At 41.4% G+C, this 57671-nt stretch carries 42 protein-coding genes, 1 tRNA gene and 1 pseudogene (1 of these 44 running past the window's edge); 13 read left to right on the top strand and 31 right to left on the bottom strand.

Annotated features, from left to right (window positions below):
- Positions 1-368, bottom strand: the 5' portion of a protein-coding gene (locus OC25_RS10730) for a hypothetical protein (RefSeq protein WP_052266131.1). The gene continues 217 nt to the left of window position 1, outside the view; the window shows 368 of its 585 coding nt (coding positions 1-368); it begins with the start codon at positions 366-368; its stop codon lies off the left edge, out of view.
- A 550-nt stretch (positions 369-918) separates the two neighbouring features.
- Here OC25_RS10730 and OC25_RS10725 point away from each other — a divergent pair.
- On the top strand, positions 919-1314 hold the full coding sequence (locus OC25_RS10725) for a DoxX family protein (RefSeq protein WP_039475575.1): 396 nt from the start codon (positions 919-921) through the stop codon (positions 1312-1314).
- A 92-nt stretch (positions 1315-1406) separates the two neighbouring features.
- Here the strand turns inward: OC25_RS10725 and OC25_RS10720 are convergent, their stop codons facing one another.
- A complete protein-coding gene (locus OC25_RS10720) occupies positions 1407-1787 on the bottom strand; it encodes a winged helix-turn-helix transcriptional regulator (RefSeq protein ID WP_052266130.1) in 381 nt (126 codons plus the stop codon).
- A gap of 77 nt (positions 1788-1864) precedes the next feature.
- On the opposite strand from OC25_RS10720, the gene OC25_RS10715 reads away from it, so the two are divergent.
- Entirely contained in the window at positions 1865-2605 is a 741-nt protein-coding gene (locus OC25_RS10715) for an SDR family oxidoreductase (RefSeq protein WP_039475571.1), read from the top strand.
- A 330-nt stretch (positions 2606-2935) separates the two neighbouring features.
- Here the strand turns inward: OC25_RS10715 and OC25_RS10710 are convergent.
- The 3 genes and pseudogenes from OC25_RS10710 to OC25_RS10705 form a co-directional block, all read right to left on the bottom strand.
- Positions 2936-3841, bottom strand: a pseudogene (locus OC25_RS10710) (agmatine deiminase family protein); the annotation flags it as partial.
- The gene (locus OC25_RS28370) at positions 3813-4043 is read right to left on the bottom strand and encodes a hypothetical protein (protein ID WP_245221959.1); all 231 of its coding nucleotides are present in this window, start codon (positions 4041-4043) and stop codon (positions 3813-3815) included. The gene OC25_RS28370 and the pseudogene OC25_RS10710, both read right to left, overlap by 29 nt.
- An 81-nt stretch (positions 4044-4124) precedes the next feature.
- Entirely contained in the window at positions 4125-4961 is an 837-nt protein-coding gene (locus OC25_RS10705; protein WP_039475568.1) for an AraC family transcriptional regulator, read from the bottom strand.
- A gap of 364 nt (positions 4962-5325) precedes the next feature.
- On the opposite strand from OC25_RS10705, the gene OC25_RS10700 reads away from it, so the two are divergent.
- Positions 5326-5970, top strand: a complete 645-nt coding sequence (locus tag OC25_RS10700) for a hypothetical protein (RefSeq protein WP_039475566.1) — start codon at positions 5326-5328, stop codon at positions 5968-5970.
- Positions 5971-6027: 57 nt separating this feature from the next.
- Here OC25_RS10700 and OC25_RS10695 read toward each other — a convergent pair whose 3' ends face one another.
- The 3 genes from OC25_RS10695 to OC25_RS10685 are packed head-to-tail and all read right to left on the bottom strand — an operon-like array spanning position 6028 to position 9535.
- Positions 6028-7767, bottom strand: a complete 1740-nt coding sequence (locus OC25_RS10695) for a CocE/NonD family hydrolase (protein ID WP_209435586.1) — start codon at positions 7765-7767, stop codon at positions 6028-6030.
- Positions 7768-7790: 23 nt separating this feature from the next.
- Positions 7791-8483 carry a LytR/AlgR family response regulator transcription factor gene (locus OC25_RS10690; RefSeq protein ID WP_039475564.1) on the bottom strand — a complete coding sequence of 231 codons (693 nt, stop codon included), beginning with the start codon at positions 8481-8483 and terminating at the stop codon, positions 7791-7793.
- Positions 8480-9535, bottom strand: coding sequence for a sensor histidine kinase (locus OC25_RS10685; protein ID WP_039475560.1), 1056 nt, complete (start codon positions 9533-9535; stop codon positions 8480-8482). The genes OC25_RS10690 and OC25_RS10685 overlap by 4 nt, the downstream gene beginning before the upstream one ends.
- A gap of 276 nt (positions 9536-9811) precedes the next feature.
- Between OC25_RS10685 and OC25_RS10675 the strand changes: the two genes are divergently transcribed.
- On the top strand, positions 9812-10267 hold the full coding sequence (locus OC25_RS10675) for a hypothetical protein (protein WP_039475553.1): 456 nt from the start codon (positions 9812-9814) through the stop codon (positions 10265-10267).
- Between the two features lie 223 nt (positions 10268-10490).
- On the opposite strand, the gene OC25_RS10670 is transcribed toward OC25_RS10675, so the two are convergent.
- The 6 genes from OC25_RS10670 to OC25_RS10645 are packed head-to-tail and all read right to left on the bottom strand — an operon-like array spanning position 10491 to position 18091.
- Entirely contained in the window at positions 10491-13712 is a 3222-nt protein-coding gene (locus OC25_RS10670) for a PVC-type heme-binding CxxCH protein (protein ID WP_039475551.1), read from the bottom strand.
- A 12-nt stretch (positions 13713-13724) separates the two neighbouring features.
- Complete coding sequence (locus OC25_RS10665) at positions 13725-14582, bottom strand: ThuA domain-containing protein (RefSeq protein ID WP_039475548.1); 858 nt, start codon at positions 14580-14582, stop codon at positions 13725-13727.
- Positions 14583-14603: 21 nt separating this feature from the next.
- Complete coding sequence (locus tag OC25_RS10660; RefSeq protein ID WP_039475545.1) at positions 14604-15539, bottom strand: 2-hydroxyacid dehydrogenase; 936 nt, start codon at positions 15537-15539, stop codon at positions 14604-14606.
- Entirely contained in the window at positions 15539-16027 is a 489-nt protein-coding gene (locus OC25_RS10655) for a VOC family protein (protein WP_039475543.1), read from the bottom strand. The genes OC25_RS10660 and OC25_RS10655 overlap by 1 nt, the downstream gene beginning before the upstream one ends.
- A gap of 11 nt (positions 16028-16038) precedes the next feature.
- A complete protein-coding gene (locus OC25_RS10650) occupies positions 16039-17205 on the bottom strand; it encodes a mandelate racemase/muconate lactonizing enzyme family protein (protein ID WP_039475540.1) in 1167 nt (388 codons plus the stop codon).
- A 1-nt stretch (position 17206) separates the two neighbouring features.
- The gene (locus OC25_RS10645) at positions 17207-18091 is read right to left on the bottom strand and encodes a sugar phosphate isomerase/epimerase family protein (protein ID WP_039475741.1); all 885 of its coding nucleotides are present in this window, start codon (positions 18089-18091) and stop codon (positions 17207-17209) included.
- A 182-nt stretch (positions 18092-18273) separates the two neighbouring features.
- Between OC25_RS10645 and OC25_RS10640 the strand changes: the two genes are divergently transcribed.
- Positions 18274-19173: an AraC family transcriptional regulator gene (locus OC25_RS10640; protein WP_156131450.1), complete on the top strand. Its 900-nt coding sequence runs from the start codon at positions 18274-18276 to the stop codon at positions 19171-19173.
- Positions 19174-19241: 68 nt separating this feature from the next.
- Here the strand turns inward: OC25_RS10640 and OC25_RS10635 are convergent.
- The 3 genes from OC25_RS10635 to OC25_RS10625 all read right to left on the bottom strand — a co-directional run bounded on the left by OC25_RS10635 (position 19242) and on the right by OC25_RS10625 (position 20853).
- Positions 19242-19315 (bottom strand) — tRNA-Ala (locus OC25_RS10635).
- Positions 19316-19534: 219 nt separating this feature from the next.
- Positions 19535-20161, bottom strand: a complete 627-nt coding sequence (locus OC25_RS10630; protein ID WP_039475534.1) for a chloramphenicol acetyltransferase — start codon at positions 20159-20161, stop codon at positions 19535-19537.
- Positions 20158-20853: an HAD family hydrolase gene (locus tag OC25_RS10625; RefSeq protein ID WP_039475531.1), complete on the bottom strand. Its 696-nt coding sequence runs from the start codon at positions 20851-20853 to the stop codon at positions 20158-20160. Before OC25_RS10625 ends, OC25_RS10630 begins: the two co-directional genes overlap by 4 nt.
- 79 nt (positions 20854-20932) lie before the next feature.
- On the opposite strand from OC25_RS10625, the gene OC25_RS10620 reads away from it, so the two are divergent.
- From OC25_RS10620 to OC25_RS10610, 3 genes are all read left to right on the top strand, one after another.
- The gene (locus OC25_RS10620; protein WP_052266129.1) at positions 20933-21574 is read left to right on the top strand and encodes a Crp/Fnr family transcriptional regulator; all 642 of its coding nucleotides are present in this window, start codon (positions 20933-20935) and stop codon (positions 21572-21574) included.
- 295 nt (positions 21575-21869) lie between these two features.
- On the top strand, positions 21870-22481 hold the full coding sequence (locus OC25_RS10615; protein ID WP_156131449.1) for a hypothetical protein: 612 nt from the start codon (positions 21870-21872) through the stop codon (positions 22479-22481).
- 239 nt (positions 22482-22720) lie between these two features.
- Positions 22721-23347: a carbonic anhydrase gene (locus OC25_RS10610; RefSeq protein WP_039475526.1), complete on the top strand. Its 627-nt coding sequence runs from the start codon at positions 22721-22723 to the stop codon at positions 23345-23347.
- A 95-nt stretch (positions 23348-23442) separates the two neighbouring features.
- Here OC25_RS10610 and OC25_RS10605 read toward each other — a convergent pair whose 3' ends face one another.
- The 10 genes from OC25_RS10605 to OC25_RS10560 form a co-directional block, all read right to left on the bottom strand.
- Positions 23443-24207 carry an SDR family NAD(P)-dependent oxidoreductase gene (locus OC25_RS10605; protein ID WP_039475522.1) on the bottom strand — a complete coding sequence of 255 codons (765 nt, stop codon included), beginning with the start codon at positions 24205-24207 and terminating at the stop codon, positions 23443-23445.
- 54 nt (positions 24208-24261) lie between these two features.
- Positions 24262-25101 (bottom strand): 5-dehydro-4-deoxy-D-glucuronate isomerase, encoded by an 840-nt coding sequence (gene kduI, locus OC25_RS10600; protein ID WP_039475520.1) that lies wholly within the window; start codon positions 25099-25101, stop codon positions 24262-24264.
- Positions 25102-25187: 86 nt separating this feature from the next.
- Positions 25188-26414, bottom strand: coding sequence for a DUF2264 domain-containing protein (locus tag OC25_RS10595; RefSeq protein WP_052266128.1), 1227 nt, complete (start codon positions 26412-26414; stop codon positions 25188-25190).
- Positions 26415-26690: 276 nt separating this feature from the next.
- Positions 26691-27875, bottom strand: a complete 1185-nt coding sequence (locus OC25_RS10590; protein ID WP_039475736.1) for a glycoside hydrolase family 88 protein — start codon at positions 27873-27875, stop codon at positions 26691-26693.
- 80 nt (positions 27876-27955) lie between these two features.
- The gene (locus tag OC25_RS10585; RefSeq protein ID WP_052266127.1) at positions 27956-30070 is read right to left on the bottom strand and encodes a polysaccharide lyase family 8 super-sandwich domain-containing protein; all 2115 of its coding nucleotides are present in this window, start codon (positions 30068-30070) and stop codon (positions 27956-27958) included.
- A 3-nt stretch (positions 30071-30073) separates the two neighbouring features.
- The gene (locus tag OC25_RS10580) at positions 30074-32368 is read right to left on the bottom strand and encodes a glycosyl hydrolase family 95 catalytic domain-containing protein (RefSeq protein ID WP_052266126.1); all 2295 of its coding nucleotides are present in this window, start codon (positions 32366-32368) and stop codon (positions 30074-30076) included.
- A gap of 125 nt (positions 32369-32493) precedes the next feature.
- Entirely contained in the window at positions 32494-34224 is a 1731-nt protein-coding gene (locus OC25_RS10575) for a RagB/SusD family nutrient uptake outer membrane protein (protein WP_052266125.1), read from the bottom strand.
- Between the two features lie 12 nt (positions 34225-34236).
- Positions 34237-37347: a SusC/RagA family TonB-linked outer membrane protein gene (locus OC25_RS10570; RefSeq protein WP_039475507.1), complete on the bottom strand. Its 3111-nt coding sequence runs from the start codon at positions 37345-37347 to the stop codon at positions 34237-34239.
- 42 nt (positions 37348-37389) lie between these two features.
- Entirely contained in the window at positions 37390-39072 is a 1683-nt protein-coding gene (locus OC25_RS10565) for a RagB/SusD family nutrient uptake outer membrane protein (RefSeq protein WP_082018581.1), read from the bottom strand.
- Positions 39073-39083: 11 nt separating this feature from the next.
- Positions 39084-42137, bottom strand: coding sequence for a SusC/RagA family TonB-linked outer membrane protein (locus tag OC25_RS10560; RefSeq protein ID WP_082018575.1), 3054 nt, complete (start codon positions 42135-42137; stop codon positions 39084-39086).
- A gap of 337 nt (positions 42138-42474) precedes the next feature.
- Here OC25_RS10560 and OC25_RS10555 point away from each other — a divergent pair, with 337 nt between their 5' ends.
- Complete coding sequence (locus OC25_RS10555; RefSeq protein ID WP_052266123.1) at positions 42475-46512, top strand: hybrid sensor histidine kinase/response regulator; 4038 nt, start codon at positions 42475-42477, stop codon at positions 46510-46512.
- 33 nt (positions 46513-46545) lie between these two features.
- Here OC25_RS10555 and OC25_RS10550 read toward each other — a convergent pair whose 3' ends face one another.
- Together OC25_RS10550 and OC25_RS10545 are read right to left on the bottom strand one after the other, a co-directional pair.
- Positions 46546-47370 carry a HEPN domain-containing protein gene (locus OC25_RS10550; protein WP_039475503.1) on the bottom strand — a complete coding sequence of 275 codons (825 nt, stop codon included), beginning with the start codon at positions 47368-47370 and terminating at the stop codon, positions 46546-46548.
- 6 nt (positions 47371-47376) lie between these two features.
- Positions 47377-48552, bottom strand: coding sequence for a hypothetical protein (locus tag OC25_RS10545; RefSeq protein ID WP_039475502.1), 1176 nt, complete (start codon positions 48550-48552; stop codon positions 47377-47379).
- Positions 48553-48654: 102 nt separating this feature from the next.
- Between OC25_RS10545 and OC25_RS26875 the strand changes: the two genes are divergently transcribed.
- Positions 48655-49302 (top strand): LexA family transcriptional regulator, encoded by a 648-nt coding sequence (locus OC25_RS26875; protein WP_052266122.1) that lies wholly within the window; start codon positions 48655-48657, stop codon positions 49300-49302.
- Between the two features lie 65 nt (positions 49303-49367).
- On the opposite strand, the gene OC25_RS10535 is transcribed toward OC25_RS26875, so the two are convergent.
- Positions 49368-50894 carry a RagB/SusD family nutrient uptake outer membrane protein gene (locus tag OC25_RS10535; protein WP_039475500.1) on the bottom strand — a complete coding sequence of 509 codons (1527 nt, stop codon included), beginning with the start codon at positions 50892-50894 and terminating at the stop codon, positions 49368-49370.
- 11 nt (positions 50895-50905) lie between these two features.
- The gene (locus OC25_RS10530) at positions 50906-54175 is read right to left on the bottom strand and encodes a SusC/RagA family TonB-linked outer membrane protein (protein WP_039475498.1); all 3270 of its coding nucleotides are present in this window, start codon (positions 54173-54175) and stop codon (positions 50906-50908) included.
- 324 nt (positions 54176-54499) lie between these two features.
- On the opposite strand from OC25_RS10530, the gene OC25_RS10525 reads away from it, so the two are divergent.
- From OC25_RS10525 to msrA, 3 genes are all read left to right on the top strand, one after another.
- Entirely contained in the window at positions 54500-55747 is a 1248-nt protein-coding gene (locus OC25_RS10525) for a YdcF family protein (RefSeq protein WP_039475496.1), read from the top strand.
- A 2-nt stretch (positions 55748-55749) separates the two neighbouring features.
- Positions 55750-56628, top strand: a complete 879-nt coding sequence (locus OC25_RS10520; RefSeq protein WP_039475495.1) for a hypothetical protein — start codon at positions 55750-55752, stop codon at positions 56626-56628.
- A 308-nt stretch (positions 56629-56936) separates the two neighbouring features.
- Positions 56937-57425 carry a peptide-methionine (S)-S-oxide reductase MsrA gene (gene msrA / locus OC25_RS10510; protein WP_039475490.1) on the top strand — a complete coding sequence of 163 codons (489 nt, stop codon included), beginning with the start codon at positions 56937-56939 and terminating at the stop codon, positions 57423-57425.
- Positions 57426-57671: the final 246 nt, after the last annotated feature.

Below are 57671 nucleotides of genomic sequence, written 5' to 3'. Positions count from 1 at the left end.
ATGTGCGGTGCAATTTTTAGCACATATCGCCAGGGCTCTGTAATTACATATTTAATTTCCTGCCGTCGTGTTTTAATATCAAAAGTTTCAACTTGTGTAAAACAGGCTTTTTCCTGCTCAGATAAATTAAGCCTGCTGCAGTTCCATGAATAAGGGGATAGCTCACGCAGGTTTTGCTTTCTTATTTCGTAGCCGTACCGTCCTTTCCTCCTCTTTTTCTTTTTAAAAGTTTTATCGTAATGATATTCAACAGTATTTATTTTAGCCAGCAAATTGTTGTAAAATTCTGCAAGTGTGCTGGCTCTAACATCTTCCCGCAATACAAAATATCGCTTCCAGCCTTTTTGATATGGTTTTTCAAGTTCCACCAAAGGCAATGCTCTTTGCTGTGCCCGAGTATGCTGCGTCTTTTGCTCAAACCAATTAATTGTTTATCCCGATCTGTTTTTACGAGACGTTTTTTTGCCCGTGCAGATCTAAGCCTGCACGGCAATTCATGTATGTCCATCGGACTTCCATTTAATAATTCTTAAGATTTGTGTTTGATCTCAGTTCGTCCTAGATAAGGATATACCTTTCATTTTCAAGCCTAAAGCAAAATGCAATGAGTAGCATAAAAAGACGTAACCCAATGGGTTATACGCAAAAATCAAAAACTACAGTAATTGCTGCCTGTTAGGCAATGCGCGAAAGGGGTGATATGTAAAAATACGCTGTCATGATTCCTGGATATTAAAAGTTTGCTCCTTTAGGAATACTGCAAAGGTAGAAAAAATTATTAGTCTGTATCCATTTTCTTTTCTTCACCTTTCCAACAGTCCATCTCAGGTTCAATATTGCCCATTTCGGGTATGAATAGCTGGTTTAGGGAGCTGTTTTGAAGCAATTTTGTTTCAGAAACTTAAAAAAAGAAATATTATGAAACTTAAAATTGCAAAAAGAATTTACTGGATTGGTGCTGCATTAACAGCTTTATGGTTTGGCGCAAGTGGCATTTTTGAACTCACCAAAAACCCTATTGTGTGGGATATCACGCTACAACTGGGCTACCCGGCCTACTTTATTTACGTGCTTGGCGTAGCCAAATTATTGGGTATTGCGGTTCTTTTAACACCAAACCGTTTACTGCGTTTGAAAGAATGGGTATTTGCCGGGATATTTTTCGATATCATATTCGCTTTTTCTTCTAAACTCAGTGTTATTGGTGCCGCAGCAACAGTTGATGCCATTGTAGCCTTTGTTATGGTATCGGTAACCTATATCATGTTCCGCAAAATTTATGCAGCAACTTATTCGCCAGCTGTTGCAGAATAAGCAAACTAACTACACCCAAAATTTATTTAACCTGCATTGGATTTTAACCGGTGCAGGTTTTCTCGTGTTTACAGACGATCAAAAACCTGTATTTATGGCTTTTCTCTTAAGCGTTGCCGGTGTGCTTTGCCCCATTTTATCATTTCGAGAATAATGCTACCAAAAGAATGGCAGTAATCCGTTGGTGAGTATTCTATAATCACGGGCGTATCATCAACCACTGTGCGTTTGATGAGTTGATTGGCGCTCATTTCCTTTAACTCTTTAGAAAGCATACGGGTGGTAATACCCGGAATGCTCCGTTCAATGTCACGAAAACGTCGATTTCCATTGCAAATGGAATTGATAATCGGGATTTTCCATTTACCACTTAAAACGTACAGCGTATCCTGCAAAGCCTGTATTTCTTCGTCCTGGTTGCGTGGATTGGATAAAATTTCGTTCGATTTCTCGAGTAGTTCTTTGTCGTTCATACTGGTATACTTCGTTATACTACTTACAAAAGTATACCAATATAGCTTTAATTTTGTTCAAACAAAAAAATAATTCTATGGAACATTTAAAAGGAAAAATAGCACTGGTAACAGGCGGCAATAGCGGCATCGGTTATGCCACCGCAAAAGAATTAAAAGCACAGGGTGCGGAAGTAATTATTACAGGCCGAAGAAAAACTGCGGTAGAGGAAGCTGCCGCTGCACTTGGTGTTACCGGTATGATTGCAGACCAGGGTAGTGTAAATGATATAGAACAATTGGCTTTTGCAGTAGGGCAGCAATTTGACAAAATTGATATCCTGTTTATCAATGCGGGTGTGCTCGAAAATACTACGATAGAAAATGCAACCGAGGCAGCATTCGATAACGTAATCGGCGTAAATTTTAAAGGAGCCTATTTTACCCTGAGCAGGTTTATTCCCCTGCTAAACGATGGCGCTTCTGTTGTTTTCCTATCATCGAACACCGCTAGTATGAATGCTGCAAATAGCTCTATTTATTCTTCAGGTAAATCGGCTTTAAATGCGGTTATGCGCATTGCTGCTACAGAACTGGCACCCCGTAAAATCAGGGTAAACAGCGTAAGTCCGGGGCCAACCGCAACCGAAATTATGAATAAAGCAGGCTATACACCTGAGCAACTGAGCCAGGTTAACGCGTGGATATTAGAGCGGGTACCACTAAAACAAATCGGTAAGGCTGAAGATGTAGCTAAAATGGTGGCTTATTTTTGTGGCGAGGCAGCAAGCTTTATAACCGGAGCCGAAATTGTAATGGATGGTGGCATGAGCTTATAATGGAAGCAGGAGTTGCCAACTTATGGTAAAGCTACAATTTGGCGAAAAGACTCACCACATGCTTTCTGGCATTATTTGCATTTGTTTTTTGCCATGGAAAGGGCATGCCAGTGTAGTAATTATGAGAGATCAGCAGGAAAAGAAAATGAAGATAGTGTTAAAGAATTATTAAAGATCGTCATTGCGAGGAGGCTTTTTCAGCCGACGAAGCCTGCCTGCAGCAGGCAGGCAATCTTAATGCGGTTGCTATAACCCATACTTGTAAGATTGCTTCCCTGAGAAAGCGGGGCTGGCTGTCGTTCCTCCTCGCAATGCCGATACAACTGAATTTTACCTTGGCTGCTGCTGCGTAACACAATGCACCATACCGCCATTGGCAAAAAGGTTACGGCAATCTATCCCTACCACTTTTTTACCCGGATATAGTTTTTGAATGATTTCGTTTGCTACCGCATCGTTCGGGTCGTTATAGTTAGGCACCAAAACGCGATTGTTGGCAATGTAATAATTGATATAGGATGCCTTACCTAAATTTTCACCGTACGTAGTCACCACGTCATTTTTAGTCAGCGGAACTTTTACAAAGTTATAATTAGTTCCTTTTTTATCGGTTGCAGCATATAATTTATCAACATCAGCTGCAGGTACCTGCCAGTAATCCAAATCAACGGCATTCATGGTAATAATGGTAGAAGGGTTGGCAAATCTTGCAAATCCGTCTATATGCATATCGGTAATATCGAGCCCTGCTTTGCCCTCGAGCCAGATAAATTTGCTGATGCCTAAATATTTGGTAAAAATGGCTTCAGCTTCCTGCAGGGTCATTCCCCTGTTTCGGTTTTTATTGAGAATAGAACTTTTACAAGCCATAAGTACACCCTGTCCATCTACTTCAACACTTCCGCCCTCGTTAATCATCACCGAATTCAGATCTATTCGTTTAATCTGCTGATCAGCTGCTAATTTTGATGGTATAGCATTGCACTTACTGTATGCGGCTTTTTCGCCCCAACCGTTAAAGCCCCAATCCTGAATAAAAAGCTGACCATTTTTATCTTTTACATAAATAGGGCCGTTATCTCTCACCCATACATCGTCTGTCGGATAAACTTTAAAATCGATGTTATTCAATTGAACATCAGCTATTTTAAGCAGGCCCATAATCCGGCTTTTCTCGGTTTCATCATACGCAATAACATGCACCTTTTCACTTAAAGCCAGTTCTTTTGCCATTGCAACCCAGGTGGCATCGAGCCTGTTGCGGTAAGTCGCCCCATATTGGTACTGGTGCGGCCATTAGCCAGGTGCCTTCGTGTGGAGCCGATTCATCCGGCATGGTATAAGTAATCGTGCTATCTGCTAGTTTTGTAACGGTTTCTACTTCACCTTCGGTGCACGATAATAAAACTGCTGGTAATAACATCAGTATAATTCCCATTTTTTTCATGATTAATATTCTTTTTTTATAGGGCAAAACTAGCCGTATAAAAAACTGCAAACTTGTCTCAAATTGACAAGTTTATTTTAATGGCAACAGTATGGCTGTTAGCTGCTCTTCTTCCCGTTCGGTATTATCCACATGTTTAATGTAACGTTCGATAATGGGGTTCTGCGAAAATTCGAGTCCGCAATCTAAAATCCAGCCCGCATAAATTTTCTGGTAGGTACCATCGAGGGTGTCATATTTTCCTTTGTGAAGAAATTGTGCATAGCGGCCTCCCATGATGATTTTGGAGGGCAGTTTCTGATCGGCCGCAGGTTGCGAAGCACAGGCATCGTACTTACAGGCCAGCTCATCTCTAATCAAAGGCTCGTCGGCAATAATACCAAAATATTCCGTTTCGCGCAGCGGAAAGCTGTGCTTCACAAAATTGCTCCACAAGAGCTCTATTTCGTGATTGGTATATTGGATAAAGGTACTTTTGTAATAAACCTTTACCGGAGGCAGGTACACAATTTCGGGTTTAAGTGTGCCTTCGGCTTTCACAGGGATAATATTTGTGGTGCTAAACAATTGTGCCTTGCCCGATTTGGCCAGTTTGGGCGAAATGCCGAAATGTTGTTTAAAAGCTTTTGAAAAGGAAGCTAAATTGGCAAAGCCAACCTTTAAAGCAATAGTGGTTAAACTTTCTTTGGTATATAGAATTAATTTATAAGCATTTTCTACCCGCAGCCTTTGCTGGTAAGCACCTATGGTTTCGCCGCAACTGTATTTAAAAATCCGCTGGATGTTGCGGTAAGAATAATTGGAAACCGCTTCAATTGCTTTGATCGAAATGGGCTGATCGTACTGCTGCTCAATCAGGTTGATGGTATTGTAAACACAATACAGGTTGGCAACATCAGCATTTATCATTATTTGAATGGATTGATCAATGAAATTTACTTAAAAACGGATCGTAAAAAAAGTAAAACGGCAGATTGTGCACGAAATTGTTAGCGCACCCTGGGCTGGTAAAATTAACTACCTATGCCCTGTACACCTTAAGCTATGTTTTTGTAAACTGAAATATCAACCATACCATATTAACTCAACATTAACAATACCACCATTTGCATACAGGCAAATAACATCGCATTCAAAATCAAGCGTATACTAAATGAATACATTGACAAATATCAATACCTAAATAACAAAATAGCTTTAAAATTGTAATACTAGACATACAGAAATTTCGGTTTAAGCAAAAAAGATATATTTTTGTACAAACAAACCGAACATGAAAATTGCCGCCTCTTTTACGCTAGTACTTTGTTTTATTGCGCTGTTAACCCATGCACAACATAAAAGCCTGGCCCAAATAAATCAAATGGCAAAAACAGGTGCGAACATGTTTGAGGTTTCGGATAAATTAAATGGCGATGCGCTGATTGACCGTTTAGCTGCACAAAGACGCGCTTTCAATAACAACCGAAACGCAACACCTCAGTTGGCCAATCTGCCAAGCCCTGAGCATATTTTCGACAGAAGCAGCCTAACCACCATTACATTTGAAGGATTAGACTATTACATATTAAACAACCATGTTATTGGCATTAAAGGATTGGAACTATCGGATGAAGTTTTGGCACAAATAACCGATAAGTTATTGTTGCTGGATAAAGTTCAGTTCGATTACAGCGAAAAAGCAAATAAAGAATATTTAAACGCTAACACCAATTTTCAAAATATCAGAAACATGGACAGGTGGTTTTTTACTACCCTTAAAATATTAAATACTACTGTAAATGATATTGCTTCGTTTACCAAAAACGAAAATCCCTCTTTATCAGTAGCCACAAATATCAGCAAAATGACCCAGCCCAATATCGATGCCTGGAAAGGAAAGCAAACTGATCAGGCGCTGGTGCAATTAGCAAAATAAACCAACAAACCAAACAAGAAGAAGCCCCGTTTATATTGAACGGGGTTTTCTGTTTAGTTAAAAATTGGTATCAGATATTTGCAGATCGACGAAACTCTCATTCGACCATTGGATTTGCAATGGTTTTCCGGCATCTCGTATAGTCTCTTTGCTTACATCTTTTCCGCTGCCATAGTTAATTTGTGCAAAAGGATTTTTATCGATATTGAGCACCAGCAATAGCCTGCTTCCTTTACTTAACTGGCGGCTAAAAAACCTCGACCGGTAAAAAGGTATGGTTTCGGCTTTACCCGGAACCAGAAGCTTACGCTGAGCCATATCTTTGGCATAACTTGCGCGACCTAAAAAATACGAGAGCTGAAAATATTTGCCCTCAGGCGTAATTTCATAAAGCACCAAACCAACATCCATATCTTTTTTATTGATGATGGCCTTTAGCTCACCTTTCAAATAACCACTTACCGATACCGCGTGGCTGAATGGTTTGGTTACAAAGAAAAGGCCATTTGTTTGATCAATTTCCTGCTTGATAATCTGACTGGGATAGTAATCGTTATTAAAAGTACGCCTGTCTGCCAAATCAACCTCTTGCCTGATAAAGGTTTCCTGCTGTGGTTTAGTGTTCGATAAAAGACTGTTCTTTTCGGTTCCGCTGAGGTAAAACCTTACTGTATTTTCTTCTACCAGATCCATCGAGGGCACATGCTTCCATACATTTGCACCCATTACTTCGAAATTAATTTTATCCTTTATTAAGGCTGGTTTTGCTTTTCCTTTTAGTACATAATCCAGCCACTCAAAAGTAATTTGCCGTGTATTTATCAATGCAGCTGAATCAACCTCATACCCTTTTAGCAAAGGTTTACCTCCCAATTGCGCGCCAAAATGATCGTAAGGACCAATAATGAGGTAATGTTCGGCAGCAGGCCTGTACTTGTAGTGTTCTCTTAAATATTCGAGTGCTGACACCTGCCCGTCGTCGTAATAACCGGTAATACTAAGCACCGGAATATTGATTTTTGCAAAATCGTTGCGGTATGGTACCATGGCTTGCCAGTAAGCATCGTAAGCAGGGTGCGAGATCCACTTTTGCAACCAGGGATTCGGCGTTCCATCTACGCTATCGATACGGTTATAGGCCGCTCCGCTTTCCCACCAAAGATTCCGCATGCGTTGCCATCTCGCATTATCTTTATTCACCACATCATCGGTGTATTTATTGTTGGTAACGTGAAATGCCCACTGGTAATTGGCATTTAAAAAAACATTGTTCTCCATGGGCAAACCCAATCCCGGAATAGCTGCTACGTAAGGTACAATGGTTTTTAAGGCCGGATGCAAATACTTGGTTGCCGCCCACTGTGCAAAGCCCGAAAAACTTCCGCCGTACATGCCTACACGGCCATCGCTCCAGGGTTGGCGCACAATCCAGTCGATTACCGCATTCACATCACGCGCTTCATGCTCGTAAGGTTCTGGCTGATCAGGACTCAACCGCTTACCCCGGGCATCGGCCACGATGCCAACATAACCCTGATCTGCGGCAAATTTAGCTTCTGCCAAACTTCTGTTCAGGTCAGAATAAATCAGGTACATTAATGCACAGGGTAGCTTTGCGCTAACTCCTTTCTTTTGCACCACCACAGCCGAAAGCGTGATGCCATAACTGGTTTTAATTAAAACACTATCTTGAATAATGTAATTAGTGGTATCGGGCAAACTTAGTTTCTGTTGGGCGACACCAAATTGGGCCATTAAAAGGCATAGCAAAGCCATACCGAAAAATTTTCTGTTCATTTTTATGCTTTTTAAATTTTAATTTATCTTTTTTGAAGGCTCCTGAACCTCACAGATTGTCGCTCTGATAATTGTACTATAGTTCCTGAATGAAGTGTTACCGAAATTTTGCTTCCGGTGTTTTCTACTGATGCTATGTAATTGATATTGAACATCCGCTCTCTCGAGGCCCTGAAAAACATCGCACAATCAGGATTTTTCTCTAAATTGTTTAGCGAGTTTTTCATCAACACCTGTTCTTTTCCATAGTAGAGTCTCACGTAATTTTCTTCAGAAGTAATCAACTCAACCGCACCCCATTTCAGGAGATGAAGTTTATTTCTGTCTTTAATAAAAAATGTAGGCTCCAATTGCCCATGGCAACGTTCGGTTACGATATTTATAGCTTTATCCAAACGTTCGCTACGTACGGGTTTCATCAGGTAATCGAGCGCACTCACCTCAAAGGCCTGAAGCGCATAGGTATCGTAAGCGGTTACAAAAACTACCTGGGGAATGTGGCTCAACGATTCGAGCATTTCGAAACCGGTTTTACCAGGCATCTGGATATCTAAAAAAATTAAATCAGGCTGTAAAAGTTCAATCATTTTTTGTCCTTGCTCAGCATCTGCTGCTTCGCCCAATACCACAATCTGCGGATAGGCCTTTAACATCCTGATCATTTCGGCCCGGGCCTGGCGTTCATCATCAATCACCAATGTTCTTATTGTTTTCATGCCATTGGAATAATTAAGGTTGCCAAAACATTTTCTTCCTGCTGACTGATATCAAATTTAGCCGCTCCTTTGTATCCTATATCAAGCCTGTTCTTTAAATTTTCCAGACCAATACCTGCATTTTCGTTATCCAGTTCGAGCTTACCAGGATTAGCTACCTCCATGCATAAAAAACCTTTCTGCTGATATATGGCAATAGTTACCTTACCACCAGCTCGCCTTTTGGCTATTCCATGTTTTACCGCATTTTCGACCAGCAATTGCAAACTCAGCCGCGGAATACTTACCGATAAATCTGGAACATTGATCTGAAACTCAAAACTGAGCCTTTCTTCCATCCGCATACTTTCGAGCTCGAGATAATCTTTTACCAGTGCTATTTCTTCATCCAGGCGTACCATCATTGCGTTTCCGCGATATAAGCTATTGCGCAAAATTTCACTTAACAAATCTATTCCCCTCGCGGCACCATCAGGTCGGGTATAAATAAGCGATTTAACGGTATTGAGTGCGTTGAAAAGAAAATGTGGATTAAGCTGGCTGGAAAGATTATCGAGCTGCGCCTGTTTGAAACTCAGCTGAAGCACCGCATTTTCACTGGCCAGTGCTACTTCTCTCCGTGCATAATGGTAAAGATGATAAGCCAGCAACCAAATGGCCATTAACCGGATACCGGCCATAAATATGCCCGAAATATTAGTAAGTGCAAACTGATCGAAATCCAGCCCTCCGCTATTCACGAACATAGTTCGCAAAAAATATACTTTTGGGATTGTACAGCAGGTATAAATAATGCCCATTACCGGAACTGCAATAAACATCCTAACCATCAAACTATTTAAAGGCAGGAGCTGCCATTTATTGCTTTCGGCGAATAGTTTATAAAGATGGGTAATACCTACGTAAAGTATCACATCGGTTATCAGTTGTGCAAAACCCAGGCCCCAGAGAAACTCGCCACTGGTAATGGCTACAAATGCCCAATAGAGCGAAGCAGCTGTCCACCCGATGAGCTGGCATTTCCAATACAATGAAATTTGATTTCGTTCCATTATTTTTCTTTGCAACAAAGCAATGCAAACTAACAGCAATATAAAAGATAAAGTACATGGACGCAAGAAAAGGGAGGATGAATGCGCCGAAGATACTGAACAGCCCCATAAAGCGCTTTACAATTTCAGGTTTAGGCGATTGTCTTTACTATATTATGTGCAGAATGTACTGCCCATTATTAAATTTATCCAAGAAAGATGTAAGGAAAATTTAGCAAATTTAAAGAATGTACCTTCGAATAAAAAATTACCTACAAACTGTAATTAAATATCACTATGAAAAAAATACTAGGATTATTCGTGATTTTGTTTCTTTCTCAAAATACATTTTCACAAGAAGGCAAAAAGAAAATTTATTTATTGGTTGATACTTTAAATCAACCAAAAATTAATAAACAAATAGAAATAAAATGGACTTCCCCTTTTCACTATGCGTTCATATTCAATGTACCCTACAAAGCGCCCTATTATAATTACGTAGAATTCTCTACCTGGATAGATAAAAAGAAGCCAAAACCTCCAGTAGAATTGAGTAAGCCTAAATATCCGTTCGTCAAATTAACTGAACTATTGAACAAGGTAAAAGAAAGTCCACTATATTTTAGTGATGAGTTTGATCTCTATATTACGGAAGTACTACCTAAAAAAAGGTTTCAAACCTTTAAGGTAATTCTAATGCCTCAACAGGCACCAACACAAAGCGGTGCAAGCTTAAAAAATAAATTGAAATAAAGAAGGCAGCGAAAAGGGATAACAGTAAATTGTTATCCCTTTTTTGGCGCTGTCTATGAGAATATAAAGGTTCTAGACACAGAAATGAGCAGAAAAGAACAAAACTATATAACCTGAAGTAAAAAATTACGCTCGCGTCAGCAGCTATTCTCTGCTCCTTATAAAGATTCAATCAAAAAGTTTGGGGTTAATAAAAATAACCCCAAACATGATGATACAAATTTTATTTTTTAGCACTTTCCATGGGATGCTCTTTCAGTAATTGATCTGGTGAGTAAAAATCTTTTTTATTTTGAATAGCTTTTCTGATTGCTTTTACTTTCTCGGGCGAAATTGCAGTTCCCTTATTGCCAAATGAATTACGAACATAGGTGAGCACTGCCGCTACTTCCTGATCTTTCAGCAATCCGCCAAAAGGTGTCATCGGAACCTGGCCGGGGTATTTTTTGCCATTCACTTCAATTGGCCCCATTACTCCTTTCAAAACGAGTTTGATCAGTCGTTCATCGCTTCCGTTTACCCAGTTATTAGGGGTTAGCGGTGGAAAGCCAGCAGCTGCAAGCCCTTTACCATCTGCCTGATGGCAGGTTTTACAATAGCCTTCTTTGTTATAAATAATTTTTCCTTCTTTAAATAAGGCAAGTGCAGGGCCAGTGAGTGCTGTTTTTTCAGCCTTTTCTTTTCCTTCAGCTACATTTCTGCCATTTAAATGTGCTACAGCAGTTTGGTAAGCCGGTAACATCCAGCTATCCATTGGCAATTTATTCGCTTCGGCTAAAACGGGAAGTCCTTTGTCTTTGCCTATCCACGATGCAGCAGCAATAGCCATTAGCCTTACCCTGCTATTTTTATCCCTTGCGGCTTCCATTAGCAAATTTGCCTGGTCAGGAAGCTGATGACCAGTATAACGTACCACTTCTACTGCAGCGGCTCTTACCCTATAGTCATTGGCTTTTAACAACTTTCTTAATAATGGTTGATTTACTTTGTTCATTCCCCAGCTTACCCAAAGCGCTTCGAGTAAATGATGTTCGTACCTGGTATCATTGGTATCCAGCTTTGCAACCCAGCTTGTCAGTTTAGCCAACACCTCATTAACGTCACGCCCTCTCAGCTCACGGCGGGTGCGGTATCGGGTACGGTACTCGGGTAGTTTCAGGTGATCAAACAGTTCTTCAATGCTTGCTCCGGCAATTTTAGCAGGTTTTACCAGGGGCCTGGATGGATAAGTAATGCGGTAAATCCTGCCATGCGAATGATCACGAAGGGGATCGCGGGCATTGTGTTGCATGTGTCCGATGAGGACATTGTGCCAATCTATAACATATAAAGAACCATCAGGAGCAAATTCCAGATCCACCGGGCGGAAATTAGGATCGTTACTCACCAGCAAATCCATACGAAAACGGCTTTTATAACCTGTACCATCATCCTCCAGGGTATGCTCTTTTGTTCCCAAAAAACCAATAGTATTGTTGATCAGGAAGTCTCCCTGATATTCGTCGGGAAAATGGCGGCTGGATACAAATTCAATACCCGATGTAGGCCTTACCAGGTGTTTTTCTTCTATCAGTTGTTTTGATTTAGGGTTAGCTTGTCCGTATCTGGGTAAAATTGTGCCCGGAAGCATCCAGCGAAAATCAGGACTGGAAGTTTCGGCATAGAAAGGCTGCCCCCAATCATCAAATGCAATACCCCATGGGTTAGGAATAGCCATTTGTGCAGTGCGCTCTAATTTTCTACGCCGTGGGTCGTATCTGTAAAAACCGCCATTGGTGGCATAAATAGGTCCGTAAGAAGTTTCGATATTGGTGCGGAGAAATACCCCCTCACCTGAAAAAATGGCTCCGGATGGATCTGTAGTATAGGCATGACTACTGTGGTGAGAATCATGATCGTCAAAACCGCTTAACAAAATCTCTTTTTTATCCGCTTTATCATCCCCGTCAGTATCTGTAAGGAGAATAAAGTTATTTCCCTGGGCAACATATACCCCTTCTGCGGCAATCTCAAAACCGAGCGGTAAATGAAGTCCATCGGCAAATACGGTTTGTTTATCGGCTTTTCCGTCGTTATTGGTATCTTCCAGTATAATGATTTTATCGTTGGGTTTTGCATCGCCAACTTTGTATTGTGGGTAAGTAGGCATCACGGCCACCCACAAGCGCCCTTTATTATCGAACGACAATTGCACAGGTTTGGCCAGGAAGCTGAATTCTGTTTCAGAAGCAAATAGCTCTACCTTGAAGCCCGGCGGCACAGTTAAACTGTTTACGGCTTCCTGCCCGACCAGGTATTTAAGATTGCCATTTTTTTTGCTTGGGGTATAATTTGTTTTAACCTCTGGCAGAACTGTGGTGTGTTTATCGGCAGCTGCAACATCCATTTTTTGTCCTTTCGCTGCCGCCAGCCAAATGGCTGTATCCCTGATAACGGTCATTTCACGAATCTTTTTGATCTCTGCAGGAAAATTATCAGGTCCGTAAGGTTCGTACCGGCGACCATACACATGCACCCCGTTAGGGATCTTAAAATCATTCAGCCACATCCAGTTTTTTTCCATTACAGCATCATGCACCAGCTTCCGGTTATTTTCTGCTTCTGATGCCTTTTCTCCAAAAATCTGATCAGCAAGCAAAACCCCCAGTTTTTTATATCCTTCTTCGTTCATTTGAGAACCATCAACGGTTAACGGGCTTGGGGCATTTTTATACCACGCCAATGTTGGGTTAAATACATCAACAAAGCGAACCCGGTTTGCGGCGGCAATTTCTCTCATCGCGTTCGTGTACAGCAGCAGGTTTTCATTTTCCTTTTTACCGTCTGGCAAATCATACTGGGTTTTACCATTTAGGTTTTCAAATGCAATAGGCGATACGATGACAAGCTCCGGCGTTGAAGTGCCATTATATTTTTGTTTCAGTGTCCATTTGATAAACGCATCCAGTTCGGCTTTGTAATTATCAAGTCCCGCTGGTCCTTCAAAAGATTCATTAAATCCAAAAAAGGAAATGATCACATCTGTTTTTAACCTGGTAAGCCATTGATCGGGCGTTTCAAAAAAGCCTTGACCGGGATCTTCCATTTCTAATGTGCCACCCGCATCTTTTCTTTTAACCAGGTTGGCGCGCTCAACCTGAAACTTTTCGGCACCGGGAAACGCCCATGGAGAATTCCTGGCCGCATGAGGTCTGAAACCAGGCGTTTCTGCCGGGTTGCACATATTACGAATGAACAATTGTTGCGTGGGGAAACGGAGCTGCAATTCTGTTTCAAAATTATCGTAATTGATCATCCTCGAGCCCAGGTTATTGCCGATGAGGGCAATGCGTGTACCTTTAGCAACAGCAAGCGGCGAAGATTTATATTTAAAGGCGTTTATCAATATCATCGCAGGTACTAAGGCGATGAGGCACAACAGGCTGATTTTGATTATTCTCGTCATCTTTACACAGGTTTACTTAGCAACACGATAGGGTACCTGGATATCCATTTTACCTTTCCATTTCTTTGGTACCTTCAAACCTAATTCGTCATGAATGGCGTTAATTACAAGCCGTTGGAAAGCTTCAACCCTGAAATCTTCAGGATGCCCCATAGTGGTCATAAAAACCTTCCCACCAAAAGCATTGGTGCCGGTCCAGGCGACAGGATTTTGTACTGCAGGCCTTTCGGGTTTCACCGCTGTGCCGGTAAGCAATGGAATTGATCCGTTTGAAGGATAATCAGGCACCACATGGTACAACCACGAGCGAACATGAAAATCTTTTGCCACACCCGTAAGGATAGGGTTATTGGCTTGCGCAGGAACAACACTAACATCGGTGCTGCTGGTGTGCCCATAGTGCGTGTGTTTAGCCTTCCCTCCCCAGCCCGGAGGCGCATTTAAGGCAAATTCGCCGAAGGCATTCCATTTTTCACTGGGATGCCCTTTGGGGAAATTAAAGGCATGTGTAGTGGTACGAAAGCCCATTACCGGTTTTCCTGATTTCAGGTAGGCATCAATATGCGCAAGTTGTTCGGCAGGAAGTCTTCTCCAGCGCAAATAAAAAACAACTAAATCTGCATCTTTTAATATTTCCAGTCCGGGAATATTTTCTTCGCTATTGTGGTCGGGCGATGCTTTAAGTACAACTGTTCTCATGCCATAGTTCTTTTCCAGTTCTGCAGCAACAATGGGTAGCGTTTCTTCTCCGCTATATTCATGATCGCCACAAACAAAAACAACCAGCGGCTTTTTAGCTTTTTGCGCAGATGCCGAACAGCAAAAAATGGTACTCAGGGTTAATAAAAAACCAACACAAAAATTATTCATTTTATTAGGAATTAGTGATTATCAAATAAAGGAATCACGATTATATACACTATTTAATTCAGCCGCTCCGCCACCAAGTATAGCGAGCACATTTTTCACCGTAAGCAGGCACATGCGTTGGTAGGTAGCAGCTGTAAGACTGGCTGTATGCGGTGTAATAAGTGCATGCGGATGCTGTACTACCGAAAGGTTCTCCACCGGTGGTTCATCCGGCAGCACATCTGCGGCAAAGCCGGCAATGGTATTGGCATTCAAGGCATCGAGAAGTGCTGCATGATTGATTAGCGCCCCCCTTGCAGTATTGATCAGGAATGCTGTAGGTTTCATTAAAGCCAGTTGCGCTGCACCAATGATCTCATTGGTTTCCTGAGTTAAAGGAAGATGTAAACTAATAACATCAGATTGTTTTAAAAGCTCTTCCATTGGAAGGTTCTGTGTTGTTCTGCTCCAATACAGCACCTTCATACCAAAGGCCTCACCCAGTTTCGCCACACGTTTGCCTATATTTCCCATCCCCAGTATACCCAGTGTTTTGCCATTCAGCTCATCGCCGGCATATTGATTACGCCAGTTCCAGTCATGCTGTTTAACACGTTCTACCGACTGATATAAATTACGCATTAACATCAGCATTAAGGCAAGCGTATGTTCGGCAATGGTGGCCGCATTACTGCCCGGCGCATTAACTACCCTGATTTTTCTTGCCGTCGCCTCAGCCACATCCACATTATCAAGTCCAACGCCGCACCGGGCCACCACCTCCAAATCCGGGCAGCAATCCATCAGGCGCTTATCAATCTGTCCCTTGCCCCTGGTAATAACCGCATGTACTTCTATCCTGCCCAAAACCTCATTTAGCCCGCCTTCGGTATATCCTTCGAATACATTCGCATTTTCCTCCAGTAGAGCAAGTGCCTCATCCGCAATGGTTTCGAGCAACAATACGTTTTTCTTCATTACTTTTTATGGTATAAAGTAGCGTTATCAGATTTTAAGCCTCTGTAATCGTTCCTGTTCGAAACGTATAAGCCTTCTTCATACAGTTCATCTTTAAAGATCTGCTCATCCACTTCCGATCCGGGGATAGAAGAAATTTCGACCAGGTTACCGGCGGGATCGCGCACAAACATCTGCATGGCTCCGTCAGGCAATTTCCTCACTTTTCCCCATGGATTAATATCAATGGCATTCAATGCTTTCATACGAAAAAAAACACTGCTGAAATCGTCTACCTGCACACAAATATGCCCGCGAAAAGAGGTTTGGTCTTCCCATTCAGAAATATGCAATTGCTGCTCATCATTAAACCTGAAAAACATTACAGGGTAATCGAACTGAAAAGCAGGAAGCGGCTCAAGGCCCAGTTCCTGACTGTAGAACGCACCCGCTTTTTCCAGATTATCTACGATGAGCGTTACGTGATTAATTTTAAGTGCCTTTGCCATAATTAATTATTTTATACCGGCTGTTTAAACTGTTTTACAAAATCCCAGTCAGGCGTTAACCCCAATCCTGGCGCTGCAGGTGCCGCGATTTCGCCGTTAATTACATTAATTTGTTCTTTTACCAAATCGTACATCATGGGGTTTCCGCCCAGAGAGAACTCAATAATTGTTGCCGCGGGCGAGGCAAAGGCTACGGTTAGCCCTGCCATGAAAGAAAACGCAGAGCCCCAGCAATGCGGTGCCAGCTCTACCTGGTGTACACTGGCCAGATGCCCGGCGCGCATGGCTTCTGAAATACCACCGATAATGGCCGCATCGGGCTGAACAACATCTATAGCCCTGATTTGCAAAAGATCGTGAATATCAAAACTGGTATACTCACTTTCGCCTGCTGCAATGGGGATATGCGTAGCAGCCCTTACTTCTGCTGTTCCTTTCTTATTATCGGGGCTTACAGGCTCTTCAAACCAATAAATGTTACAATCTTCTACCCCTTTGCAAAATTGTTTAGCCTCGGGTACGCTGAACGTGCCGTGCGCATCAACCATTAACTTAATATCGGGGCCCAGCGCCGCTCTGGCTGCTTTTACCCTATCAATACTTTTCTGCACGGTATCGTCCATTACACCTACACGCATTTTCACTCCCCGAAAACCTTTACTCACATATCCGTTTAACTGTTCGCCTATATGGTTTACGTCTGCCCAACCTCCGCTGGCGTAAGCAGGCATTTTCTCTCTGCAGGCACCGCCAAGTAAATCCAATACCGGAACATTCAGCATTTTCCCTTTCAAATCCCACAGTGCGGTATCAATCCCACTCATGGCCGATATGGTAAGCCCCCGCCGCCCTAGGATGGGAAATTTTCGCCCCCTCGACAAGGCATAGTGATCCCTTGTTCCGTTATACATTTCTTCCCACAGCCGGGTAATGTCTTTTACCGACTTGCCCAGCAATACAGGCTTCAGTTCATTTTCGATACAATTTACAATGGAAGCACATACACCAGAAGAGCCGACCGCAGCCTTGGCTTCTCCAAAGCCCTGCAAGCCTGTATCCGTTGTTATGACCACAAGGGTCATATCAAAATTGGTGAGGAGCCCGTAATCTGATATATGTTGTTTGGCTTCGGGTATGGGGCAACGTAACCAAAATGCTTCTACGTTTGTGATTTTCAATTTAAATAAGTTTTGATAAGGTATTAAATGATTGTTGGGTTAGCATGGTATAAAATGCATCGGTAACAGATGAGCTGCCATGATCGATCAGGAATTTCTCCTGCTCAGGAGTAAGGTTTTCAGGCTTTTCATCTACAGCACCGGGATAAGGATTAGCCGGGGTACGATCTAAGGGTGCGCAGAACTCAACAGAAAGTACCTCATTATAATTTATTTCATGAAGAGTATCTATGATCTTTTGCCAGTTCAGATTGCCCATTCCAGGTGCCATCCGGTTATTATCGGCCACATGAAAACCTACCAATTTCCCTTTGGCTTTTCTAATCGATTCGAACAGATCCGTTTCTTCGATATTCATGTGAAAAGTGTCGAGACATACACCACAGTTTGGTCCTACTGCTGCAGCCAGCGCGAGGGCCTGCTCGGCACGGTTAATAAAGTAGGTTTCGAACCTGTTGATGGGCTCAATACCCAGCAATACACCCGCGGCTTCACTGTATTCGTATATTTCTTTCATCGCGTTAACAGCCCAGCCCCATTCCTCTTCGGGCCGGCCATCGGGTACTAACTTACCAACGGTAGCAGGCACAACAGAAACCATGTGGCCATCCAGCTCTTTCACCATTTTCACTACATCTTTTACGTATTGGATGGAAGCCGCACGCTGCTGCTCGTTCGCGGCCAGCAGGTTACGCTCACCAAGCATTAGTGTTACAGAACCCCAGCAACTCAGGCCGTGTTCCTTCATTAGCTTTCTTACGTCCTTCGTATTGTACTGATCGGGGTTTCCGGCAATTTCGAGCCTGGTATAGCCAATTGCAGCAACTCTTCGTATCGTTGTTTCAATGGTTTCGGCACGCATCCAATTGTGTATCGCAAGTTCCATAACGGATAAAATATTTTTGGTTAGTATCAGATAGATGCCGCATAACAGCATCCTTGTAAAACAAACTTATTCAGATTTCAATGGAAATAAAAATACTGCATTTGCTCATTTTTGATACTATATTTACATTAATAGCCAAATTTAGCGTTCAAAAATAAGTATTGTACCAAAAAGCAGTAATTATGAAAGTTTCTTACCGACCGATTTCCACTCCTGAAGATGCCAGTTTCGCCATCAAAGAATACTGTCAGCCACAGTTTACCAATACCTTTCATTTTCACCATGGCTACGAATTAATCCTGATTGTTAAAAGCTCAGGTCAGGTTTATGTGGGCAATAAGGTTATTCGTTATCACGAGGGCGAGATTTTTATGTTTGGCCCAGGACTGGTACACTGTTTTTCGAGTGATGTTTTGACTGCGATGGAGGAAGAAGTAGCACATGCCATTGTAGTGCAATTCTCGGCAGATTTTATGGGAAAGGATTTTTTTGAAACCCTGGAGCTGAGGGCGGTGAAAGAGCTGTTGCAAGAGTCGGTATATGGTATAAAGTTCGGCACTACTGAGTCTTCCATCAGTAGCCGCTTCTTTCAGTTCCAACCCAACCAACAATTGAAAAACCTGATCCTTTTGCTGCAGATATTGGAAGAACTTTCTCAGGGCAGCAAAAAAGGCGCATTACTCATTACCGACGATATCAAAAAAATACGTTATAAAGAAAGCGACGCTAAAAAACTGGCTTCGATATTCAATTATGTATTCGAAAATTATCACCAGGAGATTGCTATTGAATCTGCTGCTTCTATTGCCTGTATGAGCAAAGCCGCATTTTGTCGTTATTTTAAAAGAAGCACCCACAAAACATTCTCACAGTTTGTAAATGAGATCAGGGTAAGCCATGCCACAAAATTACTGATTGGCAAAGAGAACAACATCACTGCCATTTGTTATGCCTGCGGTTTTGATAATGTTTCTTATTTTAACAGGCAGTTTAAGCTGCATCAGGGTATATCTCCGCGCGAGTACCGGAAAGTATTTATGGAAAGTAATGCTGACCGGCCTTTTTTGCGGGATACTGATTGATGATGAAAAATGAATAATCACCTCAAAAACAAAAAAGCCGATTTAAGTTAATAAATCGGCTTTTATAGTGGAGAATACCGGATTCGAACCGGTCACCTCTTGCCTGCCAGGCAAGCGCTCTAGCCAAATGAGCTAATCCCCCAATTTTAATGTTCAATAACCAAATCTGAATAACCAATAGGATCATTGAAACAAGCGTTCGCTGCTTGTGCTGCAAAAATAGCAAATACTTTATCGAAAGCAAATGATAATTGATTTTTTTATTGCGGCGCGATAAACATAGCACAAAAACGGCCGCAAATACTCCTAAAAGCCATAATTGGCTATTATGGGCGGCTGTTATTTTAGCTAACCTTCCAGGCTATTTTTGATTTAACAGCTCCTGGTAGGCATCTACAAATTGAGCCACATGGTAGCCATCCATTAAAGCATGGTTAACATGAATCGAAACCGGCATTATTTTCTTCCCGTTTTCATCCCTCACCTTGCCAAAAGATATTTTTGGGCAGCTATCCTGAAAAGCAAAATTGCGGGCATGAGATAATGAAGTAAAGTTTAACCAGGGCAGTGCCGAATAATGGATTACATTTTCGCCTGAAGCAGATGGAATTAAGCCGGTTGTAGCCTGTACTTTTTCAATTTCCTGATTGGCTGATAGCTTAAACTCGTTAAAGTCTGCATAAAAATCGAGGTAACCGAAACCAAAAGTACCATTTGGGCGGTTAATGGTGGCCGCAGCATTTACGCAGTCGTATTTCCAAACCTCGCCATCAATAATGCGGTAGCTAAAAGGCTCGATGGCATTAGCGGCGGCCAGCGATTTGTGTAAATAAAGCAGGAAAAACGAAACGGCTTTCTCTTTGGCTTCCTTATAGGTAGCCGTGCTATCTAAATCTACGGTAACACCAAAAAATGGTTCCCCAAAGGTGCTAAAAAAATTAAAGTGATCTTTTCTGATCCAGGTGTCTATATCTATTTTCTCTTTCATTCAATTAATTTGACTAAAACTTCTGACAAGCTTTCCATCTCGTAAAAATTGGGATGCTCGATGGTATGGTCGATACTTTCGTGCACCCAGGTGGTGTGGTACGGGATATGAACGGCATGACCACCAATGTTAAGTACCGGTAATACATCAGATTTTAAGGAGTTGCCCAGCATTAAAAATGATTCGGGATTACAATCCAGGTGTTTCAATAGTTTTTGATAATCCTTTTCCTGTTTATCGCTCATAATTTCGATGTGATGGAAATAATGGTCTAAACCCGATTTGGTCAATTTCCTTTGCTGATCGAGCAAATCTCCTTTGGTAGCCACCACCAGTTTGTATTTTCCGTGCAGCGCTTTTAGTACTTCCTCTACCCCATCCAGCAGCTCAATGGGTTTGTTTAACATTTCCTGCCCCAGTTCGATTATCATTTCCACAACTTTGGGGTCATTTTTCCCCATTGTGACCCTCAATGCCGTTTCGATCATACTGAGCATAAACCCCTTAATACCAAAGCCATAGAGTGGCAAATTGGCAATTTCTGTTTTGTAAAGTTCTACAATTAAACTGTGGCGTGGCATGAAGTCTTCCAACAGGGCCGCAAATTTATCTTCAGTTTCGCGGAAATAAGGTTCGTTTACCCAAAGGGTGTCATCAGCATCAAAAGCAATTACGGTAATCTGATTGTTCATGGTTATGCTTACTTTAGTGCCACAAAAGTAAAGCCGGCAGCTCCCATAAAAAAGGACATTTGTCTCGGCGAGAAAAAATATGTTACGAACAAATCTCGATTTTTTATCCTTTATTGAGCGTTTTTGCAGAGAAATTGAAAGCGAAAACATTAGCCTTAAAAGCTTTAAGCCTGGTTATCGTTTAATAGAGCAGGGCGATAAAATCAGCAATATTTATATCATTAAAGAAGGAATAAGCAAGTGTTTTATCTCCGAAGAAAACGGCAAAGATTTCATTATCGAGTTTTTAGGCAAGGGCGAAGTTGTTGGCGAACTGGAGGCATTGAAAAAAATTGACTGTTTATGCAACGTAGCTGCCATAAGTGAAGTAACGGCCTATGTCATCCCCGATCATGTTTTCCTCTCACTGATACAAAAAAGTAGCGAATTTACTACCATCTTACTCCAGGAGCTATCAACCCGGATAATCCAAACCAGCACAAGAGCCTCTTTTCAGCAATTATATACTGTTGAATATGCGTTATTGAAACTGCTGCAGTTACAGGCAAATGAAAGCATTTCACTCTCAAAAGACGATATGGCGGCATACCTCGGCATTTCAGTAAGAAGCTTTAACAGAAGCTTAAAGCAACTCATAGAGAAAGGCAATCAGGATAGGCCTGAGTTTAAAAACATGCTGCAAACTGCAAACATAAAAAAGCTGGTAGACCGGCTAAAATAATCCTTACAACTTTATGGTATAATTATTGCTATAAACATTTTGTTTTTACAGCTGTAACGTTTTCATTGCGGCATACGTTTACCAGACAAAAAACAAAATAAAAAATTACACACAAAAAAACCTAAATATGAAAAAAACTTACCTTCCAATCTTTTTAAGATTTCCGAGTTAACGGTATCTGGCCATTTATACAATAGCCACCTATTCGTCGATATCCTTAATTATCATAGAATTAATGCAAAAAACGGTTCACCGCAATTGCTATTTTATTGATTTCAGTAATCTTATTAACAAAATGAGTGCTTATATACACATCTACACCAACGCCTTAACAGACGATTTAATTCCAACAATTTTAAAACGTCTAAACGAACACGAAAGTGTTTTAGACATTAATTCATCATTTTCATTCAGAAATTCGAACGGGAATTTACCCATTGTATTTAAATGGGAAAAACCAAGTTTAGAAATATTTAATGAAAATAATTTAAAGCTGAATTTTAGTACGTCAATTAAACCTTTCGATCTAAAAGAATACAAGAAAAAGCTTTTTAAAGATAAAATCATTAAACAAAGTTTTATCCAGAAGTTAACTACGCTTTTTAAAAAGAAGAAGAAAAAGAAAGCAGTTAAAACCATTAAGTTAAGTGCCGAAATAGAAGCACAACTGCAAAATTACAATAAGGTATTTTCGATTAAATACCATGCCGGCGATGTTTTTGAAAATCACTTTGGCACCTTAATCGGCGCCATTATTACCGAACTTACCAAAGGTGTTTGTCACTTCACTCAGGATAATGTATGGTACGATTCCAAAAATGTTTTAAGAGAATCGTTGGTTAACTTATACACCCTCGAGGAGCTTCCTAACCACATTAATAAGAATGTGGTAGCGGTTGCCAGCTAAGAAAATGGCTACTTCCTAAGTTTAGTCAAACACTAAGCTTAGGAAGTATTCAAAAATGATTTTCTGTGTTATTACAGAAACTCCTCCCCTTTGCGCCATTGCCTGCCATAATTTCATATAAAGCACTAAACATTTAGCGGCTTAATTTGTTATCAAAATCTGGGAATCTTTTATAGTTTTATGCCCGTATAAATACTATAATTTTTCCATTGAATAACATAAACTTATCCAAATAAATTATGAATGTAGCAGAAGTTTTTAAGAATAACGAAAAATGGATTGCCGAAAAACTTTCCATCAATCCGGACTATTTTAGCGATCTGGCTAAAGGACAAAGCCCTGAATTTTTATACATTGGATGTTCTGACAGCCGTGTTACGGCAGAAGATTTAATGGGAATACAACCCGGACAGGCCTTTGTACACCGCAATATTGCCAACCTGGTAAACAACGTAGATTTAAGCGTAATGACCGTTTTAAATTACGCAGTAAGGCATTTAAAGGTAAACCATATTGTGGTTTGTGGTCACTATAATTGCGGAGGCGTTAAAGCAGCCATGCAACCTGCAGATTTAGGCATTTTAAACCCCTGGTTAAGAAACATCCGCGATGTTTACCGTTTACATAAAGATGAGTTGAATGCAATTGCCGATGAGGATGCACGTTACAACCGCCTGGTTGAGCTAAATGTACAGGAACAATGTGTTAACCTGCTTAAAACAGCGGCAGTTCAGGAAGCTATTGTACACCGTGATTTAACGGTTCAAGGCTGGGTTTTTGACATCAGAACAGGCCGTTTAATTGATCTGAAGATCGATTTTGAAAAAATCTTGAAAGATATTACAGAGATTTATAAACTTTACTAGTCAGAAACATTAAAAAACCTCGCAGGTTTTAAAAACCTGCGAGGTTTAAATAAATACTCAGACTTAGGGCTTAAGACTTATGACTTAGGTCTAACCTACCGTCCCATCCAACCGCCATCAACAGTTAATATCGTTCCGTGAACATAGTCACTTGCGGCTGAAGCCAGAAATAAAGTTGGTCCTTTAAAATCTTCTGGCGTACCCCATCTTCCTGCCGGAATACGTGATAAAATTGAGGTGCTGCGATCCTGATCTTCGCGTAAAGCTGTGGTATTATCAGTTGCAATATAACCTGGTGCAATGGCATTTACATTTACACCTTTAGCTGCCCACTCGTTAGCAAATGCTTTGGTTAAAGAGGCAATTGCCCCTTTACTTGCCGCATAACCTGGTACAGTAATACCTCCCTGAAACGACAACAGCGATGCAGTAAAAATTACTTTTCCGCTACCTCTGGCTACCATATCACGCCCCACTTCGCGGGTTAAGATAAACGGAGCAGTTTGGTTTACCGCAATCACCTCATCCCAATATTCATCAGGATGTTCGGCAATGGGTTTACGCAAAATGGTTCCGGCATTGTTTACCAGGATATCAATTACCGGATGATCGGCTTTTACCTGTGTAGCAAATGCCAGTGTGTTTTCGCGTTTACCAAAATCGCACTGGTAAGCATAAAATTTACGGCCAAGGGCTAAAACTTCTTTTTCTATGTCGCTACCCTGTAACTCCAGACTGGCCGATACACCAATAACATCGGCACCGGCTTCTGCAAGTGCTAAAGCCATGGCTTTTCCAATTCCTCTCTTGCAACCGGTAACTAAAGCAGTTTTACCTGCTAAATTAAATACGTTTGACATGTGTTTTCTATTGATACTTTTTTAAGATCTCTCCGCTTCGGTCGAGATGACGGTTTATTTTAGTTCTGTAATGGCGCAGTGATCCATGTCGCCATAATCCAGGTTTTCACCAGCCATACCCCAGATAAAAGTATAGTTGCTGGTACCTGCACCTGAGTGGATTGACCAGTTTGGCGAAATTACCGCCTGATCGCCCTGCATCCAGATGTGGCGTGTTTCTTGTGGTTGGCCCATAAAATGGCAAACACTTTGCCCCTGTGGAACTTCAAAATAAAAATATGCCTCCATCCTTCTGTCATGTGTATGTGCAGGCATGGTATTCCAAACGCTGCCCGATTTTAATTCGGTCATTCCCATCTGCAACTGGCAGGTTGGCAAAACACTGTTTACCAACAATTTATTAATGATTCGGTGATTTGCTGTTTCCGGTGTTCCCAGTTCAACAATTTCGGCCTCGGCTTTGCTTACCTTTTTAGTTGGATAAGTATGGTGTGCAGGCGCCGAGTTGATATATAACTTTGTAGCTGTACCTTTATCAGCCGATTCGAAAAACACTTCTTTAGTGCCTCTACCAATATATAAAGCTTCTTTGTAATCCAATTCGTAAGTTTCTCCATCAGCTGTAACAATTGCTTTTCCACCTACGTTAATAATGCCCAGTTCTCTGCGTTCTAAAAAATAATTTGCTTTTAAATCATCAGGATTGGGTAATGCTATTTTCTGGTCAATTGGCATGGCTCCACCAACAATATATCTGTCAAAATGAGATAAAGTTAGGTTTACCTGGTTGGCTTCAAACACGTTTTCAATTAAGAAATTATCCCGCAGGGCTGCGGTATCCATTTGTTTAACTTCTTTAGGGCTTTGAGCGTAACGGCTTTCGAATTTGTTCATTGGTTAAAAATTGAGTTGTGAGGTAAGATTTGAAGTGTTATCAAATCTTACCCGCAAATATATTTATACGATATTGATTATTGGTATTAATACTCAACTTTATAATCCTTTTTTATCGTCTCTCCGCTCCAGGCTTTTAAACTGGTCCAGGGGGCAGGTGCATCGGTCCAGAATTTATTATCGGCTGGTAAGCCCAGGGTTAAAAAGCCTAAGGTTGCCATGTATAAACTTCCGGTAGAAGTATAAATATCTGCAATTTCTGGCTGATGCCCGTTAAAACCCAGTACCAGCCAGCCTTTATCGTCAAAATTCTGATTGCCATTATAGAGGTTGTAAATTACTTTGGTTAAAGCACCGCGTACTTGTGCAGGTTTAACGTACTCAGGCAGTTTTTCCATTAATGCCACCTGTGCCAATGCCTGAAAAGCGGCAGTACGATAGGTAATGGAACGGCCGTATGCCGGATAAGTTCCTTCCGGAGAAATGATCCGCTCCAGGTATTCTGAGTAACGTACCATTCGTTTTAATGCCAGATCGTAATCGACCTGCTGGGCTCTTTTCTTTTCTACCAGCACTTTTAAAAGATCAACCAGCATAGGGTGTATTACATAAGAATTGTAATAATCCATACTGAATTTCTCGCCATCGCTGTACCAGCTGTCGCCCACATACCACTCCTTCATTTTATTGATGGCAAACTGCACCCGTGCCGGATCGTATTGCTCGCCAATACTCAATAAAAAGCCTTCGGTTAAGCCAGCAAACAATAACCAGTTGTTGTAGGCACCGGTACGGGTGCGCAGCGATTTAAACTCTTCGATAAATCTCTTTTTGGTAGTTTCATCAAGTGGCTCCCACAAGGCTTTTGGCGCACGTAAAAAAGCATGGGCTACATAGGCCGCATCAACAATTGGCTGACTTTCGGAGCGGTAACTGATATAATCCGGACTCTGGGGATTTACCGAATTGGTTAATGCTTTTAAAAGTTCGGTGCGCATGTTTTTACGCAATTTACCTTCGGCAGTTTCATCGTCAGGTAAAGCCAGCCATGGTGCCACACCGGCCACAGTGCGGCCCAATGCCTCGAGATAGGTAACCTTGGCAGCATTTAAGCCGTAACCAGGCGCTTTTTCTACAGGCATATTCTTTTTCAAAGTTTCATTAGCCAGGTTATGAATTACCGGATAGGCTATACGGTACAAATGTTTTACCCAAATGGCACGGTCTTCTGCGCCTGTAGTTGTTTTTTTATTTTGCGCATTTGCCAGCTGTGTAAAAATCAGGAGCGAAGCAAAAATCAGTTTATATTTCATTATAGTTTATTTAATAATAATTTGAGTGGTATTAAAAGTTTATTAGTATTCGGAGAGCAAGTTACAAGCTACTATTTAGGTTTCATCCCGCTTTTCGTTTTACTTCGCCCGATGCTTCATCGGGCTCCGTGTTCACTACAATCGGGTCTAAGTGGCACGGTCTGCATCAGTATTAACGGTTAGGTGCCTTAACCCATAAACATTAATTTAAAGCAAAATCAAGTCTAATCTACATCCTGAATAAAATAATACGCAAACCTCTTGTTTAACAATTTGCTATAAATACCATTTTTTATATCGGGCAAGCGCCTCTAAATAGTAATAATCGGCGTAAACAAGGGGCACATCAATCTCACTGTTTAACGGGAAAGCCCCGGTGCTGTGCATCAGTAAAAAGCCGCCATTTTCGCCGGCCTTGGCACGGTAAGTATCACTGGCTAATGAATAAATCATGGTCTCTGCGGCCGATTTAAAATCAGCTTTTTCCTTTCCATCGGTGTATTGCCCCAATTCGAGCAGTGCCGAAGCAATAATTGCACCTGCAGAAGCATCGCGTTTGGCATATGGGATTAAAGGAGCATCAAAATCCCAGTACGGAATCTTATCTGCAGGCAGGTTCGGATGGTTTAAAATATAGTTGGCAATTCCTTTAGCCTGTTTTAAATAGTTCTGATCTTTTGTAAAACGATACATCATGGTATAACCATATAAAGCCCAGCCTTGCCCGCGCGACCATGCCGAACAGTTTGCAGCACCCTGCCAGGTTGCTTTCTTAAGTACATCACCAGTTTGCGGATTATAATCAACCACATGGTAAGAACTAAAATCGGGGCGGAAATGATTTTTGATGGTTGTATTGGCGTGTGTAATGGCAATTTCTTTATATTTTGGATTTCCTCCGTTATCGCTGGCCCAGTTTAACATTTCCAGGTTCATCATATTATCTATAATTACCGGGCATTCCCAATACTTGTTCTTATCCCACGATTGGATAACCTGAATTTTTGGCCTGAAACGCGTAGAAAGCGATTGTGCAGAACGCTGGATAATTTCTTTATAGGCCGGATTTTTAGTGATGCGGTACCCGTTACCAAAACTGCAATACATCATAAAACCAAGATCGTGGTTACCCGTAAAAGTTTGGTTTGGTTCCAATACTTTCAGTGCCGCCTCGGCCTCATTTTTTACCTGCTCATTTTTAGTTTGCTCGTAAATGTACCATAAACTACCCGAGTAAAAACCACTACACCACCATTTAATATCGTAATTAATAGATTTGCCTTTATCGAAACTCTGGGGCGTTTTACCTGCAGGGATATTTTTGGCCAATACCTGATACTGGCTGGCGGCAAATTTAAATTCATCGTTAATTAATTGAGCCATCGGTTTTTTGGGGCTCTGGGCATACGAAACACTCCCCACAAAAAGGAGCAGTGTAGCGGCTAGGTTAATTTTTTTCATTTGATCTGTTTTGTTTTTCAATATCAGGTTAAGCCGGTTTTTACAAGGCAAATCCTGATGGTTTCATAAATTTATGTGTGTTACTCTATTTTAAAACTTGCTGTGGCACCGGCAAAGGCTCCCTCAGGCAGCTTACAGGTTATATTTTTAGGTACCGCAGAGCCGGCAGGTTTAAACTGTACCTGAATGGATGCCTTTTCCTGTGCAGGGTCGGCTATATAAAGCAGCGGATTTTTGGTGTTTAAATTTTTGATATACACGGTACAAGGCTGGTCTACCGTAAGGGAGCCACCGTCATAAACCAGTGTTCCAGCCTTGTAAAACACAGCTTGCAACATGTTCAAAACGGTATGTTTTACGGCCTGTAGTTCAGCGGTATTTTTTAAAATTTGTATCACAGAACGATTGTATTTTTTTATGCCCTCAACAGTAATGCCCGGAATAACAATATATTGGTAACTGGCATTTTGAGGCGCTGTGCCATGGTTAACCCAGATTTTAAAGACCTTATCGGTTAATTCGGTTTTGCTCTGCCCCTGATTAATGCGGTACCAGCTACCACTTTGCACGGCATTGCTGATTTCGACATTGCTACGCTCCGGAAAGATATAAGCAATACTATCGTGCAATGCCCAAAATCCTTTTTCGCCTTTTGCAGTTGATGATCGGCTAATAACGCCTCTCAACCAGGCCTGGTTAATCGTAGTAGTCACGCTTTCTTTGGCTTCACTAGTAATACCAGCACCCAGGCAAACCACTTCCTTATCGAAAAAGAACCAGGCTTTTTTGGCCTGAACACTATCGTAATTTAAATCGTAGCACGATACACCATAAACGCCATCGCTTACCCCACCAGAAAACTTCGTTGTTCCGGGTATTCCCCAGTCTTTATGGATGGTTGCACCACTATCATCCGGATAATCCCTGCTGGTGGTTCCGGGGATCTTATCCCACTCCCACACCGGCATTAAATTGGCATATTCCGACCCGCTGCGCTGAATATTGGTTGCACCATCGGGCAAAAATTTCCCTAAAATGTTTTCGTTATTTCCACGTTCGGTACGTAAAGTCCGGTCGGATGAGCTTTGCACGCTAAAGGTATAGGCCGGCCGTACATGCAGGGTGTAATTGCTTTTCCAGAAATGGGTATGATTAGCCACAATACCGTATCCCGCAGGTTTTTTATTGGCTGTTCGCAGCACCGAAGCCTCCCAGTAACTGGCATTTTCTGGATCAAACAGCTTAATTTTCTCAATCATACCTCCCATACCGCTGTTTAACGAATCTTTACGGCTAATGCCGCGGCCACGCACGTTAAAATCGTAAAACGAACCACGGATGGTTTGCAGAAAAGTATTTTTAAGGTAGTTTACCAGGATGGCCATTTGATCTTTAGGTAAGGCATAATTTGTTCCCCTTAAATAAAATGCAGCATTTACCGAGTTGCCGGCAAAAACGCGACCATAACTGGCAATGGCCTGTTGTCTGCCATGCTGGTAATAACTGCCATCAACCTGTACCCCTTCTTTTCCATCGGCAATGGCAATGGGTTCGAACAAATACTTCCCGGCCGAATCTAAAGTAGCTTTATTGCGGGTTAAACAAGCCCGGTAAAGATAGTGCAAAGCTTCATCAGAAGTATTGGCGCCATCGCCGGCTCTAAAACGACGAATCACCATGCGCTGAATCAACGTCTTTTCGAGATCTGCAGGCAGCTGCACTTTTGCATTACGCATTAAAATGAGCGTTTGCCCAATAGCCTGTGGATAGAAAATATCATTATACCACCAGTTTTTATTCTTTGGATTTTTATCGAACCAGTTCTGCAACGCTTTAACAATTGATGCATGCAGCTCAGCATGGTTATACCATTTGTTAGCAGGCCGGATATAAGCCGTGGCCATATCCTTAATTCTTTTCAGTGGAGCATATTGCGCATCCGCATAGTTAATATCGGACCAGCTACCATCTGTATTCAGGTTTTTCAGGTTAACACTAACTTCTGCTGCCAGATTTTTATCATTAACAAAGGTTTGCAGATCGGTATTAATGCGTTGCAAAATAGTATCATAGGGTTCTTGCTGTGCTTTTGCCTGATTCATCAAAACAAAAAGCAACACTACACTTAAAGCGCCGGCACTAAACCTTCTAAAAGCCGGTATTTTATAATTTACGATTTTCTTTCCTGCAAACATTTGTTATTTTTTATTGAAGCCCCAAAACCAGTTTTCATATTTTGTGTAAGAAAAAGCGGGCTGCTGTTTTTCTTCAAAACTAGCAGAAACCAGCTGTATCATTTCTCCACTTATCGTTTTTTTTATTTCGATTATGGTTTTTTCAGCTGTTTTTTGAAGCTGATAATCAACTTTTGCGCGTTTATTGGAACGGATGGTAAATTTATCCATATCGGTTACCAAAGTAAGCTGACTGCCCTTTAGGCTGGTTATTTTTATATTTTGTGTAGCACCGCCCTGCATATCGGCACTAACCAAAAATGCGCCCTCTGCAAGCAATTGTTTAAACGATACATTTTGCCAGTTTGTTGGGATTGCCGGAAAAACCCTGATTTTCTTACCCCAACTTTGCAAAAGCATTTCCTGTATGGAAGTGGCAGCGGCTAAAGGTGTTTCGATAACCGGGCCAGATTCGCGGTAAAGCGTGTTTACCTGCACAAAACGATCCAGCAATTCGTTTAACCACTGGTAGGCCATATCGCCATTGCCTGTACCGGCATAAATAGAGGCTGCTCCAGTAAACGAAAAACCAGCCAATGCACTTTTATAGGAAAGCCAGTTTTTTAACGACTGGCTAATCAGCGCCCTGTTTTCGGGCTGATCCCAGTTAATGAGATTATAAGGATAAATCATCAGCAAGTGCGAATAATGCCGGTGCGAACTGTTTAGGGGCACATCTTTACCAATTAAAAAACCACTTTCACCAACTGGGAAAGGCGTAAGATTTTTTAAAATCGTTTTCCATTTGCCGGCATCCGCATCATTTAATTTTTGCTCATCGTTTACCTTAATCAGTGTTTGCAGTGCCCAGCTTAAACTGGCCAAAGTATAATTGGCATCTTCGGCATTTTTATATTCAGGCGAATGCGACATGGGGAAATGATAAATCCCCTGATCGTCTGGCTTAAGCTGGTGAATTAAAAAATTCGCTGATCGCTTTAACAAAGGAAATATTTTGGTCTTAAGCGTTTGCTCGTCGCCGCTGTAAGCATAATATTGGTAATAATAATAAAGCAACCAGGTAAGATTGGCTGGTTCAAAAGTACCTTTGTTTATTTCGGCCTCACTGATGGGGCTTACCAAGCCAAAGGCCGAGCTCCTACCAATGGCTGCGGCATCATTACGCCATTTTTCGGGCACATTGTTAATCAGGTTTTGCCGGTTACGGTTTAATGATTTAAAGAGCGATTCGCCCAGCTCGAGGTGATTGGCAGTAAAAATCGGCGAATAAGTGAGCTGTGCATTCAAGTTCCACCAAATAGCTGGCCATGGTGTGGCAGTAGTCCAGGGGCCCATTAAATCGGCAACAGGTTTATCGGCACGGGTTACCGAAGCCAGTTTGTAGAGCTGTATCCAATAAAAGTTTTCCATCCGCTTATCGGGCAAAGCAATAAAACTTTTCTGGTAATACTGGTGCCACCAGTTGCGGTGAGCGACGGTACTTTGTTTATCCTGCTCAAATTTTTGCAGGTAAGCCGTAGCTTCTTTATTTTCATCGGCAGTGCCTTCGCCATCATAGCCTACACTTACCAATAACTGTTGTGTATAACTATTGTTTAATATTTTATATGCCGTAGTGTAACCGCCGTTATTGAGTAAAGGCTGGTTACAAAGCGTGTAACCATTTGCTGTACTCATTTTTACAGGAGGATTTTCGGGATAATTTACCGGCTTATCGGTTGGGTAGCTCTGAAAATACCGTGGGCTTATACTTTTTCCGGCGTGCCATTTCCAACCCCTTGCCTGCTCTTGCGCAGTACCTTTAGCCGTAATACTAATTACATTCTGGGTTGCGGCAACAAGGGCGGTAAAGCTTAGTGTGCCCTGCGTGGTAAAAACTGTTCCACTGGCCGTTGCATTGTAAATATCAAGTTCTATTTTAGCACCTGTTATTTTTCCTGCGGTTTTAAGGGTAAAACAACCTATTGGCAGGCGCCCCTGGGTATACAATTTACCTACATTGGGTAAAAGTTTTTCGCGGTGATCTACCACATCAGTGCGTCCGATATCAAAGCGGATTAAACTGTCGTTTTCCTGATAGATGTTGGTTCCGAGCAAACCGTTTCCGAGAATAATCCCACTATAGTAATCTTTACCGAGCTGATCCCACTTTAAATTTTGCTGCGCCATAAATACCGGCCAGTTTACTTCGCCGGCAGGTACCTGCGCTGCACACCATAATGGAACGCAAAAAAACAGCCAAAGGAAAAAGCTGCAATGAATTAAACGGTTATATTTTAATGATGAGTTTTGCTGCATTTCAGGTTAAATGTTATGATGTTTGGCCAGATAGGTAAAAAAGCCACCAAGCAAAGGCAAGGTGGCCCAACTAACACAAACTAACCAAATTTGTTGGGGATAAAACCCCATACGCTTTTTATTTTTTACCAGCCTGCATTCTGTATCAGAGCAGTATTTTTAGCTATTTCAGAAGCCAAAATCGGGAATAAACCATAATGTGCAGGGAAGTGATGCTCGCGCACATCTACATATTCATAATTGTAAACATTTCCGGTTTTGGTAATTTTAACGCCTCTGATTGGTTTCTCAAAATCAACCGCAGCGGTTTTCCACCTTCTGGCATCCCACATGCGGTGTTCCTCCATAAACAGCTCTACACCGCGTTCGGTCTGAATCAGCAAACGCATTTCATCTTGCGTTGCATTGGCTTTAATACCATAATTCCCATCGGCACCAGCTGCAATACCAGCACGTTCTCTGATTTTTCTCAATGCATCATAAACCTCGGCTGTTGGACCGCTGTATTCGTTTAATGCTTCGGCATAATTCAATAAAATTTCGGCATACCTGATCAGCCCCCAGCATCTTTCACCATTTCCGGTAGAGTTTTCCAACAAATATTTACGGGGGAAATATCCGGCATTAAAAGCCAGTGGCCCGCTAACTGCATCGGTAGTACCCGATCCTACATAAGTATATACAGGCGCATTGTTGTTTCCGCTTAATATCCATGGAGCACCATTATAAATTACCGAATTGGCGAAACGCGGATCGCGGTTAACATAAGGATTAGCCGGATCATAGCCCGAACCAGCCTCGGTTATGGCTTTTCCGTTGGCCATCGGGAACCGATCAACCATTTGCTGGCTTACCGTGAAGGCATAACCTCCTGATCTGCTTTGTGGCAGTAAAAAGCTTTCGAACTCGCGTTGCGCACCACGCATGGCTGCAAACAGATACTCGCTGTTTACGCGCATCTGAAAAACCTTATAAAAGCCATAACCAGGTCTGTTGGTTGGGCCATTATCTACATAAAGCGAGTAGTTTCCGGTATTCATAATATCCAATGCAGCATCAGCGGCCTTTTTCCAGCGCTCTTTGTCGTAACTCGCATAGCCGGTTAAATCGTGTACCTCGCCTGATGTAGCATATTGCCCACCATTAAATAGCGGGCTGGCTGCATACAATAGCACGCGTGATTTTAAGCCCATGCAGGCACCCTGCGTAATCCGACCATAATTTTGCGGCAGAATAGTTAAACTGGTTGGCAAATCGGCCTTGGCTGCATCGCACTCGGCAACAATGTAGTTTACACATTCCTGATAGGTTGATCTTTTGAGCGTAAAATCTTCAGTAATATCATACACTTTATCGCCCAGTAATGGTACGCCACCAAATGCCCTGATTAACAAGAAGTAATACCAGGCACGTAGAAAACGGGCTTCGGCAATCATCCCTTTTTTAGTTGCTGCGGTAAGTGGTGCGTTACCAATATTTTTTAAGAGTACATTTACCCTTCTTATGTTTTGATAAGGTACCGACCACATACCTGTAAAATCGGTATTGGTTGAGCTTTTTGAGATTAAGCCAAAAGCAATAACTACACCCGAATTTTGGGTACCGTTGTAACGGCCGGTAACGGCTTCATCGGCAGCACCAGCATGGCCGCCGGCATCGAGATACTGAATATCATACTGAAAGCCTACCTGCTGATAAATACGGGTTAAAAAAGCCTGCGTATTGATACTATCGGCAAAAGTGGTTTCTTCATTCAGTGTAGTAAGGGTGCTTTCGTCAAGTAAACCACCTTTTTTACAAGAATAGGTTACCAGCAAGACTGCAAATAAGGCTATGATTGAAATTTTCTTTTTCATGATCATTTTTAATTAAAATGTAACATTTAAACCCAGGTTATAGATACGCTGCGTAGGGTAAACACTAATTACCGTGGTAGTACTGTTTCCGTTTTCAGGGTCAACCTGATAAAGGTCGGTTACGTTGGTCCAGGTAAGCAGGTTATTACCATTGGCATACACCCTGATACCCGACACGCGCAGCTTTTTAGCAAGTGCATTCGGGAATACGTAGCTGATCTCGGCAGTTTTCAGACGCAGGTAATAATTATCCCGGGTCCAGAAATCTGAAAAGTTGTTGGTAGCATTCGGGAAATTGGTTACTGCATTACCTCCCAGGCGTGGGAAGGTTGCTGTAGCTGCAGTTTCCGGTGTCCAGCGGTTTAAGTGTATCGGCTGGTAATTCGAATTGCCCGGTGTAATGGTTTCTGAGTGGAAACGGGTACTGTAACCATACGATCCCTGAAAGAATACGTTCAGGTAAAAGTTTTTATAACCAAAATTAAAGTTGGCGCCATAAGTAGTATTAGGCAGGTTTGGCTTGCCAATTACACCTTTATCGCTATCATCGATAATACCATCGCCATTTAAATCCTGATATTTCATATCTCCGGGCCCTACTGCAGTAGTTGGTTTTGCCACTTTCGGATCGGCAATTTCGGCAGCAGTATAGAAACCTAAAAAGTGCCAGCCAAAATACTGTCCGATAGGGTTACCAGTTGCGGCAAGCCATGGGTAAGCAGGTTGTGCCTCATCCTGATAAAGGATTTTATTTTTGGCATAAGAGAAAGTAAGGCGTACACCAGCTGTGAAATCATTTATTTTCTCGTTATAGCTCAATTCGCCATCAAAGCCTCTGTTGTTTACTTTACCCAGGTTTACAGGAGGTAAACCTACGCCAATAGTAAATGGCACACTCTGTCTGGTAGTTAAAATATCGTATCTGTCGTTGTTAAAATAATCGGCAGTAAGCTTAAGTTTACCTTTAAACATGGTCAAATCGAAACCTACATCCAGTTTCTTTTCTTTTTCCCAGGTTACATCCAGGTTACCCAAACTTCCTTCGGTAATTCCATTATACGAAGTACTGGTTGTACCAAAATTATACGAACCGGTTGCAGAAGTATACAGCTGCAGGTATTTTTTGGCGCCACCAATATCGTCTGATCCTACCAGACCGTAAGAAGCCCTGATTTTAAACAGGTCTACAAATTTAATGTTGTCTGAAAAGAATTTTTCTTCGGAAATATTCCATCCCAATGATGCCGCCGGGAACCAACCTCTGGTTTTCTTACCAGTAAAACGGTCGGTACCATTATAGGCCGCGTTAAACTCAACCAGATATTTATTCTTATAATCGTAACCACCTCTTAAAGTTGTTCCGGTAACAACTGTAGGTACACCTGGCCCCTGATTGGTATCGCCCGTTGTAGTAGCGTTAATTACCCGGTTATCGTTATACAAAGCCAACCCGTAAACATGGTGGTTACCAAAATTACGATCGTAGTTTAATGACGATTGCGTACTTATGGTTCTGAAAATGCTGGTATTGCTATAGCCTGCAGCAAATGGTGGTGTGCGGTACTGGTTAGCATTTAATGGCAGATAAAGGCCGGTAGCCGAGTTATACAAATAATACGGCAATGCGGTTCTGCTGGCACTTACACTGTAACTTTGTGCACTGGCATAAGATAACAATACCTTGGCGGTTAAACCCTGCGTAATGAAATCGAGTTTCTGACTGGCGCTTGAAACAATGTTTAAATCGTTATCGAAGGTTCGAGAGTAACCCGATTCTGCCAAACGCCCAATAATACTGGTGTTGGCGTTGGTAAGTAAAGGATTATATGGATATGAACCATTTGGATTGGTAACCGGGAAAGCCCATGGTGGTAAATAACCTCCGCTGTAAATCTCACCTACAATACCGTTTCCGTTGGCATAATAAGCATTGCCCTGTTGTGAGTTGTAAGGCTGGTTGGTTTCACCAAAGCGACCAGTTAAATCTAAACGGATGCTTAGTGTTTTGGTCGCCTGAATATCGAGATTGGACCTGAAATTGTAACGTTTGTAATAAAAATTACTGTTAACACCGTTATCTGAGCTAAAATCGCGCACATTACCATTTTGCCACAAGTAACCTGCAGAAACGAAGTATTTCACACTTTCTGTACCGCCCTGAAAATCGAGGTTTTGACGGGTAATTAAAGCACCTGGTTTAAAAATGGTTTTCCACCAGTCGATATCCGGATGGCCATAAGGATCGGTATGATCACGGTAAGCAGCCAGATCGGCATCGCTCGCATACAATTTGTTGTTGGTATCGCCCGAGTTTCTAAGTGCCTCATTGTTCAGTAATTTTGCTTCATACGAATTTAAGAACTCAGGTGTATTTACATCCATCTGGTAACCTGCTTCTGATTTTAAATTGATACGTGGTTTCCCGGCAACCCCTCTTTTGGTGGTAATTACCAATACCCCGTTAGCACCTTTAATACCGTAAACCGCTGTGGTAGAAGCATCTTTTAAAATGGTTACCGTTTCTACCTCGTTAGGATCGATATCTGAAACCTGGTTATAATCGTACTCTACATCATCCACAATAATTAATGGCGAAGCACTACCTGCATAGGTACTTACCCCACGAATAAAGAAAGCAGCACCATCAGCCCCCGGCTGACCGCTTCTTTGCTGTGAAGTAAAACCTGGCAGCCTGCCTGCAAGTGTATTCTGGATACTTGCACTAGGATTCTGTTTAATTTCTGTAGCCGAAATAGAGCTGATAGCACCGGTATTGGTAATCTTTTTCTGTTTACCAAAACCAACTACCAAAACTTCATCCAGTCCTTTGGTATCGTTTTTTAATTTAATGGTTACAACTGTTTTTCCATTTACATTAACTTCCTGCGTTAAATAGCCAATAGATTTAACAATCAAAGTTTTACTGCTTCCCTTTAGCGAAAGTTGAAATTTACCTTCGGCATCGGTAACGGTACCGTTATTGGTTAGTCCTTTTTCAACAACTGTAGCTCCGGGAATAATACCTGCATCGTCTGCTACAGTACCCTTAATAACCGTTTGCGCGAGCGAAATCGCGGGTATGAGGGTGAAAAGGATTAATAATTTATATAATATTTTTTGCATAACATGTCTGGTTACGATTTAACAATTTTTAGCAATCTCCAATTACCAGCCTGGGTTCTGTTTTAAATTCCTGTTTTTATTTACCTCACTTGCAGCAATTGGATAGAGGTACATTTTAGCTGCATCGAAGGTTACGTTAAGTGCATTGTACGGCGTATAAGAAAAAGTGCCGTTAGCATTTTTAATAATCTGCATACCATGTAAGGTGCCATTCAATACGGTTTGGGCAATTTTCCAGCGACGGATATCCCAGAAACGCTGTTCTTCAAAAGCCATTTCAACCCTGCGTTCGTGCCTGATGGCCTCACGCATCTCTGCCTGCGTCATGGTGGTTTTTAAACCATGCTGGTAACCTGCTGTTGTACCCACCGGAATACCAGCTCTTAAGCGTAATGCTTTTAACTGGTTAAAAGCTTCTGTACGGTTTACGGCATTATCTGCCGACTCGTTTATGGCTTCGGCATAGTTGAGCAGAATTTCGGCATACCTGAAAATGGGGAAGTTGTGCGTTTGGTTGCTGTACACGGTTGCCGTTACGAAACTTTCGTTCATAAATTTGCGCATATAGTAACCCGTACGCGTTTGCACGTTTACGGTACTGCCGGGTTTATCCAAACCACCATCGTAAGTTTGTACCGCCCGGTTTAACCATTTGGCATTGTTATGCAGAATGGTAAGGGCAAAACGCGGATCGCGGCCAGTGTAAGGATCTGCCGGATTATAACCCGATGCCGGATCGGTAATGGCACGGCCATTGCTCATATCGAAAGCATCAACAAGCTCTTGCGTAGGGCTGGTATAGCCCGATCCTGATGCATTGGTAGCAGTATAACCTATTGGGGCATTTCTGGTTTCGACATCAAAATTTACCGCTCTCTGGTAAGCCAGAATAATTTCGCTGTTTTTACGGGTGTTAAACACGGTAGTATAAGCCGATGCTAATGAAAATACATTCAGGTTCATTACATCTTTAGCCGCCTGTGCTGCAGCAGCCCATTTGGCAAGATCGTTGTTCGGATTATTTAATGGACTAGCATCATACAACAATATTCTGGCTTTTAATGCCAATGCTACACCTTGCGTAACCCGGCCAAAGTCTTCGTCTGATGCCAGTGTATTATCTGGTCGTGCAATGGTTTTTAACGCATCGCACTCATCTACCACATATTTAAGGCATTCGGCATAGGTATTTCTGGATAGCTGAATGTCATCATCAATACCCAATACCTTATCACCAATAAGTGGCACCCCGCCAAAGCGTTTAATTAACTCAAAATAAGCAATGGCGCGCAGGATCCTGGCTTCTGCTTTCAGATACACTTTTAAACCTTTCTGGTTTAACGGAACTACATCAATATTGGCTAAAAATATATTGGCTTTGCGAATGGTCCTGTAATTGTTATCCCAGGAGTTATCGACAGGAGTAACTGCCGAAATCCGGCCGTTTACGAAATATTCAATTGTACTCGATGGTGATGAACTGATCGCATCATCAGATGCAGCATCTAAAACATCGTTACCAATACGGTTATAACCATTTGGCAGGTACGAATAAATATCGGCCAGAAAGGCTTTTGCCTGTACGCCCAATGAATCGGTTTTATCAAAGATGTAACTGATATCCTGTGTAATGGGCTCTGTTTCGTATAAAGGTTTTTTACAGGCTGAAAAACCAACAATCAGGATGGCTAATGCGCCAACTATTTCTTTTATCTTAATGTTCATATCAACCAGCATTAAAATTTAACATTCAAACCAGCGTTAACCACTTTTTGCAAAGGGTAACCGCTTCCATATACTTCAGGATCTACCCGATCGTAAGCAGAAAGGGTGAAAGCATTTACTGCATTTACAAAAAAGCGTACAGAAGCTAATTTTAACTTTCCGGTTATTCCTTTCGGTAAAGTATAACCCAGTTCCACATTTTTTAATCTTACATAACTGCCGTCGTGCAACCAGTACGATGAGGTAGCCTCATTATTTGGATTAGCACCTATGGTTAAACGTGGCTGAGTGGCTGTAGCAGCAGTAGCTGGTGTCCAACGGCCAAGATTCTGCTCAAAGGCCTGTCCCAAGCCATTGTTTTGGAAAGCCCATTCAGTACTGCCCGAAACGTACACGTAGCGGTTTTGAACGCCTTGCAAGAGAGCAGAAAAATCAAATCCTTTGTAGCTAAAGCCCAGGTTAAGGCCATAGAACCAGATTGGGTTGTTGTTTTTAAGTGCCCTTGTATCCAGTTCGTTAATTATGCCATCGTTGTTTAAGTCCTTGTACTTAATGTCTCCCGGAACAGGATTATAGCCTTGTATTTTGGCGCTCGAGTTGATCTCAGCCTGGCTTTGAAACAGTCCATCGGCCACATAGCCAAAAGTCTGGTCTTCTCTTTGCCCGGTACGCTCCATCCATGGGTATGGTCTGCCGATCTCATCCTGATACTTGATAATTTTTTGCAGCGAGAAAACATTAGGGGCTACGTAATAGTTAAAATTGCCCACATGGTTGCTGTATTTCAGGTCGAATTCTACCCCCGAATACCTGCTGATTCCGATGTTCTCTAATGGGTAAGCTGTTCCGAGTAAGGCCGAGTTCCTTCCCCTGGTTTGTACCAGATCAAAGTTTTCGTTGTTAAAGTAATCGGCAGCTACCGATAATTTGTTATTGAATAAACTGGCATCAATACCTATGTTATACTGATTGGCTTTTTCCCAGGTAATATGCGGATTGGCCAATGTACCTTCGGCAATTCCGCCCATCGAAGTTGGAGTAGTGCCATAGTTATAACTAGCTCCTGTTACATAATATTGGTTGTAAGCAAAATAACCTGCATTGGCATTACCAGTATAGGCATAGTTAGCCCTGATTTTTAAAGCATTAAGCCATTTCGTATCTTTTAAAAAGTCTTCTTTGGCAACATTCCAGCCTAAACCAAAACCATAAAACAAGCCATAACGGTTACCTTTTTCATAGCGGTTTAATCCGCTATAGCTCAGGGCCACTTCTGCAAGGTATTTTTCTTTATAATTGTAATCTACCCTGGCCGATAAATTATTAAAAATCATCGGAATCTGGTTGGAGGTTTGCGCACTTTGCGAGTTGAATTTCAGCAAAGTATTCAGGCTGTGGCTACCAAAAGTTTTATCAAGTCCGGCAGAAAAATCGACAAACAGGTTACGGCTCTGCCCGGTGTTGGTAGATAAATTAACCTGTTGCCCATCGACCCCAAATTTCTGATATACATCAGGGTTAGTACTGGCCAATTTATAAACCGCATATTGTTTGGTACGGATAATATTTTCGGATACACTGGTATTAAAACTTGCCAGGCCTTTTATCCACAAACCTTTGGTTACATTATCCAAAGTTTTCTTAAGTGATATATCGGCAGAAACATCGCGGCTACTGTTGTAAAAATAACCCGAGCGTGTAGTTGCTCCCCACAAGTTGGTCTGGTAATCGGAAGTACCCGCCAGCGAACCGTTAGGGTTAAAAACAGGATAAGCATTATTTGGGATCGAGGCCAGTTGTGAAAAAACGTTATTACTACCAAAATTGGATAAAGTGGTACCCGTAGTAAAAATTGCAGTACTTGCACTAACTCCACCTGGTTGGTTACCATTCTGGATACGGCCAAACAGGTTTAAGTTTAATAAAGTTGTCGGCGTAATATCGATGTCAATATTGGTACGTACCAGATAGCGTTTGTAATCGGTATTGGTACTGTAGGTGTTTCTTTCGTCGTCCTGCCTTAAAATACCACTTTGGTTTAAATAATCAACATCAAGGAAATAACGGGTAGAATTACCTCCACCGTAGGTATTCAGGTTATAACGGCTAAAAGTTGTATTGGGTTTTAAGATGGTGCTGTACCAATCCACATCCGGGTGAAATATAGGATCAGAACCTGTTGCCCAGGCATTTAAATCAGCAGCAGTATAGCGTGGTGCTTTACCATCGTTGGCCAATGCTTCATTGTAAAGCGTTGCATAATCAAAAGCGCCCAGTGGTTTAGGCAATTTAATGGCCGATTGCAGACCTGCCTGTGCGGTAAGCGAAATGCGTTGCTTGCCCGCCTCTCCTTTACGGGTAGTAATCATAATTACACCGTTCGAAGCCTGTTGCCCAAGCATTACTGTAGATAAACCATCTTTTAAAATGGTAACCGATTCTATTTCCTCCGGATCGATTGAAGGATAATCTCTCGGAATACCGTTTACCAAAACCAATGGTGCATTACCCCTTACGGTAATACTGGTTCCGTCGGCTCCTGGCCTGCCATTACTTTGTAAAGTGTATAATCCGGCTAACCTTCCTGATAAAGCATTGTTAATTCCCGCTACCGGAACTTTAATCAGATCGGTATTGTATACTGTAGAAGTAGATTGCAGGTTAGTTACCGTACTTTGCTCACCATACAATACCGGTGTAGCAGCCTGTCGTTTCTGGCTCTCGCCAAGCGATACATTTAACAAGGCCTCTTTTACTTCAACCTCTTTTACCAGATAACCGTTGAGTGTAAATGTTAAAATATCGCCTTCAACAGCACTTATTTTATACTTACCATCTTTATCTGTTGTAACACTGTTACCGGTTTCTTTAATGGTAACGCTAACGCCAAAAAGCGGGTTGCCAAAGTTATCAGAAACTGTTCCGGTAACCTCCAGCCGGTGGCCCTTGTTTTTGCCTGCTACATGCCTTTCGACTCGTATGGTATTGGCATAGGCCAAAGCCGGACATGCCGCATATACGGTTAACGAAAAAAGCATTAATTGCTTTAAGTAAGTTTTCCTCATATTTTGTTTTGGTTTAGTTACTGGTGCGTGTCCGGAGTAATGTGTTTTTGCCCTTCGGGGTGCACGCTTTTGGTTATCGTCTATTTGGTTATTATCATGCCCTTTACCGGGGGTAAATGCATAGGGTCAAATCTATCCAGAAGCCCCAAAACCAAAGGGGTAAAATCCTAAACAAATGGGGGTAAAATTCTAAAAATATGGCTAAAAGGGTAGCTAACGCAATGCTGTGAGCAGATAAAGTGTTAAAATTGCCGGTGCTAAGCCAATTTGATTTTAATAATAAAAATAGAGTTGTACATTTAATAACATTAAGCTAACCATCCCTGTATTTGTGAACATGAAAGCCCTGCTCTTCTTTATATTTGCACTCTCCGCTATAGCAGGAAAAGCACAAGACCAATACGCTTTTAAACACCTGAATGTAGAGAGCGGACTTTCGCAAAGCTCGGTACTCTCAATTGCCCAGGATGCCCGGGGCTTTCTCTGGTTCGGTACACGTTTTGGACTCAACAAATACGATTCGCAAACGTTTAAAATCTACAACAGCGAAAAAGGCAATAAAAAAAGCCTGAGTACTTCTTCCTATCTTTCTTCAATAGTATCGCTTAAAAACGGATCGCTACTGATTGGAACCCAAAATGGGCTGAATAAATACAATGAAAAGGACGATAATTTTGACCGTTATCAACACGATGATAAAGATGCAGGCAGTTTAAGCAACAATGTCATATTCTGCATTTATCAGGACAAAAAAAACAGGGTTTGGGTAGGTACGGCAAACGGGCTAAATTTACTAACCGACACTACCCGATATCGCTTTAAGCGATTTTTATACCAAAACAAACAACGTTTACAAATTTATACCATTACCGAAGATCACAATGGTACCCTGTGGTTAAGTACAGACAATGGCTTAATGAATATGCGCTTTAGCGGAAACCGGGTTATTTACAAACATTTTAAGGCCTATAGCGACGAACTCGCTAAAGCCATCGATAACCACATTACCACCATAGTTGAAGATCGCGAAAACAACCTTTGGATTGGCACTAAACAAAGTGGTATAAGTAAGCTCAACCTAAGCACCGAAAATATTACCAATTATAAATATTCGAGCCTTAACCCCCAGGGTATCAGCAGCAATAACGTGCGTAAAATTATGCTCGATCAGGAAGGCAAACTGTGGATTGGTACCTTACACGGCATCAATATCTATAATCCGGCAAACCAAAGTTTCAGCACTTTACAAAATGAGCCCGAAAATCCATCCAGTTTAAGTCAGAATTCGGTTTACGATATTTTTCAGGATCGTCAGGGTATTATCTGGGTTGGAACTTATTATGGCGCTATCAATATGGTTTATCCTAATTATACGCCTTTTAAGGTTTATCGCAGTACTGCCACATCAAATGGCCTCAGCAGCAATGTAGTGAGCTCAATCATGGAAGATCAGCACCAGAACCTGTGGATTGCTACTGAAGGTGAAGGCATTAATTACTACGATAGGAAAAGCAATACTTTTACCCGCTACAAAAACAACCCCAATAATCCGGCAAGCCTAAGCGCCAATCTGGTAAAATCGGTTATCCGCGATAAAAACAATAAAGTCTGGATTGGCACACATTATGGCGGGCTAAACCTTTTTAACCCCGAAACCAAAAGTTTTGTACGCTATACCAAGCATAAAAACGACACTTCTTCATTAAGCAACGATGAAATTACGGTTGTTTTTGAAGATAGTTTCGGAAGGTTCTGGGTAGGAACCAACGGCGGTTTAAACAGTTTTAATACACAAACGGGTAAATTTATCCGCAACCGGGTAAATGGCCGTGCCGATGCTGTACTTTACATTTTCGAAGACAGCAAGCGAACACTGTGGGTAGCTACCAACTCGGGGCTTTATCAGTTAAAAAGCGGTGCAACTAAATTTGTAATCCGCGTAGCTGGCAATCCCGAAATTTTAAGGTATAACGAAATCAGCTGTATCACCGAAAATAAAGCCGGTTCTCTGCTCATTGGTACCACCAGAAATGGATTATTTCAACTAAACCCCGAAAAGCACCAGTATAGGCGGCTAAGCTTACTGGATGGCCTGCCAAGTAATACCATAATGGGAATTCTGGAAGATGATTTTCAAAACCTGTGGATTACTACCGATAAAGGCCTGTGTAAGTATAACCCGGCATTACATACCTTTAAGGTTTATAACATTAAAGACGGCTTACCTGGTAATGAATTTAATTACAAATCGTTTTTAAAAGACAGTAAAGGTCAGTTTTTCTTTGGTAGCCTGAGTGGCATGATCAGTTTCTACCCCAACCAGATCAGAGAAAACAAAACTACTCCACCTGTAATTTTTACAGGCTTAAAACTCTTTAACAAACCTGTTGCTTTAAACAGCGGAGATGGCCTGCTGAAACAGAATATCAGCACCTTACAGGCCATTACTTTTGAATCCGATCAGAACGTTTTTTCAGTTGATTTTACTGTCCTTAATTTCATTAAATCGAATAAAAGCCATTATGCATATAAACTCAATGGTTTCGAAAAAAACTGGAACTATGTAGATGTACCTTCGGCTACCTACACCAACCTTTCGCCGGGTCAATATACCCTGATGGTTAAAGGCACCAACAACGATGGCGTTTGGACCAACACCATAAGTACGCTCGATATTACCGTATTACCACCATTTTACCGTACCTGGTGGGCTTATTTGTTTTATTTGGCAGCCTTTATTGCCATATCGTTTGTATTTATCCGTTATTTGCTGATTAAGGCCGTACTGAAAAAAGAAAAGGAAATTAACGAGCATAAGCTCGAGTTTTTCACCAATATCTCGCACGAAATACGCACGCCTTTAACGCTGATTGTAGGCCCATTGGATAAACTGATCGAAAATGCCAAAGACGATCCATCGTTAAACCGCGAGCTGCAGCCCATTAAAAACAATGCTTACCGCTTAATGAACCTGGTAACCGAGCTCCTCGATTTCAGAAAAGCAGAAAGCGGAAAAATGACCCTGCACATTAGCCCCGGAGATATTGTAAAATTCTGCCGGGAGATATTCCTGGCTTTCCAGAATATTGCCATTGCCAAAAGCATCGATTACCGTTTTGAAACTGTGCAGCCCGATATTAAACTTTATTTTGATAAAGTTCAACTGGAGAAAGTGTTATTTAACCTGCTTTCCAATGCTTTTAAATTTACGCCAGATAAAGGTAAAATCAGTTTAAAAATCAGTCAGGAAAATAACCGGGTACAAATTATGGTGAGCGATAATGGCAAAGGGATTGCGCTTGCCGATCAGGCCGGTTTATTTACCAATTTTTACCAGGCAAACCCCACAACCAGCATTGGTACGGGTTTAGGTTTATCCTTATCTAAAAGCATTGTAGAGCTACATCATGGCGAAATTACTTTCGAAAGTATGGCTCAGAGCGAAAATCGACATGGTGCTACCTGTTTCACCGTAAATTTAAAAACCGGCAAAGCACATTTTAAACCAGCCGATTTTGTAAAAGATTATGTGTATTATGATGATGCTACCAACTACGAACTCCCGGTTACTGCCGAAGCTCAGATTCAGGAAGCAGAAACTGTAGTATCTGCCGGCACCAAAAAATACAGTATTTTACTGGTAGAGGATAACGAAGACGTAAGGGCATTTATTAAAAATGCGCTGGGCAATACTTACACCATTTACGAAAGCGAAAACGGAGCTACAGGCCTGGCACTGGCGCAGGAAGTGATTCCCGATTTAATTATCAGCGATGTAATGATGCCTGTTATGGATGGTCTGGAATTGTGCCGCAAGCTTAAAACCGACGAAAGAACCAGTCATATCCCCGTGGTATTGCTCACAGCCCGTTCGGCTTATGTACACCAGATTAATGGTTTTGAGCAGGGTGCCGATGCTTACATCATGAAGCCCTTCAACCTCAAAATTCTCGAACTGAATGTACAAAATCTGCTTAGCGCACGCGAAACCATCAGGCAGAAATTTGCGCAGGTGGTAAGGCTCGAACCTAAAAACCTGGTGATTAATACCACCGAGCAAAATTTCCTGAACAAAATTATCACAGTTATTGAAGATCGGATTGCTGATCCTGAATTTGATGTGCCTACCCTATCATCGCAAATTGGCATGAGCCAACCGGTACTGTACAAAAAAATAAGGGCACTTACCGATCTTTCGGTTAACGACTTTATTAAATCGATACGCATTAAACGCGCCGCACAGTTATTGAAACAAGGCGCAGGTAATATTTCGGAAATTGCTTATTCGGTAGGTTTTAACGATCGTAAATACTTTAGTTCGGAGTTTAAAAAGCATTTTGGCAAAACGCCGAGTGAGTTTATAAACGAAGATTAAAATAAGGCAATACAATGATCAACATCATTGTATTTAACGTAAATTGTTTATCTCCCGATCAAAATAATTATTCAAAACCCGCTGGTAAACCCGGTTTGCAAGGTGAGCAAGTAGCCTGCCTTTTTCAAACAAGGCCTTTATTTCGGTTTCTGTGATCTGGTAATTGTTTTCATAGCGTACTGCCAGATAGGCTTCATCGAGTAAGTACAACAGATAAATATCGGCTTCGTTGCCCGGTTTAAAGAGTGTGGACAGGCCTTGTACATAAGGCTTAATGTAATTTTGGTGCACTTGTACGCGGTGCGTCTTTTTTTCGGCACCCATAACCAAAAGCTCAATGGCTCGGTAGCTCAAATCAAAAAACTGGTGCAACATAAAGGCACAGTGCGGCAGGTTTTGCCTTTTTAAATAGAATTTTGCCCCTGCTAAAAAATCATTGGCTTTATTTAATTCTGTAGTGTAAGTACTTTTAACCTGTTGGGCAAGTAAGTTACCATCCATATTCCCCTGGTTAAAAAGATCAGTAGAACGGTTAAACAGGCAGTTTTGAGGTTTACACAGCTGATTGAAAAACAAACTGCCGTTTTGCAAAGCCTGTTTAACCTCGTGCTCATGAAAAAGCCTGTAGCTAAATTTCTGCTGGTTACTAAACACAATATTAAGTACCGGGACCAGTTCGTTTAAAATACGCACCTGCTTATTGGGTACCACAATAAGCAATTCATTAAGTACCTTTTCGGCAAAAATTTCGGTATAGCAAAAAATATACGCTGCCTGTACCACAGCACATATACCTTTTATCAGCGCAGCTAAATCTGCATCATTTGCTATTGCTAAATGTATATTTTTACGGCTCATGGTTATTTATTCGCCGGGTATGGTAAGCAATGCAGGCGAAAATGGCTGGGTAATTATCAGGAAAAATGCTTCGGTAAGCATCAGTAAGGTTTCGTATTGTTCAAAAAGAAATTCCTTATCCATCAGTTTAATGCTGTTTTGGGTACTGAAAGCAGCATACAGCCATTCTAATAATCCTAAACGCAGTCGTTTAATTTTTTCGGGTACAAAAAAGAGCTCAATAAAACGGTACGGATTATTTACATAGCGCACAGGCAGTGTATTTATTTCATATTGGCCGGCATGGTAATGGCCATCTGTAATGCGGTTTGCTTTATTGGAGCTCAGCAGTGTGGTTAATGTATTGCCATTTATATCGTAAAAAAGTTTACGGGTAGCAATCAGGTAGCCGGCATAAAGCAATTGGGTAAACTGGTTATACACAAAAAAATAATCTGCAGCGTTACGCACGCTATCCTCTTTACCCAGTGCAGCCTTGTACCAGTTTTTAAGGTAAGTTTTATGGCCTGCCAAATCATCGAGATTAAAAAAAGACTCTACTACTCCAAAGGGATTGGCCTCGAGCATTTCAGTTAAACATAAAGGCGAAGTATTTTCAAATACAGCTAAATCATAATGATAATCAATACTCCGGTTGCTGTTTTTACTAATTACCCTTTCGTGGATTAACCAGCAGGCCTCGAGCATTTTTTTTGTGTTTTGGTAAACCGGATAAGTGTACTCGTTCCAATCTTCATCCGTATTGCCTGCCAGTGCTGCCTGCAGCCAGTCTTTATAATTTAACTGATAATGCGCAGCATCATAAAAGAAAAATATAGCCACAAAAGCCTGCCTTGGTTTTGTCATTTCGTTTTTAAGCAGGTGTTTGGCTTGATATTGAATCAAAACCATTTCCTTTTTTAATTCTGTAACGTCCATTTGTATGGCTTCGAAGAAAACAAGATCTTGCTTACTACCTTTAAAAACAGTTTCAGCGCCATTTAAAAGCTTAAGCAATTGCTCATAAAAATTGAAAAGTGCTGCAGGCTCGTTTTTTTGAATCAAGGCTTCATCAACTGAAATGGGGTTTACCCAGTTATCTAAAAAATCGATCCGGTCTGCAATAGTGTAATCGCGAAAAAAATCTGCTATGGCCGCTAAAAAAGACCGGCTCTCGTTTACAAAATTTGCTGAGCTTTCCATAATTGTTCTTTTTAATTTATATATTAGCTTTACTAACAAATTTAGTAAATAGAAATAAGTAAAACTACTATAAATACATAAAACTTATCAACATTTTATCCTATGAATGAAAACCAGCGCTTAAAAACTTTAATTGATTTATTGGGATTTAAGAACCAAAAAGATTTTGCGTTGGCCCTGAATATCCAGCCAGGTTCTTTATCAGATATTTTAAGGGAAAGGATAAATGTATCCAATGCTGTTAAAGATAGGTTAAACTTAAAATTCAACGTAAACTTAGCCTGGCTGGAAGATGGCATTGGCGAACCTGTTTTAAAAAAACCGCCCATTGTAGCCCCTAGCAAAGAAGGTGTGCCTTATTTTAACCTCAGTTTAGAAGATACCGATAAATTTATTGTAGAAGAAGAACAGGCAGAGTACCTGGTAAATTACCGACCTTTTAACGATTGTACAGCCTATTTACCGGTATATGGTGATAGCATGTACCCAAAATATGCTTCGGGCGAAATTATAGCCGTAAAAGAAATTACCAATTATGATGTTTTACAATGGGGCGAAGCTTATATGGTAATGACCGATGAGGAGAGCAATAGCCTGCGCACCATTAAAATGGTTTTCGAACACCCCGATTCGGCTAAAATAATTCTGCGCTCATCAAACCCTAATTTTAAAGGCGATACCATTATTAACAAAAAGAACATTCAAACCTTGTATATTATTAAAGGTAAAATTACGCGGAATGCGATTTAAACAACATTAAAAGAAAAAGCGGGCTGATCAATTCAATCAGCCCGCTTTCTTTTTATATAGCAAGTCTAGTAACCCGGGTTTTGATACATTTTAACCGGATCAAGTTTTACCTCATCAAAAGGAATCGGATAATAACGGTCTTTTGTGGTTACATTGGCCAGCTTGGCTATGCCGTACGAGGCTTGTGGCTTGGCTTTTAAATAAGTAACCAATTCGGTGGCAGTAAAGCATCTGATCAGATCGAACCATCTTTGGTGCTCAAAAGCCAGTTCTACCCTGCGCTCATGCAAAATAGCCAATTTTAGCGTCGGGAATTTTGCGGCATAAGTAGCATCGGTTTTAGCCACAGCATAAAGTGGCATTGCAGCCCTCGCCCTTACCATATCCAGATACTGAATGGCAACTGCATCGTTACCCTGCAACATATTTACTTCGGCAAGCATTAAAATTACATCGGCATAACGCATTAAAATACAATCGTTACCGCCGTAGCCGTTTTTAGTAGCTGCATCGCTCGCATCGCGAAATTTGGTAATAAACCAATCTTTAACCGTGGCATCGTTGGCATACTTGATTGAAAAATCTTTTCTCAAATCGGCAGTTTCATATTCATTAACCAAATCAAGCTTAAGGTTGCCTCCTATACCAGTTGATGCTTTTTGCGAATTGATGGTTTCGCCTTTTGCCTGGTTGTTGGCTGCAATGCTCGAGCTGTAGTTAATATCGCCCTGCTTGTATACGATTTGAAAAAGCAATTCCTTACAGGTTGTTTTTTTGGCTACATCGAAAACCTGGCTATATGGAATTTCGCTCAGGTTACCAAAAGTACGCATGTTGTAAGCGGCCAACAGGTAGGTGTTTGCATTGGTTAAATTTTCGGCCTTGTTATTGGGCAAGGTAGCTGCCATAGTTAAATACACTTTACCCAGGTAAGCATTAAGCGCTGCTTTAGAAACACGCCCAATACCCGATTCGGGTTGAAAGTTTGGCAGGCTACTGTTTAAACCATCTTTTAAATCGGCTACAATCTGGTTGTATACATCAGCCTCAGGCACGCGGAAAGTACTGGCTTTTACCTCATCAATGGTATTTAATTGTTTGGTTACCAGAGGAACAGCTCCCCACTTTCTTACCAGCTCGAAATACATAATTGCACGGATAAATTTAGCCTCGGCACTGTAGTTCTGCTTGTTTGCCTCATTGGTAAAAGTAACCTTATCTATATTAGAAAGGATTACATTGGCCCGGGTAATAGATTGGTAAAGCGCCAGCCAATGCGATTTCAGGTACGAATTACTGGGTAAAAGAGAGAAATCGTTAAACTGGAACGGTTCGCCGGCATTACTCTGGTTATCATTTCTTCCGGTATCGTCTGATCGTTCGTCGGTAAATAAACCACTGTTCTCGCCCATGGTGTTACTGCTCCTTAACGATTGGTAGGCACCGTTAACAGCGAGCAATACATCGTTTTCGGTTTTAAAATAATTTTCAACCGTAACTGCATTTGGATTGGTTTGCGCTAAAAAGTCTTTTTTGCAGCTGCTTAAACATACTGCAACGCTTAAAGCCGAAACTAAAATATATTTTTTCATTTTCTTAAATTCTAAAAAGTAAGTTTAACACCCAGATTATAAGCCCTGGCCAATGGATAGTTACCATAATCAACCCCAGGTGTTAAGTTAGAACCACCACTGTAATCTACCTCCGGGTTATAACCTTTATAATCGGTTATGGTAAAGGCATTATCAACACTTGCATAAATGCGGATGTTAGTTAATTTAATGGCATTAGCAAGCGATTTCGGGAAAGAATAGCCCAGTGTAATGTTGGTACATCTGAAATAAGAGCCATCCTGAATGTAAAATGACGATAAACGGGTAGAGTTACTTTGCGTACCTGCACGCGAAGGACGGTAGTTTAAGCCGCTGCCCGGATTGGCTTCGTTGCGGTAACGATCTGCTACATCTACATACTGGTTACCCGAACCTTCAAAATTATACAGGTAATAATCCTGTCCATCTAACACCTGGTTACCATACGAACCATTAAATGATGCCCTTAAATCGAATGTTTTATAAGAGGTATTCAAAGCAAAACCATAGGTAAATTTAGGATATGGTGTACCAATAACCGTTTTATCTGCATCGTTTACAACTCCGTTGCCATCGGTATCCTGGAAATACAAATCGCCAATTTTTGCAGGATTGGTTGAAGCTGATGAAGGTGCAACTTTACCTAAATTATCGGCTGTAATGCGACCCAATACTTTAAAGCCATAAAACATACCTACAGGCTGCCCCTCTTGTGTAATGTGTGTTAAATACGAACGCTCGGCGCCATTGGTTAAAATGGTACTGGCTCCACCCATATTTAATACTTTGTTGCGGTTAACAGCAATGTTTCCGCTTAAACCTAAGGTAAAATCCTGGTTTTGAATAATGCGGCCATCAATTTGTACATCGAAACCTTTGTTTCTGATTTTACTATCGGCCAGGTTGGTTAAGATAGAAGAAGTACCCGAAACAGCCGAAATAGGCTGGTTAAACAACAAATTGTACGAATAACTTAAGTAATAATTGGCAATAATATTTAAACGGTTATTGAACAAACCGATATCGGTACCAAAGTTATACTGGGAAGTAGACTCCCAACCCAATTTAGGATCCTGGATGGCATTTGGCCAGATAGCTGTAGAAATAGCATTACCGAACACCACACCACCCGGTGCACTCATTTCTTGTGCTGTTCTGTAGTTAGGAATGTTGTTGTTACCACTTAAGCCCCAGCTTGCCCTTAATTTTACGGTAGAGCGCTCGCCTAAGAAATCTTTGTAAAAATCTTCATCAGAAAGGTTCCAGCCTGCAGCAACAGAAGGGAAATTACCATATTTGTTTAGCGGACCAAAACGCGAAGAACCATCGCGACGGAATGAACCAGTTAAGAAATATTTACCGGCATAGTTATAACTGAAACGACCAAAATAAGATAGTAGCGTATTGGCAGTTTTAGAAGCTGCATCTAAAGCAAAGAAACTTGGGTCGGCACCTTTATCGGTGATCTCGCCAATATTATCGTTCTGGAAACCCTTTGCCGATACTTTAATCAAATCGCTGGTTGTTTTCTGTGCAGAATATCCGGCCAATACATCCAGCTTATGTTTACCAAAGGTTTTATTGTAGTTTAGGGTAAACTCAGCCAGCTGATCGATCTGTTTTAAATTTTGTGCAACAGCAGTAGCCGCAGCAATCGATTCGTTAGAATATGGCCTGTTATTACCGTTACTTAAACTGGTTGGCAAATAGAAATCATACTTTTCGCTATAAGTTTGGGTACCTAAGTTTGCTTTAAAATCAAGGCCATCAATAATCTTATAAGTAGCATTGGCATTGTAAGTACTTCTATCACCTTTTCTTGTAATTTTTAACTGCTCTACTGTAGCCAGAGGATTTTCGGGATTTTGGATTCCGTATTGCGAAGCCAAAGCCCCCATTCCAAACTGAATCGGATTACCGTTTGCATCTCTTGCAGGCAGGTAAGGCAAATAAATTAGCGCCGACATCATCGGACTCAAATCATAACGACCTTCCCTCACCTCGCGGTTATTATTTTGGGTATAAGAAATGTTGGCCCCTACGTGTAAACGCTCACTCACATTTCCATCTATATTGCCCCTGAAATTGATTACCTTTTGGTTGGTGTTGGTTACAATACCATCGTTATCCTGGTAACCGCCACTTAAAAAGTATTTTACGTCTTTATTACCTCCGCTAAATGAAAGGTTGTGGCGTTGAAAGGCTGCATTGCGGTACAGTTCATCCTGCCAATCGGTATTGTAAGCCGCAGGAATAGCCTGTTGTGTGCTAAAATTATACAAATCAGCAGGGATACTTACACTGCTTCCATTACCTACGTTTGCAATCCGTGTAGCATTATTATCGCTATACATAGCATCGTTCCAGGTTTTACCGGCATTTACCCATAAATCTTTGTAGGCATTATTACGTCCGTCTATCAATAATTGTATAAACTGATTGGCGTCAAGCAGCTTTACCTTTTTGGCCAGCTGAGAAATACCACCCTGCACATCATATTCAAAATGGCCTTTACCGTCTTTACCTCTTTTCGTGGTAATTAACACTACCCCACCAGATGCCCGTGAACCGTAAATGGCAGCAGAAGCCGCATCCTTTAAAATGTCGATAGTTTCGATATCCTCAGGATTAATGGCTACGTTATTACCTGCCGGATAACCATCAATAACATATAAAGGATCGGAACTGGCATTGATAGAACCAATACCCCTTACCCTGATTTTGGTACCTGAGTAAGGTGCACCGCTGGTTTGCGATACCTGCACACCGGCAACCTTACCCACTAATGCCTGCCCTACTGTTGGTGAGGTTAAGTTTAGTTCGCTGGCTTTAACGCTGCTAATGGCTCCGGTAACATCCGATTTTCTGATCTTTTGGTAACCAATTGCTACCACCTCGTTTAAGGTGTTACTGCTTTCTTTAAGTTTAATATTAATGGTTTTGTTGCCCGATACGATAACTTCCTGCGTATCGAAACCAACAAAAGAAAAAACCAGAGTAGCGCCGTTATTCGCCTCTATTGAGAATTTCCCGTTACCATCGGTAGAAGTTGTTTTTTTGGTTTGCTTGTCGTAAACGCTAACGCCTGGAAGTGGTTGTCCCTTCTCGTCGGTTACAGTTCCGTTAATGGTAGCAAAACGGTTGTTAAGCTCGGTAGCCGGAACTAATTTGCTATTGCCTGAGGCCATGGCGGCTGGACTGCATGCAGCGAGCAAACCAACAGGCAAAAGCAATTTCCTGCAGGCACTTTTCATGCTTGCGGTGAAAAAAAATGATGTCATCTTTTTGTGCTTAGTAATAAATTTTTAAATAGTATTGGGGTTTGTGTTTTTGTTTGGCAGATATGTAGATCATGCATTTACATAGGCTTATCCTTAAAGGTTAACAACTTGTTTCCTGAGCGTTCTACGGCGACAAAAGTAGAGGTGTATTTTTAACACTATGTATCCGTTGTGTTAACTCTATGCAAAGATCATGGGAGCTATTTTAAGTTTACATTAATTCTGCATCAAGCATTACTAAATCGATTTAATTATGCTTAAGAATAACATCTGCTTAATACTGATTTAATAGCTGATGCGTTACTTCGCTCCCAAAAAATTTTAATGAAAGTCTTCTATCCCTTTTTTATGCTTTGCCTGTTGTGGCAAGGTTTACAGGCGCAGCATAAACCCGAACAAGCTTATCAGTTAATAAAAAGCAATAATGCGGTACAGTATAAAAACTACTATCTGCTTACCCTTTTCCAGCAGCTTCCAGAGCTGAATAAAATGCTGAAAGAAAACAGCGTGCTGAAAAAAATTGCCGATACCAAAAGCGCACAGGTAAATGAGGCATTAAAGACCTGCAAAGCCGATATTAGCTGCTATGCCAATGCTTTAAAGTTTAGTACCGAAGAAATTACAGCAATTAGCCAGGAGTTAAGCAACAGTTACAAAGAAAATAATGAACTTGGAAAACTGGTAAGCAATCACCTGATTGCTTCGGGCTGTTATACTTTATATACTAATGAAAATCCTAAAAACCTGCTTATAAAAGCCTGGGAACAAGATGCCAATGCCTTAAATTACACCATTGGCGTATATGTAGCAGGCAATAAACCCAACTATCCCAAAATAGATTCGATTAGTTTCAGTTTAAAAGATAAAGAATATGCCGAGCTTACTGCCGCAAACGCCTCATTAGCTTTGCAAGGCCAAAACGAATTGTTTTTTGAACCAGCCTTAAATTTTGCGCTGGTGGCTTTAGAACTGAATGAAAGAAATGATGCCGCCGATTATGAGCCCATGGTTAGCGGGGTTAACCAGCCAGCCATTAGCCAGATTAAAAAAACCGATTGGAAAAAATATCCCTATAGCGTAATTCTGGTTCCTGGGGCTGGTCCTGAAGATAAAGAAACTGCCTTAAGTGCCGGAGGGATGATCCGTTGCAGGTTAGCGGCCATTCAGTACCTGAAAGGACAGGCGCCTTTTATCGTCGTATCTGGCGGACGCGTACACCCCTATAAAACCAAATTTAGCGAGGCGTTCGAAATGAAAAAATTTCTGATAGAAACCTTACAAATACCAGAAAGCGCTATCATTATGGAACCGCATGCCCGCCATACTACTACCAACATGCGTAACTGCGTAAGGCTGATGTTCCGCTACGGCATACCTGTTGATAAACCCGCCATGGTGAGTACCGTTAAATCGCAAAGCTATTATATTACCACAGTGCTGTTAGAACGTTGTAAAAAAGAGCTTGGTTATTATCCTTACCAGAACGGGAAACGATTGAGTGATACCGAATCAGAATTCTATCCAAACACAACCTCCTTACAAATTGATTTCGACGAACCTTTAGACCCTTAGCCATGAAAATTTTAAATCCTATATTGGTACTGTTGGTCATGTTCTTTGTAGCCAAAAGCAGTAAAATGGACGGAAAAATCACTAAAAACATTACCGTCGATTCACTGGGGGCCTGCCAGGGCATCAGCTACCAAAACGGCCGGTATTTCCTCTACGGCGATCGCGAAGTTGGTGTAATGCGCGAATATAAACTGGAAAAAGATTCGTTAAGCTATCAGCATAAAGAATACCGTTTTACCATAAAAGGCGAAAACACCATTAAGCATCCTACCGGAATAGCCTATCATAAAGGTTTGCCTACTTTTGTAGGTAATTCGGTAAGGCAAAACGAATCAGGAACGTTGTGGAAAGCGGTAATTAACTGCATTAACTGGGATGGATTTTTAAAAACCGGAACATTAGATGGCAATTTGCTGCAAACCATTGATGACGATGCCTGCATACAGGGTGCAAGGCCAGAATATGTAAAATACAAAGGAAAATGGTATGTGGCTACTGCCGATTATGGCAACAAGGCCAATGAGGTTCGCTTACTTGATCCGCAAGCTTTGGCAAAAGCGACTAAAACCAGCGAAAAAGGTGTAGTGGTTCAAAAATTTACCTGCTCACCCTGGGTGCAAAATCTCCACTTCATTGCCAGTAAGGGCATCCTGGTATTAATTCAAAACCAGATTGAAGGACGCAAATGGCGGTTAACATTCCTCGATCTGGAAAAATCGATCTCCACCGGGCATGAATCAGTTTTGAGCGTAGTGGATACCGATAAGCCTGATGAACTGGAAGGTTTTACTTTTACCAACCAGGCCGATAAAGGCATTGCGGTAAGTTCTTCGCGCAAGAACAATGTAAGTTTTATGGATTTTGCGTTTGGCGGGAAGTGATATAGTTTGGAGTGGTGCGTTTGGAGTTGGGAATTCTGTCCGTAGAGTTAAGTGGAACGTCTCTACGGACTGGAGAATATGATTGATCCAAACTTTCAACCAATACAATATAAAAACGCGCTATTCGGTTGGTGCGCCACCAACCGATAGAGTCTGTCTGGTGGCGCACCGACCACCTTACTCACCTTTACACTAGTGGTTGGTGTCCTCACCGAACACCCAAGATTGTTGACATCGCACGGCTTCTTCTTTACTTTCCTTTTACACATCTTCACCGTATCTTTATTCAATAGAAAAAGGAGATACATATGAATACTGAAAAAGCCATTCTAGCTGGCGGTTGTTTTTGGGGAGTAGAAGAATTGATTCGCCATTATCCGGGTGTAATTTCGACTGTAGTTGGATATACCGGTGGTGATGTGCCCAATGCTACTTACCGGAACCATGGAACGCATGCTGAAGGCATCGAAATTACTTTTGACCCTACCATTTTATCATACCGTAAATTATTAGAATATTTTTTCCAGATCCACGATCCTACAACACGTAACAGACAAGGAAACGATGTTGGTACTTCTTACCGTTCGGCTATATTTTTCGCTAACCCAACACAGGAAGCTACTGCGAAGGAACTAATTGCCGAAATGGATGCCTCGGGTATATGGCCGGGAAAAATTGTGACAGAGGTTGTACCCGAAACGGCTTTCTGGAATGCGGAGGAAGAACATCAGAACTATTTGCAGAAAAACCCTTACGGCTATACCTGCCATTTTGAAAGGCCAGACTGGAAACTATAAATTAGTTTGGAGCTCGGAGTTTGGAGTTAATTACAACAAATACACCAAAACAAAAAGGCAATTTTCTCATCGAAAATGGACATGCCCCAAAAAGTTAGACACTTTTTGGGGCATTTTTTATGAGTAGAAAACAAAAATATGACTATCAGTTTAAACTTGATTTAGTCAACAAGGTAATCAAAGAAGAACACTCTGTACATGAACTTTCCAATATGTATGGATTGGCTAAATCACAGTTACAATTTT

Origin of the sequence: Pedobacter kyungheensis (genome assembly GCF_000812965.1) — a bacterium.
Taxonomy (GTDB): Bacteria; Bacteroidota; Bacteroidia; order Sphingobacteriales; family Sphingobacteriaceae; genus Pedobacter; species Pedobacter kyungheensis.
Note: the sequence above shows the minus strand (reverse complement) of the source record. Positions and strands in the feature narration are given on the sequence as shown.

Bases quoted from the DNA above. Each gene is read 5' to 3' on its own strand.
- OC25_RS10550 (WP_039475503.1), bottom strand. From the start codon at position 47,370: ATGAGCCGTAAAAATATACATTTAGCAATAGCAAATGATGCAGATTTA.
- OC25_RS10520 (WP_039475495.1), top strand. From the start codon at position 55,750: ATGAAAATTTTAAATCCTATATTGGTACTGTTGGTCATGTTCTTTGTA.
- OC25_RS10705 (WP_039475568.1), bottom strand. From the start codon at position 4,961: ATGATAAATGCTGATGTTGCCAACCTGTATTGTGTTTACAATACCATC.
- OC25_RS26875 (WP_052266122.1), top strand. From the start codon at position 48,655: ATGAATGAAAACCAGCGCTTAAAAACTTTAATTGATTTATTGGGATTT.
- OC25_RS10720 (WP_052266130.1), bottom strand. From the start codon at position 1,787: ATGAACGACAAAGAACTACTCGAGAAATCGAACGAAATTTTATCCAAT.
- OC25_RS10630 (WP_039475534.1), bottom strand. From the start codon at position 20,161: ATGAAAGAGAAAATAGATATAGACACCTGGATCAGAAAAGATCACTTT.
- OC25_RS10605 (WP_039475522.1), bottom strand. From the start codon at position 24,207: ATGTCAAACGTATTTAATTTAGCAGGTAAAACTGCTTTAGTTACCGGT.
- OC25_RS10555 (WP_052266123.1), top strand. From the start codon at position 42,475: ATGAAAGCCCTGCTCTTCTTTATATTTGCACTCTCCGCTATAGCAGGA.
- OC25_RS10535 (WP_039475500.1), bottom strand. From the start codon at position 50,894: ATGAAAAAATATATTTTAGTTTCGGCTTTAAGCGTTGCAGTATGTTTA.
- OC25_RS10645 (WP_039475741.1), bottom strand. From the start codon at position 18,091: ATGGAACTTGCGATACACAATTGGATGCGTGCCGAAACCATTGAAACA.
- OC25_RS10690 (WP_039475564.1), bottom strand. From the start codon at position 8,483: ATGAAAACAATAAGAACATTGGTGATTGATGATGAACGCCAGGCCCGG.
- OC25_RS10570 (WP_039475507.1), bottom strand. From the start codon at position 37,347: ATGCAAAAAATATTATATAAATTATTAATCCTTTTCACCCTCATACCC.
- OC25_RS10545 (WP_039475502.1), bottom strand. From the start codon at position 48,552: ATGGAAAGCTCAGCAAATTTTGTAAACGAGAGCCGGTCTTTTTTAGCG.
- OC25_RS10590 (WP_039475736.1), bottom strand. From the start codon at position 27,875: ATGAAAAAAATTAACCTAGCCGCTACACTGCTCCTTTTTGTGGGGAGT.
- OC25_RS10665 (WP_039475548.1), bottom strand. From the start codon at position 14,582: ATGAATAATTTTTGTGTTGGTTTTTTATTAACCCTGAGTACCATTTTT.
- OC25_RS10595 (WP_052266128.1), bottom strand. From the start codon at position 26,414: ATGAAATATAAACTGATTTTTGCTTCGCTCCTGATTTTTACACAGCTG.
- OC25_RS10675 (WP_039475553.1), top strand. From the start codon at position 9,812: ATGAAAAAAATACTAGGATTATTCGTGATTTTGTTTCTTTCTCAAAAT.
- OC25_RS10625 (WP_039475531.1), bottom strand. From the start codon at position 20,853: ATGAACAATCAGATTACCGTAATTGCTTTTGATGCTGATGACACCCTT.
- OC25_RS10580 (WP_052266126.1), bottom strand. From the start codon at position 32,368: ATGCAGCAAAACTCATCATTAAAATATAACCGTTTAATTCATTGCAGC.
- OC25_RS10560 (WP_082018575.1), bottom strand. From the start codon at position 42,137: ATGAGGAAAACTTACTTAAAGCAATTAATGCTTTTTTCGTTAACCGTA.
- OC25_RS10695 (WP_209435586.1), bottom strand. From the start codon at position 7,767: ATGAACAGAAAATTTTTCGGTATGGCTTTGCTATGCCTTTTAATGGCC.
- msrA (WP_039475490.1), top strand. From the start codon at position 56,937: ATGAATACTGAAAAAGCCATTCTAGCTGGCGGTTGTTTTTGGGGAGTA.
- OC25_RS10525 (WP_039475496.1), top strand. From the start codon at position 54,500: ATGAAAGTCTTCTATCCCTTTTTTATGCTTTGCCTGTTGTGGCAAGGT.
- OC25_RS10715 (WP_039475571.1), top strand. From the start codon at position 1,865: ATGGAACATTTAAAAGGAAAAATAGCACTGGTAACAGGCGGCAATAGC.
- kduI (WP_039475520.1), bottom strand. From the start codon at position 25,101: ATGAACAAATTCGAAAGCCGTTACGCTCAAAGCCCTAAAGAAGTTAAA.
- OC25_RS10615 (WP_156131449.1), top strand. From the start codon at position 21,870: ATGAGTGCTTATATACACATCTACACCAACGCCTTAACAGACGATTTA.
- OC25_RS10660 (WP_039475545.1), bottom strand. From the start codon at position 15,539: ATGAAGAAAAACGTATTGTTGCTCGAAACCATTGCGGATGAGGCACTT.
- OC25_RS10700 (WP_039475566.1), top strand. From the start codon at position 5,326: ATGAAAATTGCCGCCTCTTTTACGCTAGTACTTTGTTTTATTGCGCTG.
- OC25_RS10640 (WP_156131450.1), top strand. From the start codon at position 18,274: ATGAAAGTTTCTTACCGACCGATTTCCACTCCTGAAGATGCCAGTTTC.
- OC25_RS10725 (WP_039475575.1), top strand. From the start codon at position 919: ATGAAACTTAAAATTGCAAAAAGAATTTACTGGATTGGTGCTGCATTA.
- OC25_RS10655 (WP_039475543.1), bottom strand. From the start codon at position 16,027: ATGGCAAAGGCACTTAAAATTAATCACGTAACGCTCATCGTAGATAAT.
- OC25_RS10610 (WP_039475526.1), top strand. From the start codon at position 22,721: ATGAATGTAGCAGAAGTTTTTAAGAATAACGAAAAATGGATTGCCGAA.
- OC25_RS10685 (WP_039475560.1), bottom strand. From the start codon at position 9,535: ATGGAACGAAATCAAATTTCATTGTATTGGAAATGCCAGCTCATCGGG.
- OC25_RS10670 (WP_039475551.1), bottom strand. From the start codon at position 13,712: ATGACGAGAATAATCAAAATCAGCCTGTTGTGCCTCATCGCCTTAGTA.
- OC25_RS10620 (WP_052266129.1), top strand. From the start codon at position 20,933: ATGTTACGAACAAATCTCGATTTTTTATCCTTTATTGAGCGTTTTTGC.
- OC25_RS10585 (WP_052266127.1), bottom strand. From the start codon at position 30,070: ATGTTTGCAGGAAAGAAAATCGTAAATTATAAAATACCGGCTTTTAGA.
- OC25_RS10565 (WP_082018581.1), bottom strand. From the start codon at position 39,072: ATGAACATTAAGATAAAAGAAATAGTTGGCGCATTAGCCATCCTGATT.
- OC25_RS28370 (WP_245221959.1), bottom strand. From the start codon at position 4,043: ATGGGAATTATACTGATGTTATTACCAGCAGTTTTATTATCGTGCACC.
- OC25_RS10575 (WP_052266125.1), bottom strand. From the start codon at position 34,224: ATGAAAAAGAAAATTTCAATCATAGCCTTATTTGCAGTCTTGCTGGTA.
- OC25_RS10530 (WP_039475498.1), bottom strand. From the start codon at position 54,175: ATGACATCATTTTTTTTCACCGCAAGCATGAAAAGTGCCTGCAGGAAA.